The organism is Streptomyces sp. NPDC101227, from assembly GCF_044767545.1.
In the GTDB taxonomy this organism is placed as follows: domain Bacteria; phylum Actinomycetota; class Actinomycetes; order Streptomycetales; family Streptomycetaceae; genus Streptomyces.
In genome coordinates this window covers 279,178-336,848 of record NZ_JBIWOD010000008.1, presented here as the reverse complement: position 1 = coordinate 336,848, position 57,671 = coordinate 279,178, and the positions used below count along the sequence as shown (strand labels likewise).

Genomic DNA, 57,671 nt, shown 5'->3' with positions numbered 1-57,671 from the left:
TATGCCCTGCGGATAGCAGGAGAAGCCCTCGCATTGGACGGTGGCCTTGGGGCCGTCGTAAGCGGTCTTCGTGACGACGCCGCCCCACCGGATCACGCCGTCGATTTCCAAGTAGAGCTTGGTGTCCCACTCTTGCAGGATCGGTTTCCTGTCTGGGCCGAGCATGCGTGCGTACTCGGGTTCTATCGTGCCGACCATCGCGCCGGGGCCACTCAGGTCGCGCTTGGGGTTCGAGCTGAGCGCGAACGGTACCTCCCAGTCCAGGATTTCCTCGGGCAGTGCGCGTTGGGCAATGAATCTCCACCCCGAGGGCATCAGAGTTCATCCTCGTCCGGGGCTTCCACGAACTCCACGTCGGCGACGATCGACGTGGAGCCGTCCACGCTGAGGTCGCCAGTCTCGGCCTTCGACATGTACGTCTGGAGGTAGAGGCGCTGGGTCGTGCCGCGCAGCGCGCTGGAGATGGCCATGTTGTCGGCGATGACCACGGTCTGGCGGCGGGTCTGGCTTCCGGTGTCGTCGTCGATCACCGTGTTCTGGCCCAGGGTCGTGCCGAACACGTTCTGCATTGAGGCGAAGACGTCAGCCTTGGTCATCCGCAGTCCCGCGATCGTGGTCACGATCTTGAGGCGCGTCGCCCACTCCGGCACGTCGATGTCCCAGCGGGCAGGCTCGCCAGGCCAGTTGTGCCACTTGTTGTCGGAGTAGGTGAGCGTCGACAGCGACGAGGGGAACGCCGTGTAGAGCCTGCGGTCGCGGCGGGGGCTGACCATCGTGCGCAGGTCCTTGATCATGGCCTGGGTGATGGTCGTGGTGTTTGCCGGGATGTCGATGCGGGCCAGGGTGATGGCGGAGTCTGAGCTGCGCACCTGCCGCACGCTCGTCGTGGTCTTCGGCACGCCGCTGACCACGCGGGTGTAGACGTACGGGCCGACCTTCGGCTCAGACGGGTTGGGCCAGGTCTCCCCGTACGAGTAGGGGTTCTCAATGCGGGCGACGATCAAGTCCGATCGGGCGGAGACGCCGGTGGCGGCGATCGGCACCTGGTCCGCGACTGGCAGGCGGGCGGCGTACGCCTGATAGGCGCTGCCCTGGGCCCGGTTGATGATGGCGCATGCGCCGGTGCGGACCTGCACGGCGGACGCGGGGGTGCTGAGCGCCTTCACCTGGAGGTCCGCGGAGCCGACCACGCCCTCGGCGCCGCCGAACGCCGCGTACGCCAAGAGCCTCGCGACCTCGCTCGAATGCTCTGCGCCGCCCTCCGTGAACCACGGGACACTGTCCCACGCCATGCTGCTCCTCCGCTGGTTGCTGGGTCGAACCGGCGGGGAGTGTTGAGCGGGCGCGGTGCTTGCGTCGCGTGCTGCCGGGCCACGGCCTGCACACCCAGCAAGAATGATCTTGGCGGGTGTCAGAGGTGGGCGTAGGCGTCGCGCCAGGCCACCGTCATGTGCGCGGTCCCAGTGGGGTCCGTGCCCCGCAGCACGAAGTCCTGCCGGCCGACGGGCAGCCGCATGTCCTTGAGGCGCGGCGTGCCGCGGTACAGCAGCCCGGCCACCGAGGCGTTGCCGTTGCGCAACACGGTGCGGGCCCAGGGGCGGGGGTCAATCACGACGCGTTCCCCGACGCCCAGTGCGAGGTCGAGGGACGCCTTCCAGTGGCCGACGACTTCGCACGCGGGTTGGGTGATCGGGCCCCAGATCGTAATGACAGGCCACGTTGGCTTCGTGCCGCCCACGGTGACTTCCCCGGGGACCTTGCCGCTGCTCTCGCCGGTCATGGTCAGCGGGGTTGTCAGCGGGCCGACGAGCCCACGGTGCGGCGGAGGCTGGATGTCGACGCGGACGCTCTGCTCGACGTCGTCGTACGCGGTGTCGTCCTGGCACGCGAAGGTCGCTACCACGGGGGTGTAGCCCTGCCGGGTGAGCTTCGATGCAGTGGGCGCCCACTTCCTCGGCCTGCCGTAGAAGCGGCGGGCCCGGCCGCCCTGTACGGTCGACAGCACCGCCGGGGTGGCGAACCGCAGGCGCAGCGCCTCGGCGTCCCACGCTTGCCCCATTGCCGACAGCCGGTCGAGGTTTGCACCGTGGCGGCCCTGCTGGGTGATCGCGGCGTCGACGGCGTCGACGCCGACCTCGAAGGTGATGGTGGCGGGGGCCTTGAAGTCCTGCCCGAACCGGATGCCGTCCGCGCGCGGCAACGGGACGTCGCCTGTGTCGGTGTCGCCGTACGCGATCTCGTGCGGATCAAGCAGGTAGTAGCCGGACCGGATGCTGCCGAACGTGAACGAGGCGCCGGGATGCACGCCGTTGGCGCTGTACGACAGATTCCACTCGCCCTCAGCCAGCGACATGGGCACCTCCCCGGCGTATGCGCCGCAACTCGAACATCGCGTCGTTCAGGGCCTCTCCGGGGCTCATGGGCTTGGCGGCCATTGTGAGGTTGAGGTCACCGCCGACGAGGGCCGAGCTGACGGCTTGCGGGACGGAGGCTCGGGGGGCGGCCGCGCGGGTTCCGCGGTGGATAGCCACTGCACCGTTGGCGTACTGCGTCAGCGCTCGTCCGGGGTAGACGACGGTGCCGCCGAAGAATTTGGCGACGGTGTCGAGAATTTCTTCCGAGCGCTTCCGCTTAGATGGGGCCAGTGGGATGTACGCCTCGCCGGGGTAGGTCTCGGGTTCCGCCCACAGGCGCATCTCGCCCGCCTTCGCGATCTGGGCGATATGGCGTTCGGCGCCGTTAGCGAATGCCTTAACGCGGCCGGCCGCGCTGCGGATGCCGCCGTTGGCGTATCGGACGATGCCGCCCTCCGCGTGTTCGGAGACGTACGGCTTGCCCTTGGTCGAATACTCAACCGTGACATGGACGGTCTTGCCCGTGAGAGAGTTGATCTTCCCCTGGATCGCCCGCACCTGCGATATCGCCGATCCGGTAGGGGCCGTAATCTCGACCTTCTTGCCCTTGAGTTCCTTGACCTTGAACCCCAGGTCCTTGATCATCTGCTGCGCCGTCGTAGTCGGCGCCTCCATCTTCAGCTTCTTACCGGGCGGCAGGCCCGCGACCTTGTCGCGGATCGCCTGGAGGTCTCCAGTCGCCTTCTTGATGATCGCGTTGACCGTGACGTTCTTCCGGTTCGGCGCATTCGCGATGTCTCGAGCCAGGGCGGCGATGCTCACGCGTGCCCCGCCGGTCGGCGCGGTGATCTTCACGTTCTTGCCGCCGGGCAGCGCCTGCACCTTGAAGCCCAACGCTTCGAGCTGCTTGCGCGCCTCGCCCGTGGGCGCCTTGACGGTGAGCGACTTTCCGCTGCCGAGGCTATCCAACTTGCCCCGCAATTCGAGCACTTCGGCGGTTGCCTGCGGGATTCCCTTGGTCGTCATCAGCGTGGTGACGGTCTCCGGGATGAAGCCCATCTGGTCGGCGAGCGCCTTCGCCTGAGCCTTGGGGATGCCCATGTCCATCGCGAGTTGGATCGCCTTCGCGCGGGCCCTTTCCATCGCGCTCTGCCCCTTGTCCATCGCCTCGGACATGGGCATCAGGCCCTGCTCTGCCGCCTCTTGGGCACGCGTGGCGACGCCGAGCATCGAGTCGCGCAGCTCCGTGAGCTGGCTGTTCAGGGTCTGACCGTTGCGGCTGGAGGTGGCCACCAGACCGTCGCTGTCGACGAGGGCCTTGCCCCAGCCTTCGGCCCGGTCGATGTTGCCCTTCATCGTGTCGTCGATCTGCAGCATCACGGAGTTGAGCTGCGCGGTCGCATCGTGGAACGACTGGGTGTTGCCGTTGAGGGCGTCCAGGGCACGTCGCAGGTTGTCGACTCGTTCGTCCGCGGCCTTGGTCTTGTCGCTGAAGCCCTGCACCGCGGACTGAAGGCGGTCGTACGCGGACGTGCCCGTGCTGGCCGCGCCGTTGGCCGCATCGTTGAATTCCTTCGCCCTGGAGGCCGACTCTTCGAGCTCGCCCTTCATCCCCTTCAGGGCGTCGGCTGCCGCCTTGTACTTCTCGCCCTGCGGGGACATCTTGAGGACGTCGACCTTGGGACCCATCGACACGTACCCCTCGGTCTCCTTCGCGAGGCCCCTCAGCTTCTTCTCCAGCCCATCGACGGATCCGCCCTGATTGAGATAGGCATCCGTCACCTGCTTGAGGCTGACATCGGCGTCGCGAAGAACGTCGACCAGCTTGCCTTTGCCGGCAGAGAGCTTGACGTCCTGGAGGTACTGCGCCGCCTGCGCCCTGACGTTCGCGTCGATCTGCCCGTTCGAGTCCCGGAGGGCCTGCGCCAGGGAGCTAATGCGCTCCTCGTGCGCGGCTGCGGCGCGGGCTGCGGCTTCCTGCTTCGCTGCGAGCAACCCGAGCCCGATCGTGACGCCAGCGATGGCGATGCCGAGGGGGCCGCCCAGCGCGGAGACCATCCCGCCCAGAGCGCGCGACGCGACCCGGTTCGCGGCGCCGATGCCGCGCAGCGTGCCGGACAGGCGGCCGCCCTCGGTGGAAGCGTTGCGGTAGGCGCCGCCGATCCGCTGCCACAACGTGGCCTGCGGGCCGATCGTCCCGGGCGAGAGCGTGCCCCGCATGGCGTTACCCAGCGATGTCGCGGAGCGGCCGGCGGTGGCCACGGCCGTACCGAAGCCACGCAGCGCCGTTGAGACTGCGGTGACGACCTTCAGGGCGAGCATCGTCCCGAGCAGCACGGCCAGGACGGTGTTCGCCCCCGGGATCACGCCCATCAGTGAGTTGAAGACGTGCAGTAGGCCGTTGAAAGCGGCCAAGAGGACACCGAGCCCGCTGCCGGCAGCCGACAGGTTCCCGATCGCGGTAGCCAGGTTGGAGACGAGACTGATCAGCGCCGGACCGATCGAGTGGCCGATCGAGTCGAAAAACGTCCCAAGGGCCGGCATCAACTGCGTGCGAATCTGCCGGATCAGGTCGGTGACGCCGTTGTCCTTCGCAGCCCGGCCCAAGCCGCGGAAGAAGTCGCCGACCAGGCGATCCAATTCGTGGAAAGTCGGAGCAGCGTCGGAGAAGAACTGCTTCATCGACGCCTGGCCTTTGGCCGAGTTCGCCCACCGCTTGAAGCGGGTCATGGTGCCCTCGAACCCGTCGAGCAGGGCGTCGCCGCTGTCCTGGGCGGCCTTCCCGACGCCGCCTAGACCCTTGACGAGGTCCCAGGTGGATCGGCCGAGCTGCGCCGCCTTATCGCCGGCATGATCAAGGAACTTGGCCAGGGAACCGGTCTCTCGTCCGGCCTGGACGGAGGCCCGCGTCCACTGCGTGAAGCGTTCAACCCCGCTGCTGACCCGCTCGACAAAAGGGCCAGACGCCACCAAGAAGTCGAGGCTCGCGTGCCCGAGGTTCGCGAGCCCATCTGTCATGTGCCCGATGGCCGTGCTGTTGGTGGCCGCGATCTTCTTGAAGTCCCGGCGGAACGGGCCGGACTGCATGAACTGCGCGCCACGCTTGGCCAGGTTGCCCATCTGGCCAGCGGTGTCGCCGAGCGAGTCCTTCAGGAGAGGAAGCACCGCGGACGACAGCGGTTTGATCTCGTCCGCGACCTGCGAGAAGAAACGTTCCTGCACGGACTGGCGCATCTTGCGCCATGCGCCGCTCAGGGACGCGACCGTCGTCACGCTCTTGCGGGCGGAGCCGGACAGCCCGTTGAGGGACTGCGCCAGGGCCTGTTGCTGGGCCTTGGTCTGCTTGGCCCCGGAGGCGGCCTGCTGCTGGGCCTTGAGGGTCTGCTTCAGGGCCTCGCCGAACCCGCCGAAGGCAACCTTCCCGACGATCGCCGCGGTGCCGGCCGCGACGATCAGCCCGGGTATCGCACCGAGGACGCCGACGGCTGGCGCAGCTGCGGAGACGAGCGCGGTCAGCCCGGCGCCGTACTGGGTGAGCACGGCGACGGCAGGCTGGGCGAGGGAGAGAAGCGAGCCGATACCGAGCATCCGCAGCGACCCGCGGCGGCGCGGGAGCCGCATCTGCACCGGCACGTTGACCGGGGTGCGGTCAGCTTCGCCCTGCGCGCCGCGGATCAGGTCGCGGACGCCGGAGAGCAGGCCCCCGCTGCGGCTGTGGCTGTCGGAGTCGCCGTCAGGCTGGACGGGCACGCGGACGTCTGTATTGGCAATGAGCCGCGCGATGTTGTCCAGCTCCGTGCGGAGGCGCTGGTCGTCGACCTTGATCTTGACCTTGGCGCTGACGCCCTTCGATGCCTCTTTGACCGCGGTCTCGAGCTTCTTGCGCAGGCCCTTGGAGTCGACCTTGAGTTTGACCTTCACGGCCAGGCCCTCGGCTGCCGTCCCGACCTTCGTGCGCAGGTCGCGTGCGAACCCGGCGAGGTCGGCGACGACCGGCACGTCAAGGCGGCCGGCCTGCAGGCCCTCAGCCACTGCGGACCATTCCTCTCTGCATCGCGGCCGCGAGCATCTGGCGGTGTCCCGTGAGCTTGGGGGCGGGCTGCGGCTGCGCGCCGGGCCGCTGGGGAGCGGCGTCGGCAGGGTTGAACGGGCGAGGGATGGACGTTGGCTCGTCACGTCGCCGGTCGGCGGCCAGGATGCTGACCTCTTCGATCAGCTGCGCCAGGAGTTCCGTCTCCTTGGTCCACCCGTTGAGCTGGGCGGACTGGACGCGGGAGTCCTCGGGGAGGCCGTCGATCAGGACGATCAGACGCCTCAGTCCGAGGAAGCCGGGTTCTCCTGGCTGTCGCCAGACTCCTCGGGCGTCGAGTCCGTGGAATCGGCTGAGGTCGGACTCGAGGTCTCCCCATCGCTCTCGGAGGAGGCGCCCAGTCCGAAGGACTTTCCCAGGTCAACGCCGTACACCTTGATCAGGCCAGTGGTGAGGCGGACGTACGCGGGCAGGGAGGGGCGCAGGGTCTTGAACCGCTCGTACTCCTCGTCGCCGAGCAGGATGCGGTGTACCTCGTAGATCGCCTCGACGAACTGGCGTGGCAGATGCGGCCGCTTGAAGATCAGGTCGATGACGACGGAGGCGGTCGGGTTCTCACTCGCATTGATGACATCGCGGAGCAGGCCGACCAGGTCCAGGTCGTCGGAGAGCAGCGGGTCCAGGGTCTCGGCGGGCAGCTCGGCCGGGTAGATGAACTGCTCCTCGCGGTACTTGATCGGGATGCCGTGGGGGTACTGGACCTCTCGGCGTTCGGCGGCGTCGAGGTCGATGACGAAGGACATGGCGGGCGGGCCTCTCGTGTGTGCGGGCTGAGTCGCGGGGATGCGGCAGCGCGCGGACACTGGCAAGCCGGTGGGGCTTGTGTCGCGCGCTGCCGCGGCGAGAGGTCAGCCGCCCGCTGGCGGCGCGGGCGGAGCAAAGCTCGGGTCGTTGGTGATCACGTACCAGGCGTCGGAGTCGTCGCCGCCTTGCACGGCCAGACGCAGGGGAAGTACGGCCTCCTTGGTCTTGGCGAGTTCGGTGTTGACGCCCTCCATCTGCATGGTGCGCGGGACCATGTAGCGGTAGTTCTTGCCGCCGTCGATCACCTCAATGCAGGCGGCGATCTCCGAGCGCGAGCCGATCCTCGGCGGCGTGAACTTGTAGTGCTTCTTGGTGTCTTGGGCGGTGACTTCGACGATTTCGCCGCCGCCGTACACGGCCCGGAAGTTCTGGCCGGACCACTGCTGGAGGTCGACCTCGATGGTCGACGCATCCTGAGTCTGGAAGGTCCGGGTCGGATATGAGGACTGTGCGCTGCGGACCTGCTCGAAGTTGGGTTCGTTGTTGAACTTCAAGCTGTCCTCGGTGGTGAGGCCGACGGCGCGCCAGCCCGCGGGCATCACGACGGTGGCGTCGGCCGGCGCGGCGGTGCCGACTTCGGCGAGCCACACGCGGGTGAGCGAGGGGATGACGATCTCGTTGTTATTGGCGGTCTCGCCTGCCATGACGGGCTTCTCCCTGGGGTCCGGTGATCGGGCCCGGGAACCTTGGGGAGAGCAGGGGGCTAATGTCGCGCCCTGACCGGACGTCCACGGCCGGGCCCCTCACCTACGGGTGCAGGGTGACCAGCAGGCCCAGGAGCCAGCGCGGCTGCCCGTCGACGAGCGGGGACCACACGAGCGTGCCGGAAGGCCGGACGCCACTGATGACGGGCTGACCGGGAGCGTGTGGGGCGCCGACCAGCTCGGTGGCCGCGGCCGCGCAGACGAGGATGATCCGCCGTAGCTCGGCTTGCCCCGGCCAGCCACCGGGGTCGCCGTACACCTCCAAGGTCACCTCGGGCTCCATCGCCCACGTCAGGGTGCGCATGTCCCCGCCAGGGCCGTGGGTAACGCGCAGGTGCGGCCACGGCGCCTCGGCGATCCCAGACACACGGCCGGGGCCAAGGGCGTCGGCCACGCGCGGGTGCTTCTGGAGCCAGGCGAGGACCGCCGAGACCGGATCGGTGTCGGCGAGGCCATACGGCGCAGCCATCAGGTGCGGGCGACGTAGCCCTGCCGGCGCAGGCGGCGGGCGTAGTCGGACGGCACTCGGACCTTCGAACCTGGCAGGTGGTCGGTGCCCTCGATGTTGAGGTGATGAGACAGCGTGATCGTCTCCATTGGGGCACTGACGTCGACGGAGGCGACGCGGGCAGTCTTGATCTCGCTGGCCGGGGCCTCCGGCTCCGTGGTCTTGGAGAGGTTTTTCGTAGTCATGCCGGGCACTGTGAGAGGTGAGCGAGGCTTACGTCGAGTGCTGGCATGCGGCTGCTAGATACCCCACCTGACCTGCAACGTTCTTATAGGACGTCCCGAAATTCCGACCGGGCGCCAGTGCAGTTAGGCGGGCCCCGTCGCTGATCACATGCGGTCCAGCGTCCGCCGCCGCACCCTGGCGGTATGGACATCCAGCGCCCGCCGGTCGTGGTGCATCCCCTCTCTGAGGGGACACGCCGAGTGACGGTGCATGATGAGCCGGTCGGCCGGGCCCGCGATCTGGCCGACGTCTACGAGTTTCTACGGCGAGCTGGCCTGGAAGATCCCGACCTCCAAGATTCTGCGCTGATCGAATGGCGAGGCGGCGACAGTGGGGTGTGGGCGCCGTGACAGTGGTCTGGTCCGGCACGGTGAGCATCAGCATGATCTCCCTGCCCATCCGACTCTCACCCGCTACGCGGGAAGCGCGCGGCGGCCAGGTGCACGAGCTGCACGCATCAGACGGTGGCCGCGTACGGCACAGGCGTTTCTGCTCCGTCGAGGGGCGGGAGATCCCGTACGAAGAAGTCGCCCGGGGCGTGGACACGCCGACTGGGACGGTGGTGTTGACCGATGAGGATCTGGCACGCCTGCCGCTCCCAGCGCGCCGCGTGCTGTCGGTCTTGGCCTTCGTCCCGGTGGAAGCCGTAGACCCGGTCGCCTTCCGCAGCGCGTACCACGTGGAGCCGGGGCCCGGCGGTGACCGGGTATACGCCCTGCTGGCCGCAGCAATGGCCCGCACCCGCCGTATGGCCGTGGGGAAGTTGGCGCTGCGCGACCGTGAGAGGCCAGCGATCCTGCGGTCATCGGGCGGCCGTCTCGTGCTGCACACCTGCTATTGGCCCCACGAATTGCGAGCCCCTGAGCACCAGGCGCCGTCCTCCGCCTTCGCTGACCGGGAGCTGGCCATCGCCGAGCTGCTCGTGGATGCCCTGTCCAGCGATACCCCGCCCGAGCTCGACGACGAGTATTCGACTGCTCTGGATGAGCTGGTGGAGGCCAAGGCAGCCGGCGGTGAACTGGCGCCGCCCGCGGAGCCCCCGCTCGCAGCGCCCGTCGACCTCATGGCCATGTTGGAGGCAGCGGTGCGCGAAGCGCGTGAGGATCGTGGTGACCGAGGCGGAAGTCAGGGGCCAGCTGGTGTGTGAGCTGCATCGGGCCTTCTACGGGCGTCAGCGACGAGCGGCGACGATCGCCGCGGCGCGGGCCATGAAGTGAGCTCCGTCGGCGATCAGGTTGCCGGGGTAGACGGTGCCCACTTCGGCCTCGACAACCATCGGACCGCGCGCGGTGACGGTCACGGTGACCTTCTTGCCTGTGATGATCGGCTGCCCGGTGCTGATGTTCCGGGCGATGCCATCCGGGTCGATCGCCGTGGTGCACCGGCAGTGCTTCAAATTCGCAACTGCACGGGATGACTGATCGCGGGGTTGGAGCATGTACGTGTTCGGGCCGACGCCCCGGTGTTTGCGGTCCCAGTCCATGCTGTTGATCGTGAAGCGCAGGTTGTCAGGCACGACCTGGCCCTGCGCCTGGGCGTGGGTGGGACGCACTTTGTCGTCGGCCATCGTGACCCACCGCTTCGTGGGTGGGGCGAGGCGCTTGGCCTCGACCTCGACCTGGTGGGCGATGCGCTGGACGTGTGGGGCGATCATCCGCGCCAGCATCGCCTCGAGTGCAGGGTTCGGGGTGAACTTGGTCATCTCACGGCACCTCGGGCGGATTGCGGGTGGCGGTGGACTGCACATAGTCGATGGCCGGGCAGCCGGGCACGCGGTGGAGGCGTGCGGTCGTGACGGTCCACGTCATGCCGTGCTCGTCACCGATGACGTCGCCGGGCTCCACTGGCCAGGCGGCCGGGTCCAGGCGCAAGGACCAGGTGGCGTCTGGCTGTTCCAGCGCGGCGCCGGGCCAGGTGCCGTGTGCCTCGGGCCGCTGGTTCGGGTCGGGCGGGACGGGGACGCCGTTCGCGTCTCGGGCCCATGGGTGGTCGAGCGCGTAGAGCGTCAGTCGCCTGTTCGGGAGGACGACGGCCACCGCACTCAGCCTTTCTTCGTGTACGACTGGGATAGATCGCCCATGGGCCGTTCCTTCCTTCCGGTCAGCGCCAGCGTCGGGTGCGGCTTGACGAGTACGGCCACGGGGCGCGTGGCGGACGCGATAGGGGCTGGAACACGAGGCGACGCAGCCTTTTGAGGCTGTCGATCGTGGGGAGCGAGCCCGCCTGCCCGGCCACGGGCGCCGAGTCGTAGGAGATGGATTGTCCCTCCGCGCTCACCGAGGAGACCCGACGGGCCGGCCCCACGCTCTGGTCGGGGCGCTGCCGGACGGACTCAGCGGCGTGCGCGACGATGTACCGCACAACCGTTTCCTCCTGGGCGCCGTTCAGGCCGACGAGCAGATCCACGTCGTATGTGCCGTCCGGGTTGGCCCGGTAGGAGACCACCTCGGCGATGTCGTCGAGGTGGACCGGCCAGGCTTCGATGTCGTCGAGTGCATCCGTCCAGCAGGGCGTGACGCCGCGCAGCGTCGTCGCGGTCGGCACCAAGGTCCTGTTCAGGTACGCGGCGACGTCAGCCTGGGCGTTGCGGATCTCCTCCTCGTAGGCGCCGCGCTGAGCGGAGGTGAGAGGCAGCGGGACGCCGAGGGCGTCGGCGACCGCTTCGGGCGACCCGACCAGGCCCTGGCCCGTGGGAAGGTCGAGGCGCACCGACGCGTCCGTTACGGGCTGGGCAGCCGAGTTGGGGGTAAAGGTGACCGCACCCCAGTACCGGCCAGGCGGGACGGCGGGCAGGTCGAACCGGTACACCCCCGCTCGGAGGCGAACGGCAGGTGCGGCCGAGGCGACCACCGACCCATCGCGTTCGGGCGTGGCGTACAGATCGAGGCGCGTCACCTTGCCGCCGGCCGGGGCCGGGTCGCAGTGCGCCCCAGCCCACATGGGCTTGTGGTCATAGACCGACACCCTTCGTCTCCCTTACCGGTTGCCGCTGGTGCGCGCGGCCTGCGCATCGAGGCGTTCGCGGATGCGGGCGGCGATGTTCTCGGAGACCACAGCGCCCTTGGGCTGGAGGAGCCGGGTAACGGGATTGCGGTGCGGCCCGAGAAAGGTGCGCTCGACCAGGCGGACGGTGCACTGGAGCGTGGAACCGAACGGGGTGAGCGGCACGAACACGGCGTCGACATCTGCGGGCGGCTGGCCGGTGGCGTCGTCGAGGATGACGTCGGAAAGGTTCTCCTCGTCGGGGATGACCTCGGTGGGCGTGACGTACGGACTCGAGGTCGGGGGCTCCGGGGCTTCGTCGACGTGCGGCGGCTCCAGCGGTGCGGCGTCCGGCACGGCGGGGGCGGAGTCGGCCTCGGAGGCGGTTGCCTCAGCTGGTGTCTCCTCGGCCGCCGACTTCGCGGTGGTCTTGCGGGTGCGGGGGGTGCTTGCCATGGGTGGCTCCTCAAAGGGATGTCGGTCCGATCGCGCGCACCCTGCACAAGGCGTTCGGTTTGTGTCGCGCGGTGCGGGGCGCGACGCAGGGCCTGCACGTGCAGTGGGGCCCTGTCGTCTCTGTCAGCCGCCGGCCGGAGCCTCGTAAGTGAAACCGTTGGACTTGGAGACGGCACCGCTGTCGTCGGCGAGTTCGACGGTGACGGCACCGGCCTCGCCCGGAGGCGTCTTCACCGTCAGCTCACCGGCCGAGCGGATGTGGAGATCGGTGCCGGCGGTCCCGCCGAAGCTGACCGCGGAGATCCCGTCCAGGTTGCTGCCCTTGATTGTGACCGTGGCGCCACCTGCTGCCGGACCCTTGATGGGGTTGATGCTGGCGATGACCGCTGCATTGAACATGCGGTCGACAGCGGATCGAAGGACTATCGTCCCCGCCGGGTAGAGCATGAAGCGCTTTGATCCCTCCGGCCGCCCGTCCCCGCGCCCATACGGTTCGGAGACGTAGACGTCCTCGGTGACCCGCACGGGCGGATCGTCGAGCGCGGCGGCAGGGAACGTCGCCTTGGTGATGCGGGAGCCGTCCTGGCGATACAGGCCCATGATGTCCTTCCTCCGGTGTAGTGGTCGGAGAAGGGTGCGCGCTGAGGTCGGCTTGGGTCGCGTGCTGCGAGCGGCAGAGGGCGATTACAGCAGCCGCAGATGATCCCAGCCGTTGGGACCAACGCTGAAGACGAGCAGTCCGGTGGAGGAGACTTCGCCAGAGCGGGCGGTGTACCAGTCGCTCCCGTTGTCGAGGGTGGGGGCCTGGATGTGAAGTCGCCCGTTCCCGAGCTGCTGAGCGCGGAAGTGGTGGTAGTGGCCAGTGATGAGGATGGCGGCGTCCGCGACGGCCTGACGGCCGAAGGACTGCGCTCTCCACCAGTCCCCGGCCTTCTCCGGACGCGGGTACTGGTGGCCGTGTGCGAGTCCTACCGTGGACCCGGCGACGTCCAGGCTCACAGTCTCCCGCCACTTCTCCGGCAGCACGAAGCTGACGTGTCCGAATGCGTCGGTGTTCCGGGAGTAGGCGTCGGCGACCTGGCTCATCACCTCGATGCCCCAGTCATCCGTGGGCGGACCGACGGCTTCGCGGCCGCGGCGGACCCGACCGTGATTGGAGCCGCACGTCGCTGCGACGACACGGCCGAACCGCCCGGCGAGACGGTCCAGTCCCTCGAAGGTGATCCGGCGGTGCACACGGATCATCTCGGTCAGGCACAGGTCGTTGGTGTACGCCTGCTGTGCAGTGTTCTCGTAATTCTCGACGCAGTCTCCGGCGTCCATCCAGTACGCGGCCGTGGGCCCTTGACCGATGGCCTTCAAGTCCCGTATGTGGTCGTCGAGTCGGTCGAAACGCTCCGCCACGCGCCCGATCAGTTCCGGGGTCCCACCGCCCCCGCCCACCTTTCCGGCCTGCGCGTCGGCGTACACCACGACCAGAGCACGTTCCGCGGAGTCGACGGCAGGGCGGGGCTTGCGGCGCCGGCGCATCGCATCGCGGACCAGGGCGTCAACGTCGCCCGCGGAAAGCCAGGCGGGGGCGGCGGGCTCGATGACGTACCGGCAGCGCCAGACAGGCCGGGTGACTGCGTCCTCACCTTGGCCATCGCGATGCCACGCGGCCGGATCGTGACGAGCCTCGGCGAGGCGCACCCTCCAGCCCTCGGGGATAGCGAGCCCGAGTTCTTCGACGCGGGCGCGCCAGTCAGCTTCGCTGTTCGGCGGCTGTTCGGCAGCGGGGGTGGTGACGACCATTGTGCCGCCTGGTTCGTAGCGGACTCCGGACTCCCAGCCCCGGGGCGCCGGGGCGGGTGGTCGCAGGACCTCGCTGGGCTGCGACTGGGCGGCGGGGGTGGGCTGGAGCAGGGCTTCCAGGTCGTTGGTCAGGGTCATCGCGCGCACCGGCATCCGTTGGCGGCGCCGCGGCGACGATGGCGAGCGATCGTGTACGAGGTGACCGCCTGACCATGCTGGTTGAGGACTTCGGCGATGGCGGTGGAGGAGACCGTGGGGGTGTCGAGGATGCGGCTCAGTGTCGCCGCGGTGTCCTCGTCGACTGACGTCAAGGCAGAGCCGACGCTGCACGGCGGTCCTTTGCGCGCGGCTGGCGCTTCGGTCAGCGCATCCAAATCCGCTGCAAGTCCCACCAGTTGCTTGTCCGTCACCGGGTTCCTCCGTGTCAGGTTGTGCAGAAAAGGGCGGGGGAGGCGCCTCCCAGGGCGGTGGGCGGCGCCTCCCCGTCAGTGGGATCAGCCGGTGGGCTGGGTCCAGGTGCCGATCACGAAGCTCTCCGGGCGCGGGACTTCGAGGGCTACCCGCTCGTCTGCCCGGAAGGTGATGAGGCCCCGCTCGAAGTTGTCCGCGTTCTCCGAGGACACGGTGACGGAGACGGATTCCCTGTCGTGCAGCTGCGCACCAAGGCCGAACGCGCCGACGAGGAAGTTGTCATCCGCCATCGCCGTCGTCTCGACGACATCCAGCCGCCAGACGCGCTTGGTGGCGCCGACCGCGATCTGCAAGGCGACGCGGAATGCTCCGGTCTTGTCCTCCTCGACCTCGACGTGCTCCCACATGGTTGGGCTGAGGACGATGCCGGTCGGGTCGTACTCGGCGAGCAGGGCCTTGGTGATCGAGCGCCGGATCTGGACGCTGTACTGGTCGGTGTTCAACCCCTGGTACTGCTGAACGCCGGGGGTGTTGAAGATGCCGGTGAGGGACTGGCCGTCGCCGACGCTGTGCAAAAGGTCCCAATCCTCCTGATATTTGACGCCCTCGATCATCCTGGAGTTGATGAAAGTCTTGAGCCGGGGCTCGTCGCTCAGGATGTTCTTGTGCGCGTCGAGTAGGTGCGCGATCTCGCTGACCGGGTACATCACCGGGACCAGCGAGAGCTTCGAGCGGGGGGCCCGGCCCCAGGTGTCGGTGTCGGCTCCGGTCGCCGGGCTGGTGCCGTCGGCGGCGTAACGTTCCTTCACCTGCTTGGCGTTGTTCGTCCAGCCTGTCTCGCGTGCACCGTAAAGCACGGCCTGCTTGGTGCTGCTCTTGGGGAAGAGGTCGCGGATGTGGAACTTGCGGTACTCGCGCTCGGCAATTCCCAGGTTCTGCGCGGAGCCGAGGGTCTGGTGTGTGACGGTGCCCGCGGAGAGGCTGAAGATGCTCTTGCCTTCCATCTCCGCGCGGACGTACGGACGGTCGCGGAAGCCGGCCTGAGCAGCGTTCTTGTAAGCGTCGCTCTCGACGAAGAGGTCACCGAGGCTCTTGCCCTCCATGGCGCCCTGCGGCTTCTGCCCGTAGTGCTTGCCCGCGGCGGGCACCGAGTCGGGCTCGGCGAGGTACTGCTTGACCTCGTTCATGCCCGTGGCGTTGGTAATGAGCTGCTTGAGCTCCATCGCTTCGGCGGACACCTTCTTGAAGGCGTTGGCCTGCTCGGTACTGACGACGAAGCCGCCGTTGTCCTCCACCTTGAAGGTCTGCGAGATCCGCTCGGCTTCGGCGGACTTCTCGGCGAGCTGGGCCTTGAGGCTGTTGATCAGGCTCTTGTTCTCAGCCATTGCGGGGTGCTCTCTCCCTGATGCTGGGTGCGGTTGACGTGCTGCGTCGCTCGCCCGGCCAGCACCGGGACGACCCGACAACGCGGGGCATTTGAGAGAGCGGGGGTGGTTAACGTCGCGTGCTGCCGTTCCTCATGCATCGGAGGACGGCAGCACGAGGGCTCTGACCTGCTGTTTTGTTGTGACCGGTGGCGGTGTGGCCGCGGGGTGGCCTTCGAGTCGCCGACGTGGTGCTGAGGCTGAGTCGCGCCCGTTACCCCTGGATCGCCGCGAGTTGGGCCTTCACCTCGGCAGGGTCGAGCCGGACCGTGTCCTCGTCGTCTTGGCCGCCCAGTCCCTCGACGTCGGCGGCGCCGTCGGCGCCGGGCGCGGAGTCGTGGGGTTCGTCGTAAGGGTCGTCGTCCCACAGGTCGATGCCGCTGCCGGCCATCGGGGGAGGCGCGGCCGCGGGCTGTTCCTGGTTGTCCTCGTAGGCTGGGCCGATGTCGAGCCCTTTGGAGGAGAGGGCGGCGAGGAGTTCGCCGACGGTGGCGCGCACGGGCTCAAGCTGGTCGGCGTCGTCGGCGGCCTGAATGCGGGCGGCGGCGTCGGCGAGGGCGCGCATGGTCGGTTGAACGACTCGACTGTCCGTGGTCTCGCTGCTGTCGGCGGCGCGCGCAGATCCCTGGTCGGGGATGATCACGGTGGTCAGCTCGACGGGCTGCGGGGTGCCGAGGGATATCTCGGGGCCAGTGCCGTCGTAGGGCACGGCGTAGTTGACGGGGTCGGTGCCGTCTTGGTAGACGGAGACGATGACGCGGTCGGGGTAGGTGGCCTCGATGCACGTCCAGGTTCCGTCCTCGGGGGCGAGCAGGCTGCGGACAGCAGTGCCGACACGGTCTCGGATCTCCTCGTATGAGGCGGGCAGGGGCTGGATCGGTGACACGGTGGCTCCTGGAGTGATGCGGGACTTGGCTTCGAGGACGGCGGCGCGAGCGCTCTTGATCTCGGCGGCGTGGGCGGCGGGGTAGAGGCCGGTGGCCTCGCGGTGGCGCAGGTTGCAGTAGCCCTTGGCCTTCTCTGGGCTCATGTGGCGCCCGGCGATCGTCACGCAGCGGTCGAAGTCTCCGGCGGTGCCCCAGGCGATCTGGGCGGCTCCTTTGCCGCGCACGTACCAGTGGCGCAGCTGCTCAGCGTCGCCGCGGTTCTTGTCGAGGCTGCCTGCTGCCTTGGCTTCGAGCACCGCGGCGCGGGCGGTCTTCGCCTCGACGCTGGCCCGCATTCCAAGATCGTTTTGGGTCAATTGTGCAAGCCCGGTCTGCGGGGCCGGCTCGTCGTCGGTGGCCGGGCCGGTGAGCCGGATTGGGCTGGCGTCCGGGCCGCGCACGACGTGCACAGTGTCGAAGGTGACGGGGATGGGCGGGACTACGGGGGTGTCCGGGGGGAGGTCGTAGCCGAGGGTTATGTGCGGGGTGAACCCGTGGTCGGTGCGCAGCGCGCCGGCCAGGGGCGACAGGGCGAGTGCGCTGACGACTCGTTCGCGGAGTTCGCTCAGGCCGGGCACGTCGACGGGGACAAATACCGGTTCGCCGTCCCCGGCGTCGGGGAAGCGGCCGATGCCTCCGAGCTTCCCGTGGAGCGGGGCAGCGGCGTCGAGCGCCGCGGTGACGATGCTGGTGAGGTCGTCGGGGTGGCCAGGGAGTTGGTCGGCGTCGCCGAGGTAGACCAGGGTGATGTGCAGGTCGCGTGGGGCGGTGCCGTCGCGGTGGGCAATCTTGGCGGCGATGTCGGCGGGTACGTAGAGCGCGACCATCGCGCCGCGTCCCACCTGCTGTTCGGCGGCCTTGACGTCGATGTGGCCGCTGGACGCTGTGGTCTTGTGCTCCAGCTCGACCGAGCCGGGGTCGGCCTTGACTTCCAGCGACCTCGTCATGGGGTGTGCGCCGTGGAGGACCGGGGAGACCTCGTACAGGTCGAGCTTATGGATCACGCGGACGCCGTCGGAGCGCTTTGTCGCGGCGGCCGGCGGAACGCGGTAGCCGATGGAGAACTGGGCTTCGCCGTGCTCGTGCCACTGCCGCACTTGCTCGTACACGTCGCGGCCCTTCGACGTGCGCAGGTTGAACTGGATGGTCGCGACCAACGCCCCCGCATCGCGTGGCCAGTTTGGGATGTCGGCGAACCGGGAGTCTCCCGGCTGCCACTCGGCGATCTCCAGGACGACCCCGACGGGTTCCTTCCACTCGTGGTGCCAGACGGTTTTCACGGGTCTGGTCGCCAGGGTGTGGGCGAAGGCGCCGGGGACGATGAGGTCCGCGACTTCATCGACGAGGCCGGTGACGGCGAAGATCGCCCTGCAGATGCCCTTGCGGGGCACAGGGGCTCGGAGTGTGGGGGCGGTCGGCACGGCGAGGAACCTCCGGCGGCGGGTGGACATTTAGCCGCCGGGGACCGTGCCGTGCTCGTCCGTCTACTGTCCTGCGCTGACCTCTGCCTCGGGGGTCTTCGCTTCCGCGGCCGTCCGCGCCGCGAGCCACCCCTGGGCCCAGTAGCGCGCGCCGAACTGCTGCTCCTGGTTGGCGCTGTACTGGTCGTAGGGGCAGGCATCGGAGGGGTCTCCTGCGGCGAACGCGGACTTGCCCTCGTTGAGCAACGCCAGATACGTCTTGCGGTTCAGCTCCACCGGTACGCCTCCTAACTCTTCGGCGGGAACAGCGGGTCTTGCCCACCGTGGTCGGTGGACTCGGCCTCACCGCTCTCGCCGTTGGCCTGGCTATGGGTCCGGGTCATCTGCGCGTCGTCGACGTCGATGGCCCACACGTCCGGGTCGGTGTAGCGCCAGACCTGGCCAGTGGCGTCACGAACCCACCCGGTCAGTGTGCCGTCCGGAGCCTGGTCGAGCCACGCTTCTTCGCCGTCGGCCCCCTGGTACGCGGCGAACGCACCGGATGGTTCTGTCTCGTCGCTCTCGTCGTACATGTCGCCGGACCACGGCCGGGAGTCGTCCTCCGGTCCGGGCGGCGGGTCGGCAGCGGCCTCGCGCATGTCGCCGTCGGCGGGAGCCTTCGCGTACGGGGGCTCCGCCTCGGTCATCCCCTCGTCGGCCGCAGCCTCCGGGGCGTCTTCGGCGGGGCTGGACGCGGGGTCCTCGTTCGGGGTGCCCTCGTCCGGGGGCGCATCGGCGTCGGCGCCGTCCGCCGCGAGGACGTCCTGTTCCTGGTCTTCGTCGTCGTCCCCGAACGGCTTGCCGCCGCCCTTGGGGAGCGCCTTGATGGCGAATCCGTATCTGGTCACCGGCGGAGGATGAATGGCCCGTACGCCTTGTGTCCCTTCTGCCAGCGCCGCAGGCTCCGGAACCTAGTGGTAGACCTTGGCGTCGTTGTGAGGTGAGATCCCGAACCGTTGTGAGGTCAAGTGCCCGACAGACGCCCAAGGTTACGTGTACGCCAGGTGGCCGCGCGTCCTCCTCTTTCTCCCTCTGCACGCCCTCAGGGAAGGCGCGGCGGCATAATCGGCCGGCTGAAGCGCTGGTATCAGCGCTCCGACTGGGCAAGGCACACGGCCGTATTGGCTGCTGTGGTGGCAGCGGCCAGTCTGGCGATAACGGCGTGGGGAACGTACAAGGCCGCCCAGGTTGCAGATGATCAATTGGCCCAGTCCAAGGAGGATAGCGAGAAGGAGGAACGAAGCCAGGCCGCCCGCATGACGATGTGGGGCGACGGCAAGGTCTCTGTGGTTGCCAACCGGTCCTTGGACCCTGTCTGGGCGGCATTCTTCCTCAACGACCAGGCGAATCGGGAAAGCCGCAGCCATCGAGTCACGTACATCTTCGTTGGGGTAGTACCTCCATGCACAGCCGTGACCGTGCCGAAGACTGTCACCCTCTCCAAAGCGGCCGCCCTCAGTCCTGGCCCTAACACGGATTGGATCTTTCAGGGGCTGCACTTCATGACGGCCGACGGTCAGGCTTGGGTGCGCTGGAACGACGGCCGGCTAAGCAAGGTAACCGGCCCACCCTCGAAATCGGTCGTTCGGCAGCAGAAGGGCGGCGGCTTGATCGCCGACGAGCAGACGGAGCAGAGTCACCTCGCAGAGTGCAAAGCGATCTAGATGCCCAACTGAGATCGTTCTTGCGTAATCCTGCAAGCCGCCGGAATCACGCCTGCGGCGGACTCGCTCGCCGCGGTGCACCTCGCCCTGCCTCCAATGCGTAGGAGTACCTGCGCAGGACTGCGAGCACCGACGCTTCGTCGCTGCCATCGACGGTGCGCAGGGGGCCGGTCGGAGACAGGACAATGTCCTCGCCCTGGTGGAGTTCCACGAGGGCCGCAGCCCGGTACGACCCGATCACTGGGCGGTCGGCCCGCCCGGTGACTTGCACCTGGTAGGCGGAGCCGTCGTCGAACCGGCCGGTGACGGTCTGCGGCATCGTCTTCTCCTTCATCGTGTGGCGAGCAGGCCGAGGAGGAACGCCCTCAAGTCGTCGTCCTCGTACCAGTCGCCGTTGAACATGGCCTGCATAGATCGGGCGAGGCTGTCACCCGTGTCCGTCTGCGTCTGCTGCTGGGCCAGGATCCGCCCCAGGGCGGTGCGGTCGAGTGTGCGGGCGCCGGGGCGGCCGGTGTGCGTCCGCGTGAACCAGAAGGCGCGCTGTGCGGCGTCCAGGTCCGGCAGATGCCCGGCGAGGTGCTGCGCCAGGGCATGCGCGGCCGTGCCGACTCCCTCGTCGCCGAGGTCGGCGACCGTGGCACGGCGTACATCGGGCTCGTACCGGCCGGCTTCGCCATCGACAGCGGTGAGCCTGCGCCCGTCCGGGGTGGCGAGCCAGTCCCTGGGGATGAGGCGCTGCACGTCGCGTACGGCCCGCTCGGCGTCTGGGTTGGTGTCCGGGCCGAACACGAGGCCCGCGTTGCCCTGGGGGCCGAGGTCGCGGACGTCGGCCAGGGCTGCCGCAACGGCATCGGGCACCGCCGCGGCGTAGCGGGTCCGCAGCTCCTCCCATTCGCGGCGGGCGGCCGCGGCCTCCATGCGGGCGGCCGCGATCTCCACATCTACGTCCGGGGCCTGGATGGTGCTGCTGCGCGCGGCATGGAGGTTGAGCAGGCGCCGCTCCGTGGCGGCTACGTAGTCATCCGCGTGCCGCAGGGTGCCGTGCGGGTCGCCGCTGAAGTCCTCGCCAAGCGCATCGGCCAGACGGCGAGTCACATCCTGATCGACGTCCGTGCCGGCCGCCCGCAGCGCGGCCATGTGCCGCAGCGCGGCGAGCCCCGGACCGCCGTCGGAGGCGCGGTCCGGTATCCACCGGGACTCGCTGGAGCGGCCGGGGAGCCTGCCCGCGGCGAGCTGCGCCCACGTCGTTGGCCTCCACCAGGAGACATGACGGGGCGCCTGCCCGAAGCGTCCGCGCTCGGGCAGCAGGCCCGCCCACTGGGATACCCGCGCGGCGAGCGACTCGCCCTCGATGTCCGGGAGGTCGAGCGCGGCGTGCAGTCGCGCCAGGCGGCGGGACTCCGGCCAGTCGCGCACCCGGCGCACCAGGCGGCGGAGGAACGCCTTGAGGCGGGAGAGCCGGTCACGGCTGTTGCGCCACAGTTCGGCGATCTTCTCGGCGGCGGCCTTCACCAGCTCGATGAGGCGACGGCCGATACGCCTCAGTATGGCGATCACGTGGGCGAGAAGGCCGGGCTGCTGGGCGGTGTCCGGGGCTGTGGCTGCAGCGCGGCGGACGATTCGCCGGGCAGTGGCCTGACGGGTTCTGTCGAGCTGTGTCGTCAGGAGCCGGGTCAGCTCGTCGATGTCGGCAGGGTCGGCCCCGGCCTCTTCGAGCTGGCGCAGGAGCGCGGTCACTGCGTCGTCGACGTGCGTGGTGGCGTCGTCGGAGGACGCGTCGCTGTCCGGGACGTTGCGGCGCTGCGACGGGGACGGGGCGTCAGCCTGATCCGGGATGAGCCGCAGCAGGTCGGCCGCGCGCTGGGCCAGGTCCTCGTCGGGCTCGCCGGGGAGGGGTTCGAGGTCATTGATGGTGCGCAGCGCAGCCCGGACGGTCCGCTCGTGCGCCTTCCCGCGGGCCCGGCGGAGGGCCTGCTGCACGGCTGCGCGGTCGCGGCCGGTGATGCCCGCGGCGTCCAGGGCAGCGTTCGCGTGCTGGCGGGCGGCGTTGCGGGCATCTTGCAGGGCCTCGGGGGTCAGGCGCTGCGCGATCTGCTCGCGCAACGCGTGGATGTCGCCGGGCGGCTCGGTCCCGGCAACGGCCTCGTCGATGATGCGCATGGCCACGGTGCGGCTGTGGTCGGCGACGGTTTGGCGCCTCACCGAGGCGATCTGCGGGTTGGGGCTGCGTGGGGCAGTGGCGGGCACCGGGTCTGGGGCGTCGTTGCTGCTGTTGGTGGCCGGGGCGGGCTCAGGGAGCTGCCACATGGGCATTGCAGCATGGACGATGCGGCGCTTCCACTGCCTGTTCTCGTCCTCCAGGAGCAGGCTGCGCACCCCGCCGGGGCCTTCCTCCACGTCGATGACGCGGTAGACGTGGACCTCGTCGCCGCGGCGCTCGTCCGGCATGGCGATGACGTCGCCTTCGCCGATCTGTGCGGCGTTGGACGGGCGGGGGCGGTCGAGTCCTTCCGGCGCGGTTCGGCCGGCGGCGTGGTCCAAATGGTCGGCGGCGCGTAGCGCGGCCCGCCCCTCGGTGGTCGCCGGGTCTGAGTTCGCCCGGAGTTGGGAGGCAAGGGCGGCGGCCTGGTCCGGCGTGACGGGTAGGTCAGCGCCGAGTCGGGCGGCGGCCTGCTGGGCGTCGGGGTCGTCCTCGGGGCTGCTGCCGTTGTCGGCGATGGCGTCGCGGTCGGCCGGGGTGAGGTCCGGGTCGACCGTCGGGCCGGTGATGGGGTCGAGGGCGGGCAGCGGCTCGTGCACTGTGAGGTCGTCGGCGGCGGCCGGTGCGTCGTCCGAGCCGAGGTCCGGGGTGGCGCCGTTCGGGCCTTCGGCCTTGTGGACGACGGCCGTGGCGTCCATGTCGATGGCGCCGAACTCGCCCGTCGTGGTGTCGACGTAGTCGAGGGTGACGCGGTCACCCTCGCGGTTGGTGTCCAGGACCTCCACGGTGGTAAGGGCGCCGTCGAGGTCGAGAACGACGATGTCGCCCTTGTTGATCTCGTTCGCGGCGGGCTCGCTGATGCCCGTGATGGGAGCGCTCTCGGGGGTGTCGTCGCGGACTTCACCTACGACGCGGAGGTCCGTGGCGTCGCGGGTGACGGTGCCCCCGGCGGTGGTGACCGTGATGCGGTCGCCGTTAGCTTCGTCGACCGGGCCGAGGAGCGCGCCGTTCTCGTCGGAGACGACGTGGCCAGGGCGGATTCGCTGACCGGTCGAGGTCCAGCCTGCGGGGCGACGGTCATCGGTGTCGTCCACTGTGAGGGAGGTGGGCGCGACGCCGTTGTCGGTGTCGCCGTCGGCCCACCGCACGGAGACGGTGGTGTCGGTGACGCCGGTGACCGTGCCTTCGCGGTCGCCATTGCCGGTGACATGACTGCCGGGGAACAGGCCGCGGCCGCGGGTGTCGGTGGCAATGGTGTCGGGCAGGTCGCCACTGATGACGTCGCCCTGGGCCCCGCTCGTCGGGGCGCCAGGGGCGGCCGTATCCGGTGCCTTGGCGCGGGCGGCGGTGGCGTTGAGCGGCGTGTAGACGGCGCCGCGGCTGCCAGTGCGGCCGTCGGGGCTCTCGCCGATCGTCGTACGCCACATTTCCTCGGTGCGACCCCGGCGGGTCACAGTGACCCGTTCCGGTGAGTCAAGGACGTACCCGGCGCGGGTCACGGTACGGCCGCGACGGGTCGTGCCGTCGAGGCGCGCCATGTCGCCAGACTGGAGCTGGTCGACACTGGCCCAGTGGGCGGGCTGCCCGCCGATGGGCTCCGGCTCCGGGCGGGGCTCGGGCTCAGCCGCGTCTTCGTCGGAGGGTTCAGGTTCGGCGACCGCTCGTGCGAGGGCGAGCTGGTCGGGCCGGCTGGGCTCGTCTGGGATTGTGCCCTCGAGCTGGGCACCTCGACGCGCGTGCTGGTCGACGCCGGAGGCGTTCTCCTCGCCGAGGCGGGGCTTGCGCCGCACCACGCCCAGCACCAGGCGTGCGTCGTGCGGGCGGTCGGTCCGGCCGTCCGGAGCGGTCCACGTGAGGTCCGCAGGGTAGCGGTAGTAATCACGCGAACCGAGAGCCTGGATCCCGGTGGGGTTCCAGATTTCGGACTGGTCGCTGGTGATGGTGCCCCTTGCTGTGCCGAGGGGCTTCGCACCACTGCGCAGGGAGCGGTCAGGGTCGGCAGCCAGAGGGAAGCTGACCTCATCGTCGGCCTGGAGCTCCGAGGGATCAGCGAGGATCGTATAACCGTCGGCTTCCTGCTGGCGGTGCCAGTCGTCGGCGGTCTGCCGCCATGCCTGGCGCTCCTCAGCGCGGGCGCGGTCGAACTTCCACTGGCCTTCCCTGCTCGGGTTCTCCGCCAAGACGTGCGCCATGGTCTCGGCCAGGCTTTCGCCGTCCGGGCCGCGGAAGGCGCGGGCACGATCGACCGCGTCTGGTGCGTCCCACGGGAACGTCTGACCGTCCGCGTCGCGCACGTCCTCAAGGGTGTTCGCCGCGTGGAGTGCTTCCTTGAGGGTGGAGAAACCGTCGGAGTGGTCCTTGAGGACAGGGAGCAGGCTGCCGGGGGCAGCCACGATGTAGCGCCGGTTGTATTCCTTGCGTTCGCGGGCGGCGCGGTTGCCGTACACCAGGAGACGGCCACCGCGGGACAGGCGGGTGTTCTTGTCGTCCGCGATCTCGCGCCGCTCCTCCGGGGCGGGCGGCGTGGTGTGCATCCCGGCGCCGGGCGCCGAAGCGTCAAGCTGACCGCTGCGGATGTGCTCGCGGACAGCTTTGAGATCGGCGAACCGCCGCTTCGCTGGGGCGTACGCGGGGGCTGCTGGCGTTAGCCCCGACGCTTCGGGTGCTGCGGCGTCGTCCGGCTCAGGCACGGCCGGGGTGCCAGCGGCCTGGCGCTGCGCCTCGTCGTACTGCTCGCGCTCGATCTTCTCGTCGGTGCGACGCTTCTGCTTGAACTGGTTGTACGTCAGGCGGCCGCCGTTGTTGTCGAACCACTCGATAAGTTCCTCGCTGGCGTAGTCCCGCCACCGGCCAAACCGGGACAGGGTGCCGCCGGAGAACAAGTCGCGCTCGCTGACGGGCGGGAGCCGTCTGCTTGCGCTACTGAAGAAGTAGCCGTTGGTGGCGTCGATCGCGGCGGAGTACCGGGCCTCGTCGAGGTCCTGGAACTCGCGCTGCAGTCGTTCCTCGCGGGTCTGCGGGCGCCGGGTGACGTCCGCGGTGCCGAAGCGGAGCGCGGCGTCCATCGCCTCACCACGGCGCCGCACCTCTTCGGCATCGGCCGCCGGTGTGGCGGGGATGGCGTCGCGGACGCGCTTGTCGGCGTCGTCGCGCCGGTCCATCTCCTCCATGACGCGCATCTGGTCGGACTCGGACAGGCCGGTGCCCCACGCGGTGGCAAGGTCCTCGTCAGACAGGCCGGTGAGGTCTTCCGGCAGGGCGGCGGGCTGCGGTTCGTCGGGGATAGAGGCAGGCTCGGGCTGCGTTGGGGAGTTGGCGCCGTCGCGTTCGCGTTCCTGCTGGAAGGCATCGCGCACCGCGCGCAAGGCTTCGGGCAGCGGGCGGCCTTCTGCGTCGCGCCACCGAGCGATAGCGTCGGGCGTGAGCGGCTGGTGCCAGTCGATGGGCATCCGGTGCCCGTCGGTGATGTCCTCGAATCGGTCGGCCAGTTCGCGAGCCTCGTCCGCGTTGCGAGCGGTGACGCTGACCTTCCCCAGGCGACCGCCGTTGCGGGCCTGCGCGAAGCGCCACTCACGTCTGCCGTCGGGGCTGTCCGTGAAGTCGTCGGTCCAGGTGATCAGGCCACCGCCGGAGGACAGGGTCAGGGTCGGGTTGTCGGCGAGTTGCGCAAGGAATGCCCGCCGTTCCGGGGTGTTCTCATCGGCGGTCAGCCGGTCGCCGCGCCGCCAAGTGTCGCGCAGTTCGGCCACGGTGCGGCCAGGCTCACGGTCGGGTGTCCCGCCGTTGCGGTCTGCATCGTCCCGGCCGCCGGTGCCGGCCGGGATGCGGGGCAGGTGCGGCAGGTCGAGCCGGGGCAGTCCGGGGCCTCCCGGCGTGCCGGGGCCCTCCCCGCCGCCGCGGTTTCCACGGCGGCGGCGGCCGCGGCGCTGGTCGCGGTCATGTTCGTCGTTCTGAACGTTGGGCTTGTCAGCAGCATCCGTGTTGCCCTCCTCCCGGCCGCTGTCGGTGGTGTCCGGCATCTGCGGTCCGCCGCCGGCACCCTCCGGGGTCTCGTCGGGCGCTGCGGAGTCCGGACGCGCGCCCCGGTCGCGACGGTGCTGCTCGTCGTCGCGCTGTTCCTCGTCCGTGTCTTGCTGCTGGGTGTCGTCCTCGTCCTGCTGCTCAGGCTCCGGGGCCTCGTCGTTGTGTGTGGCGTCCTCGTCCTGGGGCGCAGCGGGGCTGTCGTCGTCTGCCGCGCTGTCTTCGGGAGTGTTGCCGTCGTTGAGGTCCGGCGCCGACTGCTCATCGCGGCCGTCGTCGGTGATCTCCTCGTCCGGGTGACGCAGTCGGAGCTCGGCGTCACGCTTGTAGAACCGGTCCTCGCCGTCGCTTGTGACGATGCGGACGCGGCCGCGGCCCGTGAGCTTCGGCGGTTCGGTGACCGTGTGCGTAAGGCCGTCCGCGTCGGTGTACCGGTCTCCTTCTGTCAGGTCGGCCGGGTTGCGCATCTGCACCGGGCGGAGGCGGCTGGTGTCGCGACCCTCGTGATCCGCGAACATGTCCGGGGTGCCGAACTCGTCGTCCGGCTGGTCCAGTGGGTTGTTCGGGTCGGCGACCTGGGAGGCCGGTGCCTCCGGCTCGTCGACGTCGAAGAGGCCACCCGCCGGCTCGGCGGGTTCCGGCTTCTTCGGCTCAGGCTTCGGCGTTCGACCGGCGCGGCGGTCCTTTTCTGCCTCAAGGACAGCCATGCGGGTGCGGTCGGCACCGATCAGCTCGCCGTCGGCCATCTCCCGCTCCATCAGGGCCACGATCTCGTCGGCGATCTCCTGATCCGTCATGGCAGACGGAGCCTTGGCGCTGTTGGGGCGGATCGCATCGAGCTGCTGGGCGACCTCGTCCTGGTCGAGGCTGACCGTGTCGTCCTCGGCTGTGGCCCCTGACTCGGGCTGCGTCTCGGGCGAGTTGGCGCGGTCTCGGCGCTCGCTGGTCAGCTCGTCCGTCTGGAACTTCTCTGTGCGGCCGTCGCGGGTGACGAAGACGCGGCCGTCCGGGCCGTCGGTGAAGACCCGCCAGCCCTGGCCGTCCGGGTCGGTGACCGGCTCCTGGAACTGGAAGCGGCCCCCGATGAGGTCGCCGCCCTGCGGCGCAGGTTCGGCGGTGCCACTCGTGCCCGCCTCGTCGGTGTCCTCGCCGTCCGGGGAGGCTGGGGGATCGACGGGACGGATGTTATTGAGGGTGCCGGTGACGTCGTCTGCGGACAGCCGTACGCCCTCGGGGAGTTCGGTGCGCTCCGGCTCGGGGTTGTCGCGATCGAACGCTTCGAGCCTGGCCACGGCCTCTTCCACCCGGGCCTGGAGCGGAGCACGCTTGGCCCGGCGCTCCGATATCAGGCGCCGCCGGACCGGCTTGGCTAGGTGCTTGTCGAGCTCGGAGTCCTCAATCTCGGGGAGCGCGTCGAGTTCGGCGATGTTGCCGACGATGTCGTCAAGCAGGTGCGAGCGGGCGCGGGTGTGCTCGATCTGCGGCGTGTAGTCGGCCGAAGCGTGCGCCGACTGCAACAGGGCAATCTGCGTGTCGACCGCCGGCAGCTTCTCCCGGTCGGCCTCCTGGAGGGCAGGCGCCTTGTCCAGGGCGTTGGCCAGGCGGGTGATCACGCCGGAGCCCGCGTTCTTGTTCTTCAAGTCCTGCGGGCTGCGCGTGAACTCGGAGCGGGCAAGGTCCGGGAAGCCGACATGGGCGAGGAGCTTGCCGCTCGGGGTGCGCTCGGTGCGCACCCCGACGTCCAGGCCGCCGTACTGGCCCACGACGTGCCAGCCGGTTATGCCCTCCTGGGCGTGCTCGAGGAGCCGCTGGGTGACCTGCCGGTGCAGGGCCGCGGCGGCGTCGCCACGCTCGCTGTACGGCATGCCGTTGAGCGTCATGGCGAAGGTGCCGCGGACGTCACGGATGCGGGGCAGGGCCTGTTCGCGGCGTGCGATGCCGGTACGCAGGTCCTCGGACTCTTGTGTCAGCGCGGCGATGGCATCTGCCCGGCGGATGCGCTCGGCGGCTTCGTTGTGCTGGTCGGTCTCCAGGTCGCGGAGTTGGCGGCGGACCTTCACGAGCTGGCTCATGTAGGGGTTGCCGCCGATCTCGGCTTCCATCGTCTCGTAGTCGGGGTAGTCGAGATCGATGTCGATGACGGTGTCGCTGGTGTCACCGTCGGCGGTCTCGGGCCGCTGGATGTCGATCAGGCCCTCGGCCTTAGTGGCGACGAATCCGGCCTTCCAGCCGTCGAGGCTGCCCTTCGTGGCGAAGATATCGATCTCAACTTCGGCGTTCTGGTTGCCGTAGCGCAGGCCGCGGCCGTTGCGCTGCTCCATGTCGGCCGCGCCCCAGTCGAGGTCGACGTGCGTGACGCTGACCATGCGGTTCTGAGCGTTCATGCCCGTGCCGGCAGTGGCCGTGGAGCCGATGAGGACGGCGATCTCACCGTTGCGGGCACGGCGGAACAGCTCGGCGGCCTTCGCCGGCTTCTTGCCGTCCTTGTGGTCCTGAACGAACGCGATCTTGTCGGCGGGGATGCCCCCGGCCACCATCAGGTCCCGCAGCTCCGCGTAGGCGCTGAAGTTGCCCTTGTTCTTGCCGCCCGGCACACCCTCGTTCAGGAAGATCAGCTGGAGGGCTCCGGGGACCGGGTGGTCCTCGTCGCTGCCGTAGTGCGTCTTGTAGACGCGGTCCTTGAAGCGGTGGTACCGCTCGATGTGCTTCTCCGCGACGGCGCGGAGCTTGTTGCCAGCCGGGGCGTTCGCGTCGACGAGCCGGGGGTCGATGGCGACGCTGGTGCCCTCGTTGGCGACCGCCAGCATGTTGTCCTCGTCGCGGGTGACATCCCCGTTGTGGATGGCGCGGCCGCGCGCGACGAGCTTCTTCAGACGCTCCTTCTGGTCCTTCGTCGCGTCGACGAGGACGAGGTTCACCTTGCCGCCCGCGATCTTGGGGCGGGGGATACCGACGTCATCGGCGCGACGGGTGTCGGCGACCAGGCCCCACATGGTCTTCATGGAGCGCTTGTTGTGGAACTCGGCGAACCGCTCGACGACACGCAGGCCCGAGCCGTCGGGGGCGTTCTCGATCCGCAGTACCTTGCGTCCGAAGGTGTTCGCCCACAGATCGGGGGCGCCTGCGTTGTACGCATGGAGGATCCACGGGGCGGCGAACGACAGCATCGTGAACTCTTCGGCGATGCTGCGGGTCAGCGGTGTGCCAGTGCCCAGGGTGATGGTCGCGCGGCGACCGTGGCCGCGGACGCGGTGCATCCACTCGGTCTTCTGGTGCAGGTCGATGCCGCGGATCGTCGCGGCGTCACCACCGCCCTCCTTGGAGCGGAAGCCGACGCCCTTGAAGCGATGTGCTTCGTCGATGACGGCGTAGTCGAACCCGAGGTCATCCCAATAGATTTCGCCCGGCTTGCGCATGGCCGCGGCGTTCTTGCGGATGTTCCGCTCGACCGTCGCGATGCGCTGCTCGATCTTGGCGACGATGAACGGGTGCGAGTCGCCCTCGTACTGCCGCTCCAACTGCTCCTGCAACGCAGTCAGTTCACGCAGCTCATACTCGTCCTGCTGCTCCGGGCTCATCTTGATTGAGCCGAACGCTTCCTCGGTGAAGATCACGAGGTCGTGCTTGTTCGCCCGCAGCCACTCCAGAGTCGCGCCCCGGCGGCCGTCGGCCAGGTCTGCCGAGGTGATGAGCTGGAAGTCGGCGTTCGGGTAAAGCAGATGGGCCTCATCGAGGGTCTGCTGTGCCAGGTAGTCCTGGACCACGAGGAACGGCTTCTCGACCTGGCCCGACGCCTTCAGGGCCTGGGTGCCCATGACGTACGTGCTGGTCTTGCCGAGGCCCACCTCGTGGGCGAGGATCACCGACGGCTCGAACTGCATGCGGGCCGCACCCGAAAGCTGCCAGGGGTGCGGGTCCCGGTCCGGGGTCAGACCTTCGAGGCTGGGGCTCATGCCGTCGTACGAAGCGACGACATGCGCGTTCATGATCCGGTTGTAGAACTCGGTGAGCTCAGTGAGTCGTTCAGCATCCGCCGTGGCGTACTGGGCGAACGCCGCACGCATCTGGTCGGCCTTCTGCCGGACCAGGCGGGTCGTGCGCTCGTCGACGTCCTTGCGCTTGTCGTCCTTGTAGACCGTCAGCGAGCCCGAGCCGAGGATCGCTCGGGCGATCTCGACGGCGCTGCGCCCCTTCGTGCCCTTGGCCGGATCGGCGGCGACGCCGTGCAGCACGTTGTTGGCGCGGGGCACCTGTCCGGTGGTCAGCACCCAGCCATACCGGTCGTCGTGGGAGACGATCAGGGTCCGGTCGCCCAGGTAATCGCGCAGGAAGCCCTGCACGAGGTTGGGCGGGGTCCAGTGGGCGCCCATCTCCGGGGTGAACTCGCCGATGGTCCGCTCGGGCGGCTGCACCGCTTCGAGGGCGGAGACGTTGACGGCGAACGACGGGTCGTTGGCGGCCGCGCGACGGGCGGCTGCGAGCTTGTCGCGGACCGGCCCGGACAAGTAGGTTCGCGCCAACTCCAGGCGCCCGGTGGCCGGGTCGGTGAAGACCTCGTTGCCGAGGCGACGCAGGGTCTCCTGCGGGTCAAGGTTCAGAAGCCGGGAAATCTGCCCGAGGTCAACCCGGCCGGTCGCAGCGACGACCGCGGCGAGCGCCACCTTCGGGTCGTCGGTGGCGGTCAGCGGCTGCCGGCGGGCTGCCGCACGCTCCGTGAAGACGCGCGACAGCACCGGCTGCTGCGTCTGGGCGTCCCACTGTTCAAGAGCGAGGACACTCGCCGCATCTGGGTCCGAGCGGAAGTAGCCCCAGGCGGTCGGGGTGCGCTCTTCCGTCCCGTCGTCGAGCACCGCGGTCTTGCGGCTGCGGGTCTGGCCGGGCTTGGACAGCGGCCCGTACGTGTCGACGTACGCGGCGTGCAGGTCACGGAGCTGTCCGCGCAGTTTCTCTGCGCGCTCGTCTTCATCGTTCTTGCGGTCCAGCTCACGCAGTTCGGCCGCGACATCCCGCAGCTCCATCAAGGCCCGGAGCTGGGCGGTGCGCCCGTCCGAAGGCTCGACGACTACCGGGTTGCCGCCGTTGACGTGCTGGTACAGGCGGCCGTCCTCGCCCTCGTACAGGCGACCGCTCCAGTCGTTCGCGTGCTTCTCACGGGCGGCCTGCAGGAGTACCGGCGGACGGTCGTCTCCATCGGGGTGCGGGGTGTAGCCGCGCCCGTCAGCAGTGGCCTTCCCGGCGATCTCCTCCAGCAGCATGCGAAGTTGACCGGATGCGGTGTCGGGGGTGCCCTTGACGGTGACGGTGGGGCCGTACGCGCTGGACTCGGTGGTCAGCGTGCCCAGGATGTGCTCGGGGTGCTGATCGAAGTAGGTGTTGACGTGATGCGGGCTGCCGTTGATGTCCCGCTCGGGGGCGTTCAGCCAGGACATGTCTCCGGGCTGCTCGTCCTCGCCGCGGCGCCGGAACACCAGCACGTCGGTAGTGACCCCGGTGCCGGTGTCGTTGAACACGCCGGAGGGCAGGCGGACAGCGCCGAGCAGATCGCCGTACTCGGCCATCTTCCGGCGGGCCTTGTCATTCTTGGAGTCGAGGGTGTGCCGGGACGTGATGAGGATGCTGATGCCGCCGGGCCGGGTGAGCGCCAACTCCTTGGTGATGAAACCGTTGTGCAGCGACTCGGCCGGGTACCGCTTGTCGTCGAACGGGGCTTGCGCGAACGGCACGTTGCCGATCGAGACGTCGAACGTAGCCGGGTGGACGTCCGTCTCGGCAAATGACTCGTTGAGGACGTTGGCGTCCGGGTACATCGCCCTCGCGATGCGCGCGGTGGTCGGATCGATCTCGACACCGGTCAGCCGGGCCCCGTCGGGAGCGACACCGAAGAACGTGCCACCGCCGGAGCCCGCCTCAAGGACGTCTCCGCGGTCGAAGCCGAACGCCTTCAGCCCGTCCCACATCGCCTCGGCGATGGGCTGCGGCGTGTAGTGCATGGACAGTGTGCCGCGAGATGCCTGGCGCCATTCGACCGGCGTCAGCTCACGGCGCAGCGCGTCGCGCAGGTCACGGTAGTCACGGGACCACCGCTGATGGTCCTGCTCGAACTTCCCTTCGCGGGCGCCGCCTTGCTGGTAGCGCGGCTCCCTCTGGTCGGGCTCCGGCGCGAAGAGGATCGGCACCGAGCCCCAGCCGGTCCAGCGGGACAGGGCCCGCAGCTCGCGCTGCGTCGGGGGACGCTGCTCCTTCTCGATCCGCTTGAGCGCACGGATCGCATCCAGGTTGCCCGCCGCCCGCTCTACCGGCCCCTTGGGCAGGTCGGCCGGGTCGGGCCGGAACCGCTCTACGCGTCGTAGATCGCGTCCCTCATCGCCTGCAAGTCCCTCATCTCCGGCGTCAGCGGCTGCGGACTGGCCTCCGTCTCCGGCGCCGGCAGCAGATCCGCCAGTACCATCGCCGTCGCGTCCGCCCGAAGCTGCTTGAGCTGCGCCACCCGCTGCTGGTACCCCTCGGCCGGTGCCACGGTCTTCTCCAGAGCCGTCTCCGCCTCCAGAATCGCCGTCTCGATCTCCCGGCCCTTCATCTCCGCGAACGCCTGCGGATCCTCCATCGCCGCCCACTCCCGCGGCCGGTACGTCCGCCAGTGCTCCCGCACCCTCTGGCTGAACATGCTCATCGTCGCCTCCCAGCGCGGCACGCAGCTCGGCCTGCTGCGCCTCGATCTCTTCGCGGGACACCACCTTGCGGTCGTCGTCCCCGCCATCCTTACGTATTTGCTCCCGCACTGCCTCGATCGCGTGCAGAGCAGCATTGATCGAGGCCAGGCGGTTCCGGGCCTTGGACCGGTCGGAGCTGTCCAGGTCCCGGTTGTTGGCCCGCTCGGCGATCCTGCGAGACAGTTCATCGGTGACCCGGGTGAACTCGGCGAGCAGCCCCTCCGGGACCGACAGGTTGGCGCCCTTCACGGACTTGCCCGTGACTGGGTTGGAGCCGTCGCTCCACCCGTAGTGCCGCTGCGCGAACAGGGAGTAGAGGAAGCGGCGCTCCTCGCTCGCCGACGACAGCCGGTCCGCGCCGCGCTCGCTGCCGTACAGCTCGTAGAACATCTTTGGCACGAACACCCGGTGCAGGCGGCCCCAGGTCCGCTCGCCGCGACGATCGTCGTCGGCGTCATAGGCACGCACCACCGCGGCGAGTGCCGCCGCACGCGAGGACAGGCCCTCGACGGAGCGCGAGTGGACGGCGCCGTGCCTGCTGAAGTACCAGCCTGCCTCTCGGTACGCGCCGCCGTAGGGCGTGTAGCTGATGCTGGCGTACGAGGCGCCACCGTCGATACTGACGGAGCCGCCGTCGGTGACCTCGGCCCGGCCAATGAGGGCTTCGTTGCCCTCGCTGTCCCGCCGGTCGAGCTCAGCGGCGATCCCGGCGGACCGTTCGCGGCGCGCGACGACCACGGCGTCCGCCTCGCGGGCAGAGGAGCCCTTTTCTAGTTCCTGGTACTCCTCCACCAGGTCCTCGGAGTCCATGCCGGCCGGGTCAGGGCGGTCGGTGATCTGGGCGGCCTGGCGCCGGTCCTGCTCCTCCTTGATGGACTCCATCCGGTCCGTGAGGACACGCCGCACCTCCGGAGGGCTCTCCCGCCGCCCCGGAGCGAGCAAGAGGTCGCGGTATTGCTCCTCAAGCTCCTTATCGGACATGTCGGCGATCGGCTTGCTGCCGGAGACCTCGGCGGCCTTGCGCCGACCGAGCTCGAACTCGACTGTCTTGGTGCGTGCGTCCAGCGCGTCGCGTACGTCCTTCTCGGCGGCGTGGTCATCACCGGCTGCCACATGAAGGCGTCTGCGTGAACTGGACTTGTTCCTAGCCGAGTTGAGTTCATCGTCGGTCAGCGTCGACAGGTCAGCCGGATCGTTGGCCACGGCCAGGGAGCGGCGGCGGCGCTCGCCATAGACGGCGCGCTCGACATCGTTGGCGTCCTCGCCCTTGCGGCGCCCGTACGTGCCGCGCTCCTCCTGCGAGCGCTTGACCAGGGACTCGATGTCCTGATCGCTGAGGGTGCTCGGATCGCGGCGGTTCGCTTCGTCACGTTCCTCGCGGCGCCGCTTCTTCTCCTCCTCGATCAGCTCGAGTTCGCGCCGAAGGCGTCGGCGTCCGGACTCGGAGCGGACACGGGACTGCTTGCCCCAACGCGCCATCTCCTCGCGGGTGACCCCGTCGTCGTCCAGCGTCTGGAGCTTGTTGCGGAACTCTTCGTCCGGGTCGACCGCAACCGGCGAAGCGTCGGGCCTACCTTCCGCCCGAGCAGTCGCGTCAGCGTCCGCGATGACCACGTAGCGGTCCTGGCGGGCGAGCCTGCCCAGCACCTCCGTGATCTTGTCGTCCCGGGTCTCGGGCAGCATGTTCGATTGGGTGACGTAGCCGTTGAGGGACGGCGCCCACTTCATCGCGCGTACGGAGCCGATGGCCTGGTAGTCGCGTGAGTCGCCCTTCGTGGTGCCGCGGAAGACCATGACCCGCTTGCCCTTGAAGGTGATCCACTCGGCGGTGACCTTGTCCCGCTTGCCCGCGGGCATGTGCGCCGCCCGGTGCGCGCGGGCCATGAGCGTGGCAGCGGTCTCTCCGTACCGCGGCAGCGGGAAGGCGACGCCGTTGACCGTGGCCTTTGGGGAACTGCCGTAGACACTGCGGGCCGCCACCTGGCCGTCCGGCCCGTACAGGGTGATCGAGCCGTCGGTGTTCGTGAATCGGTAGCCCTCGACGCCGTCGACAGGGTCGGCGTCCTCCGGCACGCCCTTCGGCCGCTCGTCCGGGGACGGCTCGGGCGTCACTTCCTCCTGCTGCGCTACGGGCTCGGGGGCAGCGTCTGGTGCGTCGGGCTCGCCGGTGGCTTTGGGCTCGGGAGTCGGCTTGACGGCGTCGGTGTCCGGCTTCGGTGCCTGCTCCTCGTCGCCGAAGGGGCGGCGACGTAGGGTCTCGGCGAGCCTGTCGGTGGCGATGCTGTGCTTCGGCGGATGGTCCTGGTCCCACAGGGCGCGCGCGGCCGTCCATTCCTGGTCGTAGTCGCGGCCCTTCGCGGACCGCCAGGTCTTACGGTTCTTCGCGAACTCCGGGGAGGAGAAGTCGAGGGCGTTGCCGTCCTTGTCCTTGAGCGTGCCGACGATGTGCTCCGCGAACCCCTTGGCGTCGGCCTGCCGGTCGAACCACCACGGCATCTGCTGGCCGGTGCCGGTGGCGTACAGGTACCAGTCGCCTTCGACGCGCCGGGCGACGAACTGGCCGTCACCGACGAGCTTCAGACGGGAGTCCTCCGCAAGGGCGTCCAGCTCCCCAGCAGTCCGTCGGTCGGCGTCGCGGCCGGATGCCCGCAGGGAGTCAGCCCTTTCGGTCCAGTGGGTGCGGACCTGCTGGAGGGTGGTGAAGCGGCCGCGGGGCTGGGCGCGGGAGGGCTTCGGCGCGGGGGCCTGCGGGGCGCTGGTGTCCTTCCATGTGTTCCGGAAGTCGGCCACCGCGCGGCGGATGGCCTGCTCGGCGTCCTCGCCCTTGGTGGAGCGCCACGTCAGGAACCAGTCGGCGATGTCCCGATCAGAGAAGTCGATGGGCTCGTTGAACTCGCCGGGCATGATGTGCCCATTGCGGACGTGCTCGTGGATGTACTCGCCTGCTGCCTCCGCCTCGGCGCGGGTGGTGAAGTCGCCGATATCGAGGTAGCCGCCGGTGCCGGCGGTGGTGAGGTACCAGCGGCCGTTGGCGTCGTCGCGGGTGGTGACGAGCCCGCCGGACGGAATGATCTGAAGGTCTTCGTCGCCCGCCAGGCGGCGCAGGGCCGGGGCGTTCGCGCCGGGTTCCTGGGCGAGGTCGAGGAAGTGCCGCCGGACAGCCGCGGTGTCCTTGTACCGGGAGCCGGGGTTGGCCGCGCGGTTGGGCAGGGCGTCGACGTCGACGTCGTGGTGCCCGTCCTGCGGCTCCTCCTGATCGTCGTCCTTGGGGCTCTCGCCGTTGTCGACCCCGATGGCGTTGCCCTCGTCGTCGGCGTCGTGAGGGTCGTCGGGGGTGCTCGGGTCGCCGTGGTCGTCGCGGGACAGGCCCAGGCCGCGCCGCTCGTCCTGAACCCGGCGGGCGTCCTCGGCCTCGACCTTCTTCTGGTTCGAGGTGGGGGCGGTGCCATCGGGGCGGGCCACCATCGTGATCCAGCGGGCGCTGGTGCTGTGTCGCCGCCCGGTGTACGTGCCGTCGCCCGCGCGGTCCTGGACGAGGACGCGATCACGCGGGAGGGCGCGTACGACACGGGCGAGCTTCCCGGACCAGAGGCGTGCGATGCCGCCGGTCTCGATGAACCTGCCCTTGGAGTCCCTGGGGTGCAGGGCAGGGTTCCACGGCCGTCGTACGGCCTTGGCCTCAAGGGTGCGACTCAGGTCGGCCGGGGAAGTGCGATTCAGCATGGCGCGGACCATGCACAGCGGGGGTGGTTAAGGTCGCGCGCTCAACTCGGGCTCCCGCTCACCCTCATACGGATGCCGCCGGTGTTGACAATTGGCAACACCGCTGGGGCGCCTATCACATGGTCTCGGTGAGGATGTGGATGGCAAACCAGGCGGAGAATCCGCACCATCCGACGGCGAACACGGCGCGTCCTGCCTTGGAGGTGCGTGTACGGAAGAGGCGTCTGAAGTTCTCGCTCAGGGTGTCGCCCTCCCGCTTGTTGACCAGGGCGATGGTCTCGAAGACGGCGAACAGGCAGGTCCAGGCGAACCAGATGGCGGGCCACATTAGGAGGTCTCCTTGGTGCTGGGGCCGGTGCGGTAGCGCAGTCGGCAGCGGCAGTTGACGGTGAGGTCGGTCGGGGCGAACGGATCGCCCGGGAAACGCAGGGTGGATCCGTCGACGGCGTACGGGACGCCGGCGGGCAGGGTGGTGCCGTTGAGCTTCTGGTGCGAGGGCCGTACGCGTGTGTCACCGCGGGTGACCCACGTCCGCAGGACGGCAGGGCCGGCGCTCTCGGCAGCGGCGTCGGCCGCGCCGTTGACCGTGGCGACGGCGCAGGTCCCGGCGAGCAGGGCGATGAATTTCGCGGCATGAGCCCGGTAAAACGCTGTGGCTGTATTCGTGAGGTCGTCGAGGCTGGCGTCCCCAACCTGCGCACCGTCCAGGGCGGCGGCGAGGTCTGCGAGCAGCCCAGCGACGGCGCGTCCCGCCATGGTCGTGGCAGCGAGCGCTGCGGCGGCAGCGCCCGGCGGCACGGTGGCCGTACCGGTGACGCGCTTGCTGAGGGCTACCGCCGTGGTCGCCGCAGCCTGCTGGAGGATCGGGCCGAGGGTGCTGGTGACCTCCTCCTCCCAGCGCGCCGCGCCGACGACGTGTGCACCGTCGATCGGGCCGTCACCGCGCCGCAAGTCGGTATCGCCATCCGGCTGCCAGTAGCGGGTGTGTTTCCTGGTCTTGGGCGCTTGTAGGCGAGCGGTGATGACGCCCTCTTGCCGCGCGAGGAGCGCGGTGAGTGCGGCTGTGACGGCGGCGGCCGCGGCGTCGAAGTCGTTGTCGGTGACCTCGAATCCGTCATCGTCGTGGGGCAGTTCCTTGCGTTCGATGCGGGAGCGTCCGGCGCTGACGTCGTCGGCGGCGTCGCCGGGAGTCGGCTGTTCGGCCGCGGAGCGCGCGGCTGCGACGTCGTCAGCGGCATCGCCGGGCAGCGTGAGGGGGACGTTGTCGCGGGCCTGCTCGACGGTGGCCGCGGCTGTGTTTCCGGCCGCCGGGACGCTGGATGCGTCGCGGGCGGCTGCGACATCTGCGGCTGCGGTCCCCTGCGGGTCCTGACCGCGGGCCTGGGCAACGGCGTCGGCCGCCGAGCGGCCCGCGGGACCGGACGGGGCGATGGCTGGCGGCGGGCCGCCGACGCCGGGCAGGCCGGTAGCGCCTGCCGCAGCCGGGTCCTGGGCAACGCCGAGCGCGGCCGCGTCCTGCTCGTTCGCCGGTACGGGCGCTTTCTGTGGGCTGATCCACAGGGCACGGGTGTGAGGAACGTTGAAGGGGCGGCGGCCAGCGATCTCGCGATACTCGTCGACCGTGATCAGTCCTGCGTTCCACTCCTGCCGGGCTTCCTCCCGACGCTGGCGGCGAGGAAACTCGAGTGCTTCGACCGTGGACGTGTTGAAACGGAGGGACCAGCCGTCGTCCAGGTCCAGGTCGAAAGCGGAGGCGAGCAAAGCGAGGTGGGGCAGTTCGGTGTGCTGCCAGAAGTTCCACTCTTCCCGGTCGGCATTCGCGTACGTGCGCTCGCTCGCGTTGCCGACGACGCTCTCCGGGACGCCGAACGCGCTCAGGATCTCGTCCTTCGCGGTCTGCGACAGCGTCTCGTAGTTCATGTCGCGCGGTCGCGTACTTGTGTCAACGTAGTTGAGGCCGCCGGGTCCGCTGCCGACGACGACGGTTTCGCCAGCGTTCTGTGCGCCAGGTGCGAGCCGCTGCTGAATCCGGTCGATCTCGCGCTGGTCGAGCCCGTCGACGTCGATGCCCACGATCCCCGACGGGCGCGAATCATTGTCGATGAAGCTGATGTTGTACGTCCGGGCCTTCACGTCCAGGTCGATGGAGAGGCCCGCGGCTTCGAGCGGGGTGACGCCGCAGAACGGGTCGGTCGGGTGTGGGTCTCTCAGCCAGACGACGCGGCTGGGGTCCAGCTCCCGGACACGGCCGTCGTACGTCGTGAACTCGAAGTGGGAGACGTAGTCGCCGTGAGGATCCGGTATCGGCTCGACGCGGTTGGGCGGCAGCAGGTCGAGGCGGGTGATCGTGCCCGCGCGGGAGCGGGTGATCTCGACGAATGCGCCCTTCTTCGACAAGAGGAGCTGCGCGGAGAGTCGCTTCTTGAATACGCCTGCCCGCTCCAGCGGGTTGGCCTGGACGTTGAGGACGTGCAGGAGCGGGTGATCGGTGAGGGTTTCCGCGAACTGACGCTCGTCACCGCCGCGCCCGATCTCAAGGGTGAGGGCGCTGGGGTGCTTGGAGATCGCTTCGACGGACTTGAACGTCCAGATCGAGCGCTCGTACCCCTCCTGGATGACGCGATCGAGGTCCCAGCCCGCGGCGCGGTTCTCAGTTCCCCAAGCGGTCGTGGTGCCCGCGTAGGTCATGGAGACGTAGTTGTTGCCGGTCGACGCGGCAGACTTCTCCTGCAAGGGCACCATCGGGGTGCGCGGGACGAGGAGGCGGCGGAGGCCGGGCAGGAACTGGCGCGGCATCAGGCTCCCTCACTGGCCAGCCACACACCGGCGGCGATGAATGCCGCTCCGACCTCGAACCACCCCAGAAACGGGAAGTACACAAAGGCGCAGCCAACGGCGGCCGCGGCCACGACGGTGCTGACGGTGTAGGCGACAACGCGGGACGCCTTGGTCCTTGGGAGCCCCAGGTAGCGGAAGGCCGCGAAGGCGCCCGCTGTTGCCGCGCTGGTGATCAGCAGCGGGTGGATGGCGCCCAGCGCGACGAGCACGATGAGGGTGCCGGCGGCGACCAGGAGAAGTCCGGCGACTTCGCGGGCGATGCTTCGAGGCGAGGGTGTCTCGGGCGGTGTACTCACGGCGCGCACGATGGGTGCGGCGCCGGGTTAGTGTCGCGTGTTCGCTCGTGGAGGTCAGCGGGGGCGGCTGACCCCGGCCATGTAAGCGCCGATGCCGCGTCGCTGGACCTTCTCTCCGGGGATGATTTTCGCTCCCATCGGCGGCGGCGGAACCTTCCGCTTCTTCCGTGTCGACTGGTCGCCACCGATCAGGTGGCGGTTGTCCACCTTCTCCTCGCAGTCCTGCCCCTTCACCTCGTCGTACGGGCGGCGGCAGCCCTTGCAGTACACCTCCAGCGCGTCGACGCGCTGCCCAGCAGGAGTTTTGAAGGAGCCGCGGAAGTCAGCGATGCCCGCGATGCGTGGCTCGACCTGGATCTCGGCGGCGACGACCCAGGCGTGCGAGAGGTCCTTGCCGGGCTCGATGGATTCGACCGGAGGCGCGGGGGGTGCTGCCTTCGGCTCGGCCTTCGTCCCCGGAGCTTGTAGTGCTGGGGCGGGCCGTGACGGGAACAAGGGTTCCTGCCAGAAGGCCCGGCCCACCGCCGGCAAGAGGGGAGCAGTAGCAGTTGTCACCCATTCCTCCGTGTGCTGAGGTGATGGGGGTTGACACAAGGGCCACCCCCTTCTCTACAGCGCGGAACGTCAGCGACGGCAGATCTGTTACAGCTTCGGCCGCGGCTGGACGCCGGCGGGCGCGGATGAGCTGCACCACGACCGGGTTGCCAGCTTCGGGGCGCGGAGTAGGTCGATCGCCTCGCTCTCTCAGAGTTGCGGCGTCAGCACCCACATCTGAATGGGGATCGCTTCTTGCCCGCGAATGCGGATGATCTCCTGGCGAGGGGCGACCACAGCGCCGAGGTCGTGCCCGTGGAGGTTGGTGTGCAGGGCGCAGAAGACCCTACGGTTCTTCGCCCCGACTATCCGCGGCTCGGCCGGTCCGGTTCTCGCCACCTCCACCAAGCCGGACCTGGTGGCCGCGATGGCGTGTCCCCGGCCAGCGGCCGGGGACACGCTTGTTCCCGCTAACACCCTCTCGTCTCACGATGTGCTTGCACGGCCCCGCGCGGTGGCCGATGTAGCACGTACCTTCCCTGTCACGCCCCCGTTTCGCTAGGAAGATAAGCCGCTGTCGGCCGGGTCCCTACTCCGACTGCGGTGATGTGGTCCCGGTAGTGCGGGGCGAGCGTGTCGAGACTGCTGATCTTCTCCAGCGAAACCCACTCCAGACCGATCTGGTCGCTGTCCGCGTGGTGGCCGCCAGTTAGCTCCGGGCTCCCGGAGAGAGTGCAGTGAAAGGCGATTTCGACGCGGTGAACGAGGTCGTTGTCCTGATGGAAGTCGCCCGGTTTGCTCGCCCACTCGCGCACCCACAGCAGTTGGCCGGCGGTGACGGTCAGTCCGGTCTCCTCAAGGACCTCCCGCTCCGCTGCCTGCGGCAGGGGCTCGCCGGGATGCTGCCCGCCGCCAGGCAGGAAGTGGCATTCCCGGCCGCGCCAGAGGTTCCGCGTCAACAGCACGTTCCCGTCGTGGATGATCACTGCCTTGGCAGAGTTCCGGATCCGGGCCGGGGTGCGCTGGGTCGGCAGTCGGCCTGTTCCTTCGAGGGCGCGGCCGGCCTTGGCTGCGAGTTGGCTGGTGAAGAACCCGTCCGGGTCGGGGCGCATGCGGGCGAGGGCGACCATGCTGGTGATGATGACGTCAGCGACTTCGGCCTGTACGTCGTCCCAGGTGTGGGAGAGGCCCTTGCGGGGGTTGGTTCCGGTCAGGCCGATCACGGCCTGGGCGGCTTCGCCGGTTTCTTCGGCGATCTTGAGGACTTGCAGGATCCAGTTCTGCTCGCGGGGCTGGTCGGACATGGTGTCGTAGTAGTCCGCGAGGGCGCGGATGGTCTTCCAGGCATCGGGCTGCACGGGATCTCCTGTGCCGATGGTCGGGTAGTGGTCGTTCAGCGGTCGTTCGACAAGGCCAGCAGCTCAGCAAAGACCCCGCCCCCATGCACGAGCTCGTCGTACCGGCCCTGCTCGGTAACACGGCCGTGCTGCGTGACGATGATGTGGTCGGCGATCTTGGTGTTTTCCAGGCGGTGGGTGACCATCACCGTGATCCGGTCGCCCGCGATGGCCTTGACCTGTTCGAACATGTCGTGTTCGCCGCGCGGGTCCATCTGTGAAGTGGGCTCGTCAAGGATCAACAGCGGCGGCTTGCGGTACAGAGCGCGCGAACACGCCATACGCTGCCACTGCCCGCCGGACAGTTCTTCGCCGCCGAAGACCTCGCGGGCCAACAGAGTGTCCAGCCCGTTGGGCAGTTTCTCGATCGCCTCGCGCATCCCGACAGCATCGATGGCCTCCCAGACGGCTGCATCGTCATGGGTGCGAGGTTGGCCCAAGGTGACGTTCTCCCGGGCCCGCAGGGGCCACTGGGCAAAGATCTGCGGGACCAGAGCGGTGCACTTCCACACCGAGGCCGGGTCCACCTCCGCGAGGTCGATTCCGTTCCAGGTGACGCGGCCTTTGTCGGCGAGACAGATACCGCTGAGCAGCCGGGTCAAAGTCGACTTACCGGCGGCGTTGTCGCCCACGATGGCAAGGATCTCTCCACGGCGGAGGGTGAGCGAGATGCCGTCTACGGCTGGCACGTCCTTGCCCGGGTAGTGGTAGACCACCTCTTCCAGGCGGATCTCCTCCACGGGTGCGGCCACCCGCACTGCACCGTGGCGGGGCATGGGTTCTGCGGCCTCGTCGCGGAGGGGCCGTGTCTCCACCACGCCGCGCTGAGGGGTGCATGTCGCTGCGTGGTCGAGGAATGCCTGCATGTCGGTCAGGTACAGGCTGGTGTGGAAAACCGCGGCCCCGTTGGTGACGAGCTGGTTGAGGGCGGCCAGAGTGTTCTGCACGGCAACCACGGCCGTGGCACCGATGGCGAGGGGGATGCGGCCTGTGGAGGTCAACCAGGCGAGTCCGGCCCAGGTGCCGGTGAGGCAGATACCGCCGATCAGTGCTGCTGTGAGGTTGATGCGCAGGGTGCGGGGGGCGGCAGTGAGTGTGCGGCGGGTGATGCGATCGGACAGGCTCCGGTACCAGAAGTTGAGGTAGCCGGTCATCGAGTTTGCGCGGACTTCATCGGCGTACTTGGGGGTGGTGGCCCACCAGCGGGTCATTCCCTTGACGTTGCGGTCGCGGATGTTTGCGTAGTGGACCTCGTAGTCGACCCTCGCCGCCAGAAGGGCGCCAAGCCCCGTGGGGACAACGGTGAGGACCAGCAGGGGGAACATCAGGGGGTGCAGGACGGACAGGACGCCGCACGCGGTGATGAGCTTGACCAGGCCGGATAGGAAGCGCGATGCGTCGGTGATCATGACGTGGGTGCGGATGACGCCCATCTCGGCCGCTTCCTGGCGGTCGGAGAAGCCGTCAGTGGAGAGCGCGGAAACCTCGACGTTCAGCACGGCTTCGACGAGGGCGGTGTCCGCGTTCTCGTTCACCTGTGGGGTCAGACGGCGCTCGGCGTACTGCGACGCCGCGGAGCACACGCGTGCGAGTCCCGCCGCGAGCGCGACGACCACGAGCGCGGGCAGGGCCTGGTGGATCCGCTGCGACACCGTGCCGTCGGCGTCCAGCAGGGCCTGCATGGCGTGGGCGGTGCCGGTCAGCAGCACGGCCGAGGCCACACCGGCGGCCACCTTGCAGGACAGCAGCACGATCATGGCCGCGCGGTCGATCCTCCAAGCCATGCGCGTGATGCGCCCGAGGACGGAGGGGAGCTGCGAGCACAGTCGCCCGAAGGACGCTTCCGCCATCGGGTTGATGGAGTACTGCCCGTTGTACGTCATCTCTGCTGGGGGTGGTGGAGGCGGGGAAGTGCTCTCGTTCATCGTGTCGGCAGACGTCAAGTGCCTGTCCTCCCAGGTGAGTTGAGTGCTGAGTTGTCGGTGCAGGGATCAACGACGCACACCAGCTTTTCGAACACACGTGTTTCGGTCGGGCCGTCGCCCCGTGGTTACGCGACTCGCTTTGCGCGCACCCGTGTCTCACCGCACCTGGCCGTTACGCGATCTTGGCCGAATCGCCGGCGTCCGTAACGCCGGTGACGAATGAGGTTCTCGGTGGGTGCTCGGCTCGTGATGATGGCGGGACGGCCGCCCGCGAGCGAGATCATTCAACTTGCGACGTCGCACCTTGGTTGGCGAGGCAGTGAGCGAGGCTCGCTTCCGCTGTGCTGACGGCCTGCATCATCGTGGACAGCACTGACTCCGGGAGGGCCCCCTGACCGAGGCGGCCGTCGCGGACGATGGCTTCCAGCTCACGGTGTGACTGCTCGCTGGCCGAAAGGCCGGGGTGACGCAGGATCTCGCGCGCAGCGTACGCGTCGCCTGCCTGCGTGGTATCGCTGACGATCGCGTTGCGCAGGGATTGTGCCTGGGCTACGCAGCCCTCTGATGCCAGGTCGATCGCCGCCAGGACCAGCCTCACCCTGAACATGCGTAGGTGCGGCGGGGCCGGCTCCAGGGCCTCTCGCACGGCGCGCTCCACAGCGGTGAACCCTTCTGCCGTGGCACGGCCCGCAAGGTGGTCGGCGTAGTGGCGGAGGATTTGTGCGACGGCGTTCTCCCAAGGTTCGGCGATCGTGGCCTTGTCGATCAGAGAGGTGGCTGTGTCCGGGCCAGCGGTGTGCAGGCTTGCCATGACGTGCGCTTGCCTGCTGTCGTGCAGCCGCTCGGGCGCCTTGTCATAGGCGGTCGCGTGTTCCGCCGCTTGGGGCCATTGGCCGGCGGCGACAAGGAGCCGGGTTCCGTCTTCGAGCAGGAGGGCGTGCAGCCAGGGTTGGATGTGGTCCAAGGTCGCGTCGGTGGTGAAGCCCGTGAAGTCGATGGGATGGCCGTGGAGGTGCACGGTGCCGCCGTCATGTACGGCGCGGTGCACGCTCATCAGCTGCTGATAGGCGACATGCGGGTGTCCCGCTCGGGCGGTCAGGCGTACGAGGTTGACGACCGGCTGGAGGCAGGCGATGGCAGTGTCCCCGGTGACGGGCCACGCCTCCTGGAAGAGGCGAAGCTGACGCAGGCACAGGTCCGTCGCCAGGTCGGTCAGGCCACAGTCAGAGGCGATCAGTGCGGACAGGTTCCAGGTCGCGCACGCGAGGTTGATCCGGTCGAGGAGTAGCCCGTCCTGCGTCGACTTCTCCGCACAGGTGTGTACCTCTTCGACCCTGGCAGCGAAGCTGGGGTAGACGAGGTGGGACCGACTGACCAGCGGGAACCGCCTGACGAGCCGGTGGAGCTTTGCCGTCGGGTGTGGCGCGGTCACGGCATCGGCCTTTCCATCGAATCAACAGGGTGCAGGATCGCGCCACGTGCCGCGTGAGCGAGAATGCTCTGGGTGCGGGCGGGCAGGCCGATCCGGTTCCAGTGGAAGATCACGTGGTAGGAGACGACCTCGCGCAGGCCGCGGTCGAGGGCTCCTTCCTGGGCAGCTGCGCCAAGGCCCCTTCCCGCGTGCCGAAACGCGCGGACCCAGTCGGCGGCAGGCTTGAGCGTGCGGTCCGACTGGAGCATTGGGCCAGTGGGGCTGGTGTCGGCGAGGAGCAACTGCCGCAGGCTCCCAGCCATCGCGTCGACTTTGGCGGCCGATACGTCTGCGGGCAGGGGCCGTTCCCTGGCGACGCGGTGCCAGACGTCGCCCTGTTCGTACCACTCCAGACCGGCGGCGCGCATCAGGGTGGCGCACAGCAGGAGCGACAACTCCCGGCGGCCCAGCTCGCCATGGGCCGTGGTGAGGACGGCGCGGCTGTCGGCGTGGAACAGGGCATGGGCGATGTTCATGCTGGTGTCGCCGCCGAAAGCCGCGGCTTCGGGTTCGTAGATGCCGGGCCACCAGCGGTGGACTCGCCCGTCGGCGGTGAGGTTGTCCAGCGTGTCGGCCAGTGCCGGGGGGAGCTGTGTCCCGGGGGCTGGGAGCAGTCGCAGCCGCCAGCACGGGTGCTTGCGTATGAACCACCAGCCCGTGATCAGTCTGTCCTGTTGGGCCAGCTCCAGGGCGGGGGCGATGTGGTCGGCGGCGGTCTGCTCGGCTTTGTCCCAGTCGGTGAATTGGACGTACAGCTGACGCCACGCCGGGGGCCCCGTCTGCTGGGCGAGGGCGTGCTGCCCGGCCTGCTGGTAGACGGCGACCGCGGCGTTCAGGTCGGCGGGTTCGAGCCCGGCGTGGGCTGCGGCGGTGTCCGTGCTGGCGCCAGCCAGGACCTCCAGCACCGCGGGCAGGACTGCTTCAAGCGGTGCGGGTTGGTTCAGTCGATCAGTAGACATGCGTCCCATCCCGAGGTCGGCGCTGCGTCGTGGGCTGCGGTGGTCAGGGCGAGAGCGGTACCCGCGTCGCCTTGTAGGAGGCCGGGGTCGGGGCCGGGGTGGGCGTGCCGGGTCAGGGCGGCGGCTAAGTCGGGCAGGGCGGCGCGCAAGGCCGGGGTGGCGGCATCGTGTGCCGAACGAAAAGCGGTCTGGTAGACGCCCGCCCAGCCGTGGCACAAGCCGGTGTCGGCGATCTTGGATAGCTGGTCGGGGTCGGCCAAGCAGCGGGCCATGGCCTCCTCGTACAGGTGCTGACGTACCGGGTCGCGGCGGGCTAAGGCGGCGAGCTGTCCGGCGCGGGCTATGCCGGGGGTGCCGTAGCACCAGCTGGGTCGAGCCGGGCCGCGCTGGGCGGGAACGCCGGCGCTTAGTTCGCCGAGGTGGAGGTGTTCGGGCCACCAGGGTCCGGCGGGCTGGTCCTGCCGCCACGTATCGAGCCAGTGGAGGATGGTGTCGATGGCGTCTTCGTGGCCGTCGACGGTCACGCCTTGGCGCAGGGCGCGGGCAAGGAGCAGCAGCGGGCCAGCGATGCCGTGGGCCGTACCGAAGTTGGCGTGCCCGGCGGAGACGGTGGACGGGGTGAGGTCGGGCTGGTGGCCGACCCACCAGCCGGGCAAAGCGCCATGGTCGCCGTGTCGAATGGGGAGGGCCAGCCGGACGAGGTAGGCCAGGACGCGTGCCATCGCGGAACCAGTAGGGGACCTGCGCAGCAGGTACGCGCCGATACCCGTCAGCCCGTAGAAGATGTCGTACTCGTGGAAGCTGGCTGGACGCCCGCTGCGCATGCGGGCCTGGGCCGCGTCGGCTCTCCGGTGGGCGAGTTCGGTGACGTGCCGGTCCACGGCTGTCAGCGCCTCCTGGTACCGGGGCACGTCGGGGGTAACGGCGCAGTTGAGCATGAAGGCGACGGCGGGCGCCCCTAGGTACAGGCCGCTGGTGTCGGCGGCGCTGATGTCGGTGGCGACGGCGGTCTTGATCCAGGGGTGTGCCTGCTGCCAGGTGCCGTGTCCGGTACGGGCGCGCTCGATGTGGAGGAGCGCGGTTCCGGTGGCACCTGCGGCCAGGGCCTGCGCCGCCCAGGGCTGGTCTTCCGGCGGTGGGGCGGGGATAGCCAGGTGGCGGGCGAAGGCGTCCGCCAGCAGGGCCGGGCTGGCTGTGGTGGTCATGGCTGCCGCTCCCGGTGACGCAGGGCGCAGGCGCGGGCGAGCCGGCCGGTGGCACCTTCGTGATCGGGGTCGACGGGCAGCGCCCGGATGTAGTGCTGGTGGAGCAGCGACCGCAGCACGCTGTCGGGGTCTCGTTGGGTGGCCAGCTGCTCCCGGTAGGCGGTCAGGGCGGCAGCGCGCTGCTGCCAGGCAGCGGCGACATTGGTGCCGCCGGGCAGGGACAGGAGGGCGGTGTGCTCGGGGTCGGCCAGTGCCAGGGCCAGCGCGGTTCGGTCCCGAGAGAGGGGGCCGTGTTGCTGGGGCAGGGTACGGGTCAGCCAGTCGGCCGCCTGGTCCGCGTCGCCTATGAACTTCACCGTCAGGTCGAACATGCTCGCAGCGGTCAGGGCCTGCCCGGCGGCGGCGTCATCCGCGACGGCACGGATCTGCGCCACGCTGGCGGCAGAGTCCGCGGCGAACACCAGGTGCGCGGCGTCCAGAGCGGGGCCGTGCCCATACGTGCCAGATTGCGGCAGGTAGGTCGTCAACTCCATGCGAGACGCCAGGCGCTGGGCGTTGAGAGCGTCCGCCCAGGTGTTGACAAGCTCAGCGGCCGGTCCCATGGCGTTCGGACCGGAGATGTGCACGTACAGGCCCAGGTGCTGCTCGGATTCCGGGCGGGTGGTGTCGCGGTGACGCCGGAACCACCAGCGCGGCGCGTTGTCGAATTGGCCGAGCAGATCGGGCAGGTGGCTGGTCAGGATCTCGTCGTACCGCTTGGGGTGTGCGAAGAGGCGGGCATGCAGGACGGTGGACTGGCTGGGCGTCCCGAGGCCGGCGGCAGCGGCCTCCGACGGGAGCGGGACCGTGGTGGTGGGGACGGTGCTCGCCAGAGGGATCAGGAGCTGGTGGGGGCGGCCGATCCATGCCCAGTCTTGCGCAGTGGTGCTTTCGCGTAGTTCGACAATGCCGTGGCGTTCCACGCCGGCGCGCAGCAGTGCCCGGTGAATGTGCTGGTCTAGGTCGATGGGCAGCTGCTGGTCGTTTTCGACCAGGGCAATGTGGTCGGGGACGCGGAGCCGTTCGCGCCACCGGTCCAGTGCCTTGTCCCAGTCGGCCATGGGGGCGGATCGGGCGGGCAGTTCCTCGGCGGACAGCAACCAGCGGGCGGGCGCGAGGATCGTCCGTTTGTACCGCACGCGTGGCAGGTAGGGCAGGGTGGCGGCGACGCCGAAGGTGAACGCCCTGTAGGCGGGGCTGCGGGCGGTGGTGACCTCCGCGAGGAACCGGGCGAGCGGCGGCGTGTGGACGGACGCTTCCAACGCGTGGGTGACGCGGGGCTCGACGCGCTGGCCGGTCGATATGCGGACCAGGTAGAACCTGCGGGCGTCGGCGGTCACCGCCAGGTCGTCGAGCGGGATCACGCCGGGGCCGGACTCGTGGTGCTGGCCCAGGGGGATGGTGAACGGCAGCACCTGCGCGGTGCGGGAGATGTTCTCGTTGCGGCGACGCCGAGGGGTGAACGACAGCTGGGCTGCGATCGCACCGGGGTCCGCGGTCGAGTAGGAGTCGGTGAGTGCGGTCTGTGCGGACGCCGGCAGCAGGTGTGCGAACCGGCCGAGCATGCTGCTGCCGGGGCGGGGAGCCCCGGTGACCAGCAGCCGGTAGTCGCCGCTCTGCACGGCCTTGAGGGACGGGGCGTGGATCTCCACGGCGATCTCGGCCCGGGGCAGGGGCAGCAGCGGCTCGGTGTGGCTGGCGGTCAGGTCGGCGATGTTTGCTCGGGTGAGGACCAGCTCACCCTTCGCGTCGAGCATGGCCTCCTGGAGCAGGCGCAGGATCTTCTCGTCCCGGTCGGTGACCTGGTGCGGCGGCCGGGCGCGCTCGGAGCCCAGGAAGCCGGCGGGCAGGCCGAGGCCGCTGTCGGCGATCAGGTCCAGTACCGGCACGACGGCTTCGGTGCCGTACCGGTCGAGGAACCGCTGGTGGTAGTCGCGCCATTGCGGATACCCGTACGGATGGGGCGACAGCTGGTGCATGACCCCGGCGGCCTCGGCGGCTTGGTTCAGCAGGGCTTCGGGGATGTGGGGGGTGCAGTCCAGCGCAGCATCGACCAGCAGCGGGACGCGGCCGGTGGCGCTCACGCGCTGAATGCTCTGCGCCAGCTGGCCACCGGGTGACCAGGGGGCCGCAGTGTCCGGGTGATTCAAAACGCCTTGGATTGCGGCGAGTTGGGAGGTCAGCGCGGCGAGGTCGGGGATGTTGGCGGCGTCTGCTTTCTCCAGCTCGTCGCACACGTGGCCAAGAGTGTCGATCGACGTCATCGGGGGCCACAGACTGCTGATCAGGATGTGCTTGCTCAATAGGTCGGCGATCAGGCCGGTGAGTTGTTCGGGGCGCGCGCTGGGGAACCGGTCGGCCAGCTGATGCATCAGCAGGTCGTACGGGATCGGGGTGCGGGCTGCTTCCAGCACGGCGGCCACCGGCCGGGTGAGGCGCACCGACAGCTCGATGGGTGCGTAGCCGGGGGTGTGCGCGTCGGTCGGCATCCCCTCCACCACGTGCCGGTTGCCGCGGGAGCGACCGGTGTTGTTGGCGACGACCGCCAGCCTGGTCAGGAGATCGGGGCTGCTTTCCAGCCGGGTGATGACGTCCGTCAGCCAGTCGGCATCGGGCCGTAGCATCGTCCGGTACCCGTCTCCCCACCGCACGTCGGCGGCTTGAGCCGACTGAGCAGGGGCGACGCCGGCGAAAACCCCGAACGGCGTGGGCCGGTGGTTCCACCGCAGGAGATAGGCCGCCACGGACCGGACGGCCCGCCGGATGCGGCGGGCATCGGTCACGGTGCCGTTCAGGATCTCGGCGACGCGCTGGCACAGCGCGGGGCTGGCGGCGGACAGCGCATCGGGAACCGGATCGCGCCACACCTCGGCCAGCCACTGCTGGCCCCGAGCGGGAGTGTCGCAGCCGTCGGACAGGTCAAGGTCCGGCACGGGTATCGGGCAGGAGGCGGTGGAGGCGCGCAGCAGCATGCCGGGCTGCCACTGATAGGTGATGGGCGATCCGTGAGCCACCGGTTCCCCTTCTCGTTGTGGGTGCGCGGACAGGTGGTGCCGGGGCGGCAGCGGCGATCGGCTGCCGCCCCGGCGGACGCCGCGCGTCAGGCGGCGTCCTCGATGGAGGACTGGCAGGCGCTGGCCCCGTTCGCGCAGGTGTTGCCGCAGCCGTCGCTGGTGGGGCACATGAAGACGGTGAGGGGGCTCTCGGAGATGACGACCCGGATGTCCAGCTCGAAGTCGTCGTCGGCGAGGCCGTCGACCGGCAGCACGGTCGGCGCGGTGACGTTGCTGAGTGTGGCAGTGGTCATGCGATCACTCTCTTTGTCCGATGGGATGGTGCAGAACGCCCTGGCCCAGTCCGCGGTTCAGACGGTCGGCCAGGAGATAGAAATCCGGCTGTGCCTCTTGTCGATGATCCGGTCGCCGGTGATCCGGTCATCGGGCGTGCCCGCCGGGTAGACGGCGATGCGCGGGCCGTCAGCGCCGCGGAGCCTTTTGCCCCAGGTGCGGAAGATGTCGGCGATTCGCTCAGCGAACTCGGTTGCGTCGGGCCCGAAAGCGTGGACGCCGTACTCTGCGGTCTTCTTCTCGGTGTCGCGGCGCACGACCGTGTAGGCGAAGTGCGGCCCGTCGATGGCGACCATGGACCAGCTGTTGCCCGTGGGGCCGATCTTGCCGGTGGCCAACTCGGGGTTGGTGGACATGAAGCAGAACGTCGGGACCTGTGTGGACAGGTACATCTGGAGGGTGCCGATGGGCTCCTGGCTGGCGACGGTCACCCCGGTCCACGTCTCGGCGCGGGCGCTGTTCAGGACGCCGTCCAGAAGGGAGGGGTTGGCCGGCCCGCCCTCGTCGAACCGCAGCGTGACGCCCTCCTCTCCGGGGAGCTGCATGACCTGCTGTGTGTGGCTACCAGTGCCTTGCGCCGCTACGAAACCGCACACGTGGGCGCTGGTGGCGAGGAGGTGGTCATCCTGCCGGATGAACCCGTAGGTGCGGGTCAGGCCGTTGATGCGGAGCGGCACGACGAGTCGGCCGTCGTCCTTGAGCTGGTCGATCCAGGCGGGCGGGATGTCCCAGGCGCCGAGCGTCACCACGATCGCGTCGTAGGGCGCAGACTTGGCGACACCGTCCTCCGCGTCGGCGACCACTACGTTGACGTTGGTGTAGCCGGTCTCGCTGAGGAACCGCCTGGCCCGGTCGGCGGGCTCGGGGTCGATGTCGACGGTGGTGACCTGACCAGTGGGCCCGACCAACTCCGAGAGGTACGCGGCGTTCGGCCCGTTGGTGCCGATCTCCAGCACGTTGTCGCCCGGTCGGATGCCGGCCTGCTCCAGCTGCATCGCCTGGATCTGTGGAGCGGACACCGAGCTGGTGTGATTGCCGTGCTCGTCCTCCTGCGTGATCACGGCGTTGTAGGTGCTGTATGCGTCGTCGAGCGACGCATCCGGTACGGCCAGATGCCGGGGCACCTTGCGCATGGCGGCCTCGACGCCGGGCGACACGATCGTGCCGTCCTCCTTGAGCTGGTCGACGACCTGGTTGCGGAGCTGCGTGGCCTTGTCGGGGTCCACGGTCACATCGGTCATTAAGGGGTTTCCTTCTGGATCTTTCGCACAACTGCTCGGAAATGAAGGCGCGTTGGCCTGTCGATCGACTATGACGCTAGCCAGGGCACCGCACCTCTAACGCGGCTACGCGCCGCGGGGCGGTGCGGTCCTCGGAGTTCGGCTGAAACGCAGTCCAGTGGCTCGTCACCGCTGTTCTCTCTTCCTCTCGCGGGCCGGTTTGTGTGGGGAGAAGCCCCACGGGGCTCCTCCCCACACGTCTCGTCCGGCACCGAGCCCTGTTGCGGGTCCGGCTGCCGGGTGCTGCACCCGACCACCAATCGGACCGTCACGCACCGACGGCGGGCGGGCGGTCTGTGGTCACGGGCCCGCGGACAGGGCCTCGGTGATGACGGCGGCGTAGGCGAACGAGTGCGCAGCGGACGGCATCCGGTGGACGTTCCTGTGCCCGGCGCGCCACTGGGCGGTCGGGACGACACCTGGCGGCAAGGCAGACCACGGGCCCAGGAACGCCTGGATCTGCTCCAGTGGGCGCGGCCGGTACACGATGCCGGCCTCGGCGTAGTGGTCGACGAGGCCCTTCATCTGCTCCGGCGCCATGTCGGTGGTGGCGTGGGTTACGGAGATAGCGCTGCCGGCCGGAAGCCACTCCCGCACCGCCGCCATTGCTGCTTCCGCCTCCTCGTCGCTGACCCACGGCAGCAGGTCATGGGCCAAGACGGCGATCGGCTGGCTGCGGTCGAAGTCTCGAATGCTGGGGGCGTCGAGCAGGTCGTCGATCTTGCGGATGTCCCCATGGACCGCAGCGGTGGACAAGTCCTCCGCCATAGAAAAGTTGGCGTGCGCGCACACCATCAGGTCGTTGTCCACGTAGACCACGCGGGCGCCCTCGTGGACACTGCGCGCGGCCTCGTACGTCAGGGCCGGATCGTGGCACTGGCGCTTCTTGTCCCAGCCGGACGGCAGTCCGCACCCCAGGTCCAGGAACTGGGCGATCCCGAGATCACGCGCGAGGGTGGTGACGGCGTGAGGCCGGTGCCGCTGGTTGATCTTCACCATGCTCGGCAGCCACGGGGCCGACTTCATGAGAAGTCCGGCCAAATGCCGGTCCGGGAAGTAGTTGTCGCATCCGCCCGTCAGAAAATTATCGATCCGCGCCACCGTGGGACGGCGGGACCAGCCCTCGGGCAGGCCGGTGCGCCGAGGCGTCTCTTGCTTCGCGTTCATTCGGTGGCCTCGTCGGTTGGGGCGGGGGCGGCGCTGCCGGTGCCACGGAGCAGGGCTTGGATCAGGCGAGCGAGGTTCTGCGCTCGCTGGGCGGCTCCACGCTCCGAACCGACAGGGGGCGGCATGTAGAGACGCCGGGCGGCTTCGCTGAGCGTCGCCTGTGTCCCGCGGCGGAGATCCGAGTCGGCCGGCAACCGGCGGCACACAGCGGCGAGATCGCCTTCGAGGACTCGCCCATAGGCGGTAAACGCCTTCACCAGGTCCAGGCTGACGTCGACCTCCGGCAAGCTTCCGCGGTTCAAGTCCCAGCTGAGGACCGTCTCGACGAGCGGCAGCAACTCGGCCTTGTGGGGGGACACAGGAGTCAGGCCAGTCATGTGATCACCTGGTTTATGCGTCACCACGGCATTCCTCGGGGTCCCCGACAGCGTCACGCTCATGACATGGCCTCCACGCTCGCGGTCGGCTGGGGTGCGTCCAAGGCAGGTGCGAAGCCGTGATCGAGGTCGAAGCGCGGGTCTCCCAGGGCCCGCCAGTGCACGCGGTCACCGACAAATGCTGTACGGGCGTGCAGCCATCGCTCGTTGTCGAGGAGGTACCCCTGGCCTGGGCTCAGGCGAAGGGACTGCTGGTGTCCATGAGCCGCGGCCTGGAGGTCGGGCAGGTGCGGTTGGACGATCGGGCTCCATCGGGCGAGGGCGTCGAATCGCAGCCTGATGGACACGCGCCCGTCGCGGTGAGAGGTCAGCACCTGGGATGCGTGACCGTCTCCGGCGCCGAAGTATGCCGTCCGTGGCCGGGACAGGGCGTCAGCGGCTTCGCCGCCTCCGTGGTGCAGCAGGTCCGCGTGCACGCGGCGTCCGTCAGTGAGCAAGCACTCGCCTCCCCGGTCGGCGGGCTGGGAACAGACCAGCAGCATCAGGCGGGGAGGGCGGGGAAGACTGGCCCGCTCTGTATGCGGGGCGAGCTGCCCGTTGCCGAGTCCAGCGAACCCGGGCCGGCCTGCGTGGCGCGGGGTGTCGCGGATGGTGGTCAGCCCGTCGGGGTCACTGTCACGGTGCGGTGAAATGGTCATGATGTGGGAGACGAAGGCCAGTACGGCGTCGCGTGTGGCGAGTCCGTCCAGAGTGACCAGGCCGCTCTGACGCAGTTGCTCGGCGATCCGGGCCGGCGCGCCCGGGGTTTTGTGATCGAGGAAGTGCGCTGCAAACAGATCACCGGGGCGCATCGTCGGACTCCTTCGTCGGCGGTCACGGGTTTCACTGTCGAGATCGGAGGCCCGGAAGGTAAAGCGACAGATTGTCGACTCCGGCAAATCACCCAAGAACAGGGAGCGTTGAATGCCCCGTGCTACGGTCCGAACACTCCGGCACTGCCCCGCACTGCGAGGAAACTCATGACGTACACGCCCCCCACCTGGCCCGTTTCCGTCAAAGGTGTCGCCCTGGACGCGCGCGGCCGGGTGCTGCTGCTGAAGAACGAACGGGAGGAGTGGGAGCTGCCCGGTGGCCGGCTGGAGGCAGCAGACATCAGCCCCGAGTGCACGGTCGAGCGCGAACTGCAGGAAGAGTCCGGCTGGATGGTCAAGGCGGGGCCGCTGCTGGACATCTGGATCTACCAGCCGCTTCCGCAGACCCGTCCAGAACGACGCGTCGTGATTGTCACCTACGGCTGCACGGTCCTCACTCCGGAAGTGGACCCGGTGCTCAGCCACGAGCACCAGCAGATCGGTCTGTTCACCGCGGCCGAGGTCCCGGGACTCACCATGCCCGAGGGCTACAAGCAGTCCATCGCCACCTGGTACGGGCGGATGTAACAAGCCGTGGCCGCCCCCGAACGTCTGCCAGTGCCCCGTCCCTCGGCTCGACACGTGGTGTGGCACTGGGCCACTCCGCAGGCCCGCACCATCCTGAGCAGCGGCGATCTCGGCGCGATTCTTCGCTTCCACCGAACCGTTCACGGCCTGAACCAGACCGAACTGGGAAACGTTCTCGGATACGACAAGACCTACATCTCGGCCCTGGAACTCCGAAAGAAGACCCTGGGTGACGTGGGCTCCCTGCGCCACGTCGCCGAGCAGCTGCGACTGCCTCCTCACATCCTGGGCGTCACCGATCCGGCTGACACCGATCACCGGGCGATGGTCCAGTTCGGACAGTCCACGGTCCGCCTCGCCGAGATCGCCCGCCAGAGCGGCCACGCCTCCGAAGCCGTCGCCGAACTGTGGCCCCTGGTTGCCCGTCTCGAAGCGCGCCTCGAAGACGGGCACAGCGAACGCGAGGTCCTGCGTCTGCTCGCCCACGCCCGGATCGGCCTCGGCGTCGCGCTCGGAAACGTTCTTCCCGAGGAGCGACTGGCCACCGCCGCCCACTGGACCGCCAAGAGCCTGGAAATCGCAGCCCACTTCAAGGATCCCGCCTTCAGCAGCTACGCCCTGCGGATGCACGGAAACGAACTGCGCAAGGCCCGCATCCGGGGCGCCGCGGTGGACCGGCTGCGCCACGCAGCGGCCCTGGCGCCGGACCGCGAGACCCGTGCGGCAGTACTGCCGCTGTACGCGCGAGCCGCAGGCGAACTCGGCGATGCCCAGCTCTTCGACGGCGTCATGCAAGAAGCCGACGATCTGATCGGAAGCACAGGGCACACTTCGCTCTTCAACCCCTATGCGCTGCACGAGATCCGCCTGCGCGGGCTCGTGAGCACGGGGCGTGCAGGTGTCGCCATACGGCTGGTAGACCACGGCCCTGGCTTGACGACGACCGTCGCACCGCAATGGCGAGTGATTGAACTGATCACTGTCGCCCACGTTCGGCTCCTTGCGGACGACCGGGGAGGGGCCACCGAATCGCTGAGTGCCGCTATGACTGAGGCAGTAGTTCAGCGACTCCCGCACCAGTTGCAGCGGATCGTGCGGACCGCCGGTAACCGGCTTCCCGACGTGCGCGGCCAGGCGGTTCAGGCGCTCGATCGGATGCGGCAGGAAATGGCGGCCTAGCATCGGGGTCAGCGCAGCCATTTGATCACCTGGTCAGCGGTGAGGATTTGGTACTGCCATGCCTGCGTGATGGCGTGAGCACGGTTCCGAGCGCGCAGGTTCGCCAACAACTCGCGCCCGTCCCGGCGGACGATGTCGACTTCCCGCTTCAGAGCTGTGGCCATCTGCGCGGCCGTCATCTCCCGTGCGATGAGGGGTACGAGTTCACGTTGTTCGCGGGCCAGGTACAGCGACTCGGGATCCAGCAGCTTCGGCCGGTCGATGGCCTTGGTGGCGTAGGCGACTGCGAGTGCGGCAGCCGTCTCGCTCACGCCGTACAACTTCCGCTTGGCGAACTTGAGGTAGCCCGCCGCTGTGCCCTCCCGGATCGTGAGGCGCAGCGCGACCGCGGCGAGCATGCTGCCGTCGGCCAGGCCCTCGAGGACCTGCCGTTCCCTGGGCGCGAGGATGACCTTCGCTACGGTCGTGGTCATCAGGCTGCTGCCCCCTGCGCGCGGCGCATCACCGGGCCGATGACCTGTCCGTCAGGCAGCAGTTCACCGGTGTCTTCGAAGAGCAGGACGCCGTTGCACAGCAGGCTCCAACCCTGCTCCGGGTGGTGGGCCACCGGGTGCGCGGCCTCCCGATCGGAAGCGTCGGGCGGCGGGCACGGGGGCTGGTGCTGGCACATGTATAACTCCGGAATCGGGGGTGTGGTTACGCCGTCGGGGGTGTGTGCGGGTTGTCGCTACCGGCCGACCCGCTTCAGGGCAGGTAGTGGCGGGCCGGCCAGCAGCGCCGGGCACCGAGGGGTGGGGGTGCCGGCTGGTTCCTCGCGGCTGCCGGCCGTTCACCGGCGCTGGGAGGAGTTGAGGTGTCGTCGCCACCTCTGGCGACGACGAGGCGTGGCCTGGCTGATCACCAGCAGGCGGTGCGCAGAGTGAAAGAGGATGCGCAGCCGACGTTGTGCTGGGTAGCTCTGACTCACATGGGTGCCGTCGAGAAGGGCGCGGGCGTGGTCGACCACAGCCATAGCCACCGAGCATTGCCTGGTGCGCCCCATACAGGCCGGCAGGAGATTGGCGATCACCGCCTCCACTGCGGATACATGAAAGCTGGCATAGAGCCCGGCGTTGTCACCATTCAGGCATTTGCGCGCCGCGAGGATGACCTGACGGGCATCCTCGTGCACCATCCGACGCTCATCGCCGTGCACCGCGGTGCTGATGGCCTCCAACAGGGTGGTCATTCCTCGTCGTCTCCCATCAGGTCGAGCAGAGCGACGATCGCGAGGGCGTATCGGCGCAGGTACGACAACGCTTCGCCTGGATCCGGCCGTTCGTTGCGCAGGGCGATCAGCAGGCGCAGCTCCTCAGCGGGGTAGAACGAGACCCGGTGCGGGGCGACCTGCAGGAGCAGGCGCGTGGCCCGGCGGAACTGGTCGCTGATCCGCGCCGCATCCTCGGGGGCCATCGGAGCGACCTCCGGCGGCCGCTGCCGCGGGGCGGGCAGGCCGAGCCTGGCTAAGAACCCGTCCATCTTCCGGGCAGGGGCAGCGACGCCGGGTCGGTCGCGCAGGGTTTCGTCAAGGGTGGCGATCAAGTCGTCGGGGATCCCCTCGTCTGCGAGGGATCGCGAAAGGATGTGGACAAGCCTGCGCTTCCCCGCGTCATTCTCGGTGACCGGCCGTCTGATCGCCCTGGTGGCGGTGGCCTCGCTGACGGCGACCATCAGGCCCTCCCCGTGGGGGCGCGGAACGCGACCCACGTTGTCGTGCCGTCCTC

General features: G+C 69.2%; 47 protein-coding genes (2 of these 47 only partly in view). 5 read left to right on the top strand and 42 right to left on the bottom strand.

The features are described 5' to 3' along the window. The 8 genes from ACIRPT_RS21490 to ACIRPT_RS21455 all read right to left on the bottom strand — a co-directional run. Positions 1 to 315, bottom strand: partial view of a hypothetical protein gene (locus tag ACIRPT_RS21490; protein ID WP_403829306.1) — the 5' end (the start) only. It extends 885 nt beyond the left edge of the window; 315 of the gene's 1,200 nt are visible here — the first part of the coding sequence; it begins with the start codon at positions 313 to 315; the stop codon falls past the left edge of the window. Beyond that, a complete protein-coding gene (locus tag ACIRPT_RS21485; RefSeq protein ID WP_403829304.1) occupies positions 315 to 1,292 on the bottom strand; it encodes a hypothetical protein in 978 nt (325 codons plus the stop codon). The genes ACIRPT_RS21490 and ACIRPT_RS21485 overlap by 1 nt, the downstream gene beginning before the upstream one ends. A 119-nt stretch (positions 1,293 to 1,411) precedes the next feature. After that, on the bottom strand, positions 1,412 to 2,353 hold the full coding sequence (locus ACIRPT_RS21480; protein WP_403829302.1) for a hypothetical protein: 942 nt from the start codon (positions 2,351 to 2,353) through the stop codon (positions 1,412 to 1,414). Beyond that, on the bottom strand, positions 2,340 to 6,386 hold the full coding sequence (locus ACIRPT_RS21475; protein ID WP_403829300.1) for a hypothetical protein: 4,047 nt from the start codon (positions 6,384 to 6,386) through the stop codon (positions 2,340 to 2,342). Before ACIRPT_RS21475 ends, ACIRPT_RS21480 begins: the two co-directional genes overlap by 14 nt. A gap of 282 nt (positions 6,387 to 6,668) precedes the next feature. Further along, positions 6,669 to 7,187, bottom strand: coding sequence for a hypothetical protein (locus ACIRPT_RS21470; RefSeq protein WP_403829298.1), 519 nt, complete (start codon positions 7,185 to 7,187; stop codon positions 6,669 to 6,671). Positions 7,188 to 7,292: 105 nt separating this feature from the next. Then, positions 7,293 to 7,892, bottom strand: coding sequence for a hypothetical protein (locus tag ACIRPT_RS21465; RefSeq protein WP_403829296.1), 600 nt, complete (start codon positions 7,890 to 7,892; stop codon positions 7,293 to 7,295). A gap of 103 nt (positions 7,893 to 7,995) precedes the next feature. Then, complete coding sequence (locus ACIRPT_RS21460) at positions 7,996 to 8,421, bottom strand: hypothetical protein (RefSeq protein WP_403829294.1); 426 nt, start codon at positions 8,419 to 8,421, stop codon at positions 7,996 to 7,998. Continuing rightward, positions 8,421 to 8,645 (bottom strand): hypothetical protein, encoded by a 225-nt coding sequence (locus ACIRPT_RS21455; RefSeq protein ID WP_403829292.1) that lies wholly within the window; start codon positions 8,643 to 8,645, stop codon positions 8,421 to 8,423. The genes ACIRPT_RS21460 and ACIRPT_RS21455 overlap by 1 nt, the downstream gene beginning before the upstream one ends. Before the next feature lie 183 nt (positions 8,646 to 8,828). Here ACIRPT_RS21455 and ACIRPT_RS21450 point away from each other — a divergent pair, with 183 nt between their 5' ends. Beyond that, positions 8,829 to 9,035 carry a hypothetical protein gene (locus ACIRPT_RS21450; RefSeq protein WP_403829289.1) on the top strand — a complete coding sequence of 69 codons (207 nt, stop codon included), beginning with the start codon at positions 8,829 to 8,831 and terminating at the stop codon, positions 9,033 to 9,035. After that, positions 9,032 to 9,832, top strand: a complete 801-nt coding sequence (locus tag ACIRPT_RS21445; RefSeq protein WP_403829286.1) for a Ku protein — start codon at positions 9,032 to 9,034, stop codon at positions 9,830 to 9,832. Before ACIRPT_RS21450 ends, ACIRPT_RS21445 begins: the two co-directional genes overlap by 4 nt. A gap of 24 nt (positions 9,833 to 9,856) precedes the next feature. Here ACIRPT_RS21445 and ACIRPT_RS21440 read toward each other — a convergent pair whose 3' ends face one another. The 11 genes from ACIRPT_RS21440 to ACIRPT_RS21390 form a co-directional block, all read right to left on the bottom strand. Beyond that, positions 9,857 to 10,387 (bottom strand): hypothetical protein, encoded by a 531-nt coding sequence (locus ACIRPT_RS21440; protein WP_403829283.1) that lies wholly within the window; start codon positions 10,385 to 10,387, stop codon positions 9,857 to 9,859. 1 nt (position 10,388) lies between these two features. Beyond that, the gene (locus tag ACIRPT_RS21435) at positions 10,389 to 10,721 is read right to left on the bottom strand and encodes a hypothetical protein (protein ID WP_403829280.1); all 333 of its coding nucleotides are present in this window, start codon (positions 10,719 to 10,721) and stop codon (positions 10,389 to 10,391) included. Positions 10,722 to 10,785: 64 nt separating this feature from the next. Then, a complete protein-coding gene (locus ACIRPT_RS21430) occupies positions 10,786 to 11,649 on the bottom strand; it encodes a hypothetical protein (RefSeq protein ID WP_403829278.1) in 864 nt (287 codons plus the stop codon). Between the two features lie 12 nt (positions 11,650 to 11,661). Next, the gene (locus ACIRPT_RS21425; RefSeq protein ID WP_403829276.1) at positions 11,662 to 12,123 is read right to left on the bottom strand and encodes a hypothetical protein; all 462 of its coding nucleotides are present in this window, start codon (positions 12,121 to 12,123) and stop codon (positions 11,662 to 11,664) included. Positions 12,124 to 12,246: 123 nt separating this feature from the next. Next, positions 12,247 to 12,723, bottom strand: coding sequence for an IPT/TIG domain-containing protein (locus ACIRPT_RS21420; RefSeq protein ID WP_403829274.1), 477 nt, complete (start codon positions 12,721 to 12,723; stop codon positions 12,247 to 12,249). 84 nt (positions 12,724 to 12,807) lie between these two features. Further along, entirely contained in the window at positions 12,808 to 14,055 is a 1,248-nt protein-coding gene (locus ACIRPT_RS21415) for a FimV family protein (protein ID WP_403829271.1), read from the bottom strand. After that, entirely contained in the window at positions 14,052 to 14,327 is a 276-nt protein-coding gene (locus tag ACIRPT_RS21410; protein ID WP_403829269.1) for a hypothetical protein, read from the bottom strand. Before ACIRPT_RS21410 ends, ACIRPT_RS21415 begins: the two co-directional genes overlap by 4 nt. 84 nt (positions 14,328 to 14,411) lie before the next feature. Next, positions 14,412 to 15,713, bottom strand: coding sequence for a phage major capsid protein (locus tag ACIRPT_RS21405; RefSeq protein WP_403829267.1), 1,302 nt, complete (start codon positions 15,711 to 15,713; stop codon positions 14,412 to 14,414). A 253-nt stretch (positions 15,714 to 15,966) separates the two neighbouring features. Next, entirely contained in the window at positions 15,967 to 18,069 is a 2,103-nt protein-coding gene (locus ACIRPT_RS21400) for a 2'-5' RNA ligase family protein (protein ID WP_403829265.1), read from the bottom strand. Positions 18,070 to 18,162: 93 nt separating this feature from the next. Then, positions 18,163 to 18,375 (bottom strand): hypothetical protein, encoded by a 213-nt coding sequence (locus ACIRPT_RS21395; protein ID WP_403829262.1) that lies wholly within the window; start codon positions 18,373 to 18,375, stop codon positions 18,163 to 18,165. 11 nt (positions 18,376 to 18,386) lie between these two features. Further along, the gene (locus tag ACIRPT_RS21390; protein ID WP_403829260.1) at positions 18,387 to 18,986 is read right to left on the bottom strand and encodes a hypothetical protein; all 600 of its coding nucleotides are present in this window, start codon (positions 18,984 to 18,986) and stop codon (positions 18,387 to 18,389) included. A 285-nt stretch (positions 18,987 to 19,271) separates the two neighbouring features. Between ACIRPT_RS21390 and ACIRPT_RS21385 the strand changes: the two genes are divergently transcribed. After that, entirely contained in the window at positions 19,272 to 19,802 is a 531-nt protein-coding gene (locus ACIRPT_RS21385) for a hypothetical protein (protein ID WP_403829258.1), read from the top strand. Positions 19,803 to 19,848: 46 nt separating this feature from the next. Here ACIRPT_RS21385 and ACIRPT_RS21380 read toward each other — a convergent pair whose 3' ends face one another. The 18 genes from ACIRPT_RS21380 to ACIRPT_RS21295 all read right to left on the bottom strand — a co-directional run bounded on the left by ACIRPT_RS21380 (position 19,849) and on the right by ACIRPT_RS21295 (position 54,141). Beyond that, entirely contained in the window at positions 19,849 to 20,121 is a 273-nt protein-coding gene (locus tag ACIRPT_RS21380) for a hypothetical protein (protein ID WP_403829256.1), read from the bottom strand. Positions 20,122 to 20,132: 11 nt separating this feature from the next. Beyond that, entirely contained in the window at positions 20,133 to 36,455 is a 16,323-nt protein-coding gene (locus tag ACIRPT_RS21375) for a hypothetical protein (protein WP_403829253.1), read from the bottom strand. A 115-nt stretch (positions 36,456 to 36,570) separates the two neighbouring features. Next, positions 36,571 to 36,783, bottom strand: a complete 213-nt coding sequence (locus ACIRPT_RS21370; RefSeq protein WP_381566550.1) for a hypothetical protein — start codon at positions 36,781 to 36,783, stop codon at positions 36,571 to 36,573. Further along, positions 36,783 to 39,251, bottom strand: coding sequence for a phage portal protein (locus ACIRPT_RS21365; RefSeq protein ID WP_403829251.1), 2,469 nt, complete (start codon positions 39,249 to 39,251; stop codon positions 36,783 to 36,785). The genes ACIRPT_RS21370 and ACIRPT_RS21365 overlap by 1 nt, the downstream gene beginning before the upstream one ends. Continuing rightward, positions 39,251 to 39,589 (bottom strand): hypothetical protein, encoded by a 339-nt coding sequence (locus ACIRPT_RS21360; RefSeq protein ID WP_403829250.1) that lies wholly within the window; start codon positions 39,587 to 39,589, stop codon positions 39,251 to 39,253. The genes ACIRPT_RS21365 and ACIRPT_RS21360 overlap by 1 nt, the downstream gene beginning before the upstream one ends. A 54-nt stretch (positions 39,590 to 39,643) precedes the next feature. Continuing rightward, a complete protein-coding gene (locus ACIRPT_RS21355) occupies positions 39,644 to 40,144 on the bottom strand; it encodes a hypothetical protein (RefSeq protein WP_403829247.1) in 501 nt (166 codons plus the stop codon). 189 nt (positions 40,145 to 40,333) lie between these two features. Next, the gene (locus ACIRPT_RS21350; protein WP_403829245.1) at positions 40,334 to 40,582 is read right to left on the bottom strand and encodes a hypothetical protein; all 249 of its coding nucleotides are present in this window, start codon (positions 40,580 to 40,582) and stop codon (positions 40,334 to 40,336) included. 83 nt (positions 40,583 to 40,665) lie between these two features. Beyond that, positions 40,666 to 41,481 carry an NUDIX domain-containing protein gene (locus tag ACIRPT_RS21345; protein ID WP_403829243.1) on the bottom strand — a complete coding sequence of 272 codons (816 nt, stop codon included), beginning with the start codon at positions 41,479 to 41,481 and terminating at the stop codon, positions 40,666 to 40,668. A gap of 35 nt (positions 41,482 to 41,516) precedes the next feature. Then, positions 41,517 to 43,463, bottom strand: a complete 1,947-nt coding sequence (locus ACIRPT_RS21340) for an ABC transporter ATP-binding protein (RefSeq protein WP_403829240.1) — start codon at positions 43,461 to 43,463, stop codon at positions 41,517 to 41,519. A gap of 262 nt (positions 43,464 to 43,725) precedes the next feature. Continuing rightward, on the bottom strand, positions 43,726 to 44,877 hold the full coding sequence (locus tag ACIRPT_RS21335; protein WP_403829237.1) for a hypothetical protein: 1,152 nt from the start codon (positions 44,875 to 44,877) through the stop codon (positions 43,726 to 43,728). Next, on the bottom strand, positions 44,874 to 45,875 hold the full coding sequence (locus ACIRPT_RS21330) for a thiopeptide-type bacteriocin biosynthesis protein (protein WP_403829235.1): 1,002 nt from the start codon (positions 45,873 to 45,875) through the stop codon (positions 44,874 to 44,876). Before ACIRPT_RS21330 ends, ACIRPT_RS21335 begins: the two co-directional genes overlap by 4 nt. Continuing rightward, positions 45,857 to 47,080 carry a lanthionine synthetase C family protein gene (locus ACIRPT_RS21325; RefSeq protein WP_403829232.1) on the bottom strand — a complete coding sequence of 408 codons (1,224 nt, stop codon included), beginning with the start codon at positions 47,078 to 47,080 and terminating at the stop codon, positions 45,857 to 45,859. Before ACIRPT_RS21325 ends, ACIRPT_RS21330 begins: the two co-directional genes overlap by 19 nt. Continuing rightward, positions 47,077 to 50,133: a lantibiotic dehydratase gene (locus ACIRPT_RS21320; protein WP_403829229.1), complete on the bottom strand. Its 3,057-nt coding sequence runs from the start codon at positions 50,131 to 50,133 to the stop codon at positions 47,077 to 47,079. Before ACIRPT_RS21320 ends, ACIRPT_RS21325 begins: the two co-directional genes overlap by 4 nt. Before the next feature lie 86 nt (positions 50,134 to 50,219). Next, positions 50,220 to 50,426, bottom strand: a complete 207-nt coding sequence (locus tag ACIRPT_RS21315) for an FxLD family lanthipeptide (protein ID WP_393126480.1) — start codon at positions 50,424 to 50,426, stop codon at positions 50,220 to 50,222. Between the two features lie 57 nt (positions 50,427 to 50,483). Beyond that, the gene (fxlM, locus tag ACIRPT_RS21310; RefSeq protein ID WP_403829226.1) at positions 50,484 to 51,707 is read right to left on the bottom strand and encodes a methyltransferase, FxLD system; all 1,224 of its coding nucleotides are present in this window, start codon (positions 51,705 to 51,707) and stop codon (positions 50,484 to 50,486) included. A 339-nt stretch (positions 51,708 to 52,046) separates the two neighbouring features. After that, positions 52,047 to 52,913, bottom strand: coding sequence for an SAM-dependent methyltransferase (locus tag ACIRPT_RS21305; protein ID WP_403829223.1), 867 nt, complete (start codon positions 52,911 to 52,913; stop codon positions 52,047 to 52,049). Beyond that, positions 52,910 to 53,353 (bottom strand): DUF6415 family natural product biosynthesis protein, encoded by a 444-nt coding sequence (locus tag ACIRPT_RS21300; protein WP_403829220.1) that lies wholly within the window; start codon positions 53,351 to 53,353, stop codon positions 52,910 to 52,912. Before ACIRPT_RS21300 ends, ACIRPT_RS21305 begins: the two co-directional genes overlap by 4 nt. Next, complete coding sequence (locus tag ACIRPT_RS21295) at positions 53,350 to 54,141, bottom strand: TauD/TfdA family dioxygenase (protein WP_403829218.1); 792 nt, start codon at positions 54,139 to 54,141, stop codon at positions 53,350 to 53,352. The genes ACIRPT_RS21300 and ACIRPT_RS21295 overlap by 4 nt, the downstream gene beginning before the upstream one ends. Before the next feature lie 168 nt (positions 54,142 to 54,309). Between ACIRPT_RS21295 and ACIRPT_RS21290 the strand changes: the two genes are divergently transcribed. Beyond that, positions 54,310 to 54,729 carry an NUDIX domain-containing protein gene (locus ACIRPT_RS21290; protein ID WP_403829216.1) on the top strand — a complete coding sequence of 140 codons (420 nt, stop codon included), beginning with the start codon at positions 54,310 to 54,312 and terminating at the stop codon, positions 54,727 to 54,729. A 54-nt stretch (positions 54,730 to 54,783) separates the two neighbouring features. Further along, a complete protein-coding gene (locus ACIRPT_RS21285) occupies positions 54,784 to 55,908 on the top strand; it encodes a helix-turn-helix domain-containing protein (protein ID WP_403829214.1) in 1,125 nt (374 codons plus the stop codon). An 8-nt stretch (positions 55,909 to 55,916) separates the two neighbouring features. Here ACIRPT_RS21285 and ACIRPT_RS21280 read toward each other — a convergent pair whose 3' ends face one another. From ACIRPT_RS21280 to ACIRPT_RS21260, 5 genes are all read right to left on the bottom strand, one after another. Then, complete coding sequence (locus ACIRPT_RS21280) at positions 55,917 to 56,381, bottom strand: LuxR C-terminal-related transcriptional regulator (protein WP_403829211.1); 465 nt, start codon at positions 56,379 to 56,381, stop codon at positions 55,917 to 55,919. Then, positions 56,381 to 56,578: a DUF5999 family protein gene (locus tag ACIRPT_RS21275; RefSeq protein WP_403829209.1), complete on the bottom strand. Its 198-nt coding sequence runs from the start codon at positions 56,576 to 56,578 to the stop codon at positions 56,381 to 56,383. Before ACIRPT_RS21275 ends, ACIRPT_RS21280 begins: the two co-directional genes overlap by 1 nt. A gap of 159 nt (positions 56,579 to 56,737) precedes the next feature. Then, positions 56,738 to 57,136 carry a hypothetical protein gene (locus ACIRPT_RS21270; protein ID WP_403829207.1) on the bottom strand — a complete coding sequence of 133 codons (399 nt, stop codon included), beginning with the start codon at positions 57,134 to 57,136 and terminating at the stop codon, positions 56,738 to 56,740. Then, positions 57,133 to 57,618, bottom strand: coding sequence for a hypothetical protein (locus tag ACIRPT_RS21265; protein WP_403829204.1), 486 nt, complete (start codon positions 57,616 to 57,618; stop codon positions 57,133 to 57,135). Before ACIRPT_RS21265 ends, ACIRPT_RS21270 begins: the two co-directional genes overlap by 4 nt. Beyond that, a protein-coding gene (locus ACIRPT_RS21260; RefSeq protein WP_403829201.1) for an ATP-binding protein crosses the window boundary here: on the bottom strand, positions 57,618 to 57,671 show its 3' end. Its footprint extends 384 nt past the window's final position; 54 of the gene's 438 nt are visible here — the last part of the coding sequence; the start codon falls outside the window, past its right edge; its stop codon occupies positions 57,618 to 57,620. Before ACIRPT_RS21260 ends, ACIRPT_RS21265 begins: the two co-directional genes overlap by 1 nt.

What these genes read in the sequence shown, in the direction of transcription:
- ACIRPT_RS21300 (WP_403829220.1), bottom strand. Translation starts at nt 53,353, where the DNA reads ATGAGCGTGACGCTGTCGGGGACCCCGAGGAATGCCGTGGTGACGCAT.
- ACIRPT_RS21305 (WP_403829223.1), bottom strand. Translation starts at nt 52,913, where the DNA reads ATGAACGCGAAGCAAGAGACGCCTCGGCGCACCGGCCTGCCCGAGGGC.
- ACIRPT_RS21455 (WP_403829292.1), bottom strand. Translation starts at nt 8,645, where the DNA reads ATGACTACGAAAAACCTCTCCAAGACCACGGAGCCGGAGGCCCCGGCC.
- ACIRPT_RS21270 (WP_403829207.1), bottom strand. Translation starts at nt 57,136, where the DNA reads ATGACCACCCTGTTGGAGGCCATCAGCACCGCGGTGCACGGCGATGAG.
- ACIRPT_RS21460 (WP_403829294.1), bottom strand. Translation starts at nt 8,421, where the DNA reads ATGGCTGCGCCGTATGGCCTCGCCGACACCGATCCGGTCTCGGCGGTC.
- ACIRPT_RS21375 (WP_403829253.1), bottom strand. Translation starts at nt 36,455, where the DNA reads ATGCTGAATCGCACTTCCCCGGCCGACCTGAGTCGCACCCTTGAGGCC.
- ACIRPT_RS21365 (WP_403829251.1), bottom strand. Translation starts at nt 39,251, where the DNA reads ATGCCGCGCCAGTTCCTGCCCGGCCTCCGCCGCCTCCTCGTCCCGCGC.
- ACIRPT_RS21450 (WP_403829289.1), top strand. Translation starts at nt 8,829, where the DNA reads ATGGACATCCAGCGCCCGCCGGTCGTGGTGCATCCCCTCTCTGAGGGG.
- ACIRPT_RS21465 (WP_403829296.1), bottom strand. Translation starts at nt 7,892, where the DNA reads ATGGCAGGCGAGACCGCCAATAACAACGAGATCGTCATCCCCTCGCTC.
- ACIRPT_RS21380 (WP_403829256.1), bottom strand. Translation starts at nt 20,121, where the DNA reads ATGCCGCAGACCGTCACCGGCCGGTTCGACGACGGCTCCGCCTACCAG.
- ACIRPT_RS21440 (WP_403829283.1), bottom strand. Translation starts at nt 10,387, where the DNA reads ATGACCAAGTTCACCCCGAACCCTGCACTCGAGGCGATGCTGGCGCGG.
- ACIRPT_RS21425 (WP_403829276.1), bottom strand. Translation starts at nt 12,123, where the DNA reads ATGGCAAGCACCCCCCGCACCCGCAAGACCACCGCGAAGTCGGCGGCC.
- ACIRPT_RS21330 (WP_403829235.1), bottom strand. Translation starts at nt 45,875, where the DNA reads ATGTCTACTGATCGACTGAACCAACCCGCACCGCTTGAAGCAGTCCTG.
- ACIRPT_RS21420 (WP_403829274.1), bottom strand. Translation starts at nt 12,723, where the DNA reads ATGGGCCTGTATCGCCAGGACGGCTCCCGCATCACCAAGGCGACGTTC.
- ACIRPT_RS21470 (WP_403829298.1), bottom strand. Translation starts at nt 7,187, where the DNA reads ATGTCCTTCGTCATCGACCTCGACGCCGCCGAACGCCGAGAGGTCCAG.
- ACIRPT_RS21405 (WP_403829267.1), bottom strand. Translation starts at nt 15,713, where the DNA reads ATGGCTGAGAACAAGAGCCTGATCAACAGCCTCAAGGCCCAGCTCGCC.
- ACIRPT_RS21325 (WP_403829232.1), bottom strand. Translation starts at nt 47,080, where the DNA reads ATGACCACCACAGCCAGCCCGGCCCTGCTGGCGGACGCCTTCGCCCGC.
- ACIRPT_RS21415 (WP_403829271.1), bottom strand. Translation starts at nt 14,055, where the DNA reads ATGACCCTGACCAACGACCTGGAAGCCCTGCTCCAGCCCACCCCCGCC.
- ACIRPT_RS21265 (WP_403829204.1), bottom strand. Translation starts at nt 57,618, where the DNA reads ATGGTCGCCGTCAGCGAGGCCACCGCCACCAGGGCGATCAGACGGCCG.
- ACIRPT_RS21370 (WP_381566550.1), bottom strand. Translation starts at nt 36,783, where the DNA reads ATGTGGCCCGCCATCTGGTTCGCCTGGACCTGCCTGTTCGCCGTCTTC.
- ACIRPT_RS21315 (WP_393126480.1), bottom strand. Translation starts at nt 50,426, where the DNA reads ATGACCACTGCCACACTCAGCAACGTCACCGCGCCGACCGTGCTGCCG.
- fxlM (WP_403829226.1), bottom strand. Translation starts at nt 51,707, where the DNA reads ATGACCGATGTGACCGTGGACCCCGACAAGGCCACGCAGCTCCGCAAC.
- ACIRPT_RS21280 (WP_403829211.1), bottom strand. Translation starts at nt 56,381, where the DNA reads ATGACCACGACCGTAGCGAAGGTCATCCTCGCGCCCAGGGAACGGCAG.
- ACIRPT_RS21275 (WP_403829209.1), bottom strand. Translation starts at nt 56,578, where the DNA reads ATGTGCCAGCACCAGCCCCCGTGCCCGCCGCCCGACGCTTCCGATCGG.
- ACIRPT_RS21295 (WP_403829218.1), bottom strand. Translation starts at nt 54,141, where the DNA reads ATGCGCCCCGGTGATCTGTTTGCAGCGCACTTCCTCGATCACAAAACC.
- ACIRPT_RS21480 (WP_403829302.1), bottom strand. Translation starts at nt 2,353, where the DNA reads ATGTCGCTGGCTGAGGGCGAGTGGAATCTGTCGTACAGCGCCAACGGC.
- ACIRPT_RS21485 (WP_403829304.1), bottom strand. Translation starts at nt 1,292, where the DNA reads ATGGCGTGGGACAGTGTCCCGTGGTTCACGGAGGGCGGCGCAGAGCAT.
- ACIRPT_RS21290 (WP_403829216.1), top strand. Translation starts at nt 54,310, where the DNA reads ATGACGTACACGCCCCCCACCTGGCCCGTTTCCGTCAAAGGTGTCGCC.